The organism is Aquicoccus porphyridii (genome assembly GCF_008369105.1).
In the GTDB taxonomy this organism is placed as follows: Bacteria; Pseudomonadota; Alphaproteobacteria; order Rhodobacterales; family Rhodobacteraceae; genus Aquicoccus; species Aquicoccus porphyridii.
Genome location: NZ_VINQ01000022.1, coordinates 1 through 56,885, shown reverse-complemented (window position 1 = coordinate 56,885; position 56,885 = coordinate 1). Strand labels below are relative to the sequence as shown.

49 protein-coding genes, 1 tRNA gene, 1 pseudogene and 1 CRISPR repeat array are annotated in these 56,885 nt (G+C 63.2%); of the genes and pseudogenes, 29 read left to right on the top strand and 22 right to left on the bottom strand.

Features of this window, described 5'->3' with window-relative positions:
* A partial coding sequence (locus FLO80_RS19520) for a hypothetical protein (protein ID WP_223145517.1) occupies positions 1 to 314 on the top strand: 314 nt, incomplete at its 5' end.
* A gap of 81 nt (positions 315 to 395) precedes the next feature.
* Here the strand turns inward: FLO80_RS19520 and FLO80_RS19515 are convergent.
* The 3 genes from FLO80_RS19515 to FLO80_RS19505 form a co-directional block, all read right to left on the bottom strand.
* The gene (locus FLO80_RS19515; protein ID WP_111367567.1) at positions 396 to 1,397 is read right to left on the bottom strand and encodes a hypothetical protein; all 1,002 of its coding nucleotides are present in this window, start codon (positions 1,395 to 1,397) and stop codon (positions 396 to 398) included.
* Between the two features lie 84 nt (positions 1,398 to 1,481).
* A complete protein-coding gene (locus FLO80_RS19510; protein ID WP_246156748.1) occupies positions 1,482 to 2,891 on the bottom strand; it encodes a TolC family outer membrane protein in 1,410 nt (469 codons plus the stop codon).
* A gap of 55 nt (positions 2,892 to 2,946) precedes the next feature.
* Complete coding sequence (locus FLO80_RS19505) at positions 2,947 to 3,603, bottom strand: protein-L-isoaspartate O-methyltransferase family protein (protein WP_111367565.1); 657 nt, start codon at positions 3,601 to 3,603, stop codon at positions 2,947 to 2,949.
* A gap of 227 nt (positions 3,604 to 3,830) precedes the next feature.
* Here FLO80_RS19505 and FLO80_RS19500 point away from each other — a divergent pair.
* Positions 3,831 to 3,904, top strand: a tRNA-Cys gene (locus tag FLO80_RS19500).
* Positions 3,905 to 4,073: 169 nt separating this feature from the next.
* Here the strand turns inward: FLO80_RS19500 and FLO80_RS19495 are convergent.
* Positions 4,074 to 4,793 carry a GntR family transcriptional regulator gene (locus FLO80_RS19495; protein WP_111367563.1) on the bottom strand — a complete coding sequence of 240 codons (720 nt, stop codon included), beginning with the start codon at positions 4,791 to 4,793 and terminating at the stop codon, positions 4,074 to 4,076.
* Between the two features lie 192 nt (positions 4,794 to 4,985).
* Between FLO80_RS19495 and FLO80_RS19490 the strand changes: the two genes are divergently transcribed.
* The 4 genes from FLO80_RS19490 to FLO80_RS19475 all read left to right on the top strand — a co-directional run bounded on the left by FLO80_RS19490 (position 4,986) and on the right by FLO80_RS19475 (position 10,062).
* Positions 4,986 to 6,530, top strand: a complete 1,545-nt coding sequence (locus tag FLO80_RS19490; protein WP_111367561.1) for an ABC transporter substrate-binding protein — start codon at positions 4,986 to 4,988, stop codon at positions 6,528 to 6,530.
* Positions 6,531 to 6,626: 96 nt separating this feature from the next.
* Positions 6,627 to 7,592: an ABC transporter permease gene (locus tag FLO80_RS19485; protein WP_111367559.1), complete on the top strand. Its 966-nt coding sequence runs from the start codon at positions 6,627 to 6,629 to the stop codon at positions 7,590 to 7,592.
* 14 nt (positions 7,593 to 7,606) lie between these two features.
* Positions 7,607 to 8,446: an ABC transporter permease gene (locus FLO80_RS19480; RefSeq protein WP_223145516.1), complete on the top strand. Its 840-nt coding sequence runs from the start codon at positions 7,607 to 7,609 to the stop codon at positions 8,444 to 8,446.
* 2 nt (positions 8,447 to 8,448) lie between these two features.
* Entirely contained in the window at positions 8,449 to 10,062 is a 1,614-nt protein-coding gene (locus FLO80_RS19475) for an ABC transporter ATP-binding protein (protein WP_111367557.1), read from the top strand.
* 19 nt (positions 10,063 to 10,081) lie between these two features.
* Here FLO80_RS19475 and hpaR read toward each other — a convergent pair whose 3' ends face one another.
* On the bottom strand, positions 10,082 to 10,561 hold the full coding sequence (gene hpaR, locus FLO80_RS19470; RefSeq protein WP_111367555.1) for a homoprotocatechuate degradation operon regulator HpaR: 480 nt from the start codon (positions 10,559 to 10,561) through the stop codon (positions 10,082 to 10,084).
* 173 nt (positions 10,562 to 10,734) lie between these two features.
* Entirely contained in the window at positions 10,735 to 11,748 is a 1,014-nt protein-coding gene (gene cobT / locus FLO80_RS19465; RefSeq protein ID WP_111367814.1) for a nicotinate-nucleotide--dimethylbenzimidazole phosphoribosyltransferase, read from the bottom strand.
* A gap of 79 nt (positions 11,749 to 11,827) precedes the next feature.
* Between cobT and FLO80_RS19460 the strand changes: the two genes are divergently transcribed.
* Positions 11,828 to 12,583: an adenosylcobinamide-GDP ribazoletransferase gene (locus FLO80_RS19460; protein ID WP_111367553.1), complete on the top strand. Its 756-nt coding sequence runs from the start codon at positions 11,828 to 11,830 to the stop codon at positions 12,581 to 12,583.
* 191 nt (positions 12,584 to 12,774) lie between these two features.
* On the opposite strand, the gene FLO80_RS19455 is transcribed toward FLO80_RS19460, so the two are convergent.
* The 5 genes from FLO80_RS19455 to FLO80_RS19435 form a co-directional block, all read right to left on the bottom strand.
* Positions 12,775 to 13,284, bottom strand: a complete 510-nt coding sequence (locus FLO80_RS19455; RefSeq protein ID WP_111367551.1) for a CarD family transcriptional regulator — start codon at positions 13,282 to 13,284, stop codon at positions 12,775 to 12,777.
* A gap of 277 nt (positions 13,285 to 13,561) precedes the next feature.
* Positions 13,562 to 13,900 carry a ferredoxin FdxA gene (gene fdxA / locus FLO80_RS19450; protein ID WP_111367549.1) on the bottom strand — a complete coding sequence of 113 codons (339 nt, stop codon included), beginning with the start codon at positions 13,898 to 13,900 and terminating at the stop codon, positions 13,562 to 13,564.
* Between the two features lie 72 nt (positions 13,901 to 13,972).
* Positions 13,973 to 14,332, bottom strand: coding sequence for an RNA-binding S4 domain-containing protein (locus FLO80_RS19445; protein WP_111367547.1), 360 nt, complete (start codon positions 14,330 to 14,332; stop codon positions 13,973 to 13,975).
* 3 nt (positions 14,333 to 14,335) lie between these two features.
* Positions 14,336 to 17,203, bottom strand: a complete 2,868-nt coding sequence (locus FLO80_RS19440) for a helicase-related protein (protein ID WP_111367545.1) — start codon at positions 17,201 to 17,203, stop codon at positions 14,336 to 14,338.
* 18 nt (positions 17,204 to 17,221) lie between these two features.
* Positions 17,222 to 17,785, bottom strand: a complete 564-nt coding sequence (locus FLO80_RS19435; RefSeq protein ID WP_111367543.1) for a tetratricopeptide repeat protein — start codon at positions 17,783 to 17,785, stop codon at positions 17,222 to 17,224.
* A gap of 70 nt (positions 17,786 to 17,855) precedes the next feature.
* Here FLO80_RS19435 and FLO80_RS19430 point away from each other — a divergent pair, with 70 nt between their 5' ends.
* Positions 17,856 to 18,146: an SCP2 sterol-binding domain-containing protein gene (locus FLO80_RS19430; RefSeq protein ID WP_111367812.1), complete on the top strand. Its 291-nt coding sequence runs from the start codon at positions 17,856 to 17,858 to the stop codon at positions 18,144 to 18,146.
* Positions 18,147 to 18,149: 3 nt separating this feature from the next.
* On the top strand, positions 18,150 to 19,124 hold the full coding sequence (locus tag FLO80_RS19425) for an alpha/beta fold hydrolase (RefSeq protein WP_111367541.1): 975 nt from the start codon (positions 18,150 to 18,152) through the stop codon (positions 19,122 to 19,124).
* Here FLO80_RS19425 and FLO80_RS19420 read toward each other — a convergent pair whose 3' ends face one another.
* Entirely contained in the window at positions 19,125 to 19,955 is an 831-nt protein-coding gene (locus FLO80_RS19420; RefSeq protein WP_111367539.1) for a fumarylacetoacetate hydrolase family protein, read from the bottom strand. It lies immediately after the preceding gene.
* Between the two features lie 137 nt (positions 19,956 to 20,092).
* Between FLO80_RS19420 and FLO80_RS19415 the strand changes: the two genes are divergently transcribed.
* The gene (locus FLO80_RS19415; protein ID WP_111367810.1) at positions 20,093 to 21,910 is read left to right on the top strand and encodes a M3 family oligoendopeptidase; all 1,818 of its coding nucleotides are present in this window, start codon (positions 20,093 to 20,095) and stop codon (positions 21,908 to 21,910) included.
* A gap of 58 nt (positions 21,911 to 21,968) precedes the next feature.
* Here FLO80_RS19415 and FLO80_RS19410 read toward each other — a convergent pair whose 3' ends face one another.
* The 8 genes from FLO80_RS19410 to FLO80_RS19375 form a co-directional block, all read right to left on the bottom strand.
* The gene (locus FLO80_RS19410) at positions 21,969 to 23,042 is read right to left on the bottom strand and encodes a betaine/proline/choline family ABC transporter ATP-binding protein (RefSeq protein ID WP_111367808.1); all 1,074 of its coding nucleotides are present in this window, start codon (positions 23,040 to 23,042) and stop codon (positions 21,969 to 21,971) included.
* Between the two features lie 14 nt (positions 23,043 to 23,056).
* A complete protein-coding gene (locus tag FLO80_RS19405) occupies positions 23,057 to 24,100 on the bottom strand; it encodes an ABC transporter permease (protein WP_111367537.1) in 1,044 nt (347 codons plus the stop codon).
* 96 nt (positions 24,101 to 24,196) lie between these two features.
* Positions 24,197 to 25,159, bottom strand: coding sequence for an ABC transporter substrate-binding protein (locus FLO80_RS19400; protein WP_111367535.1), 963 nt, complete (start codon positions 25,157 to 25,159; stop codon positions 24,197 to 24,199).
* 52 nt (positions 25,160 to 25,211) lie between these two features.
* On the bottom strand, positions 25,212 to 25,856 hold the full coding sequence (locus tag FLO80_RS19395) for a DUF3726 domain-containing protein (protein ID WP_111367533.1): 645 nt from the start codon (positions 25,854 to 25,856) through the stop codon (positions 25,212 to 25,214).
* A complete protein-coding gene (locus FLO80_RS19390; protein ID WP_111367531.1) occupies positions 25,853 to 27,505 on the bottom strand; it encodes a hypothetical protein in 1,653 nt (550 codons plus the stop codon). Before FLO80_RS19390 ends, FLO80_RS19395 begins: the two co-directional genes overlap by 4 nt.
* A 20-nt stretch (positions 27,506 to 27,525) precedes the next feature.
* Positions 27,526 to 28,530, bottom strand: coding sequence for a membrane dipeptidase (locus FLO80_RS19385; RefSeq protein ID WP_111367529.1), 1,005 nt, complete (start codon positions 28,528 to 28,530; stop codon positions 27,526 to 27,528).
* Complete coding sequence (locus FLO80_RS19380) at positions 28,527 to 29,978, bottom strand: aldehyde dehydrogenase family protein (RefSeq protein WP_111367527.1); 1,452 nt, start codon at positions 29,976 to 29,978, stop codon at positions 28,527 to 28,529. The genes FLO80_RS19385 and FLO80_RS19380 overlap by 4 nt, the downstream gene beginning before the upstream one ends.
* A gap of 18 nt (positions 29,979 to 29,996) precedes the next feature.
* Positions 29,997 to 30,998 (bottom strand): Ldh family oxidoreductase, encoded by a 1,002-nt coding sequence (locus FLO80_RS19375; protein ID WP_111367525.1) that lies wholly within the window; start codon positions 30,996 to 30,998, stop codon positions 29,997 to 29,999.
* A 94-nt stretch (positions 30,999 to 31,092) separates the two neighbouring features.
* Here FLO80_RS19375 and FLO80_RS19370 point away from each other — a divergent pair, with 94 nt between their 5' ends.
* Positions 31,093 to 32,022: a LysR family transcriptional regulator gene (locus tag FLO80_RS19370; protein ID WP_111367523.1), complete on the top strand. Its 930-nt coding sequence runs from the start codon at positions 31,093 to 31,095 to the stop codon at positions 32,020 to 32,022.
* 203 nt (positions 32,023 to 32,225) lie between these two features.
* Here FLO80_RS19370 and FLO80_RS19365 read toward each other — a convergent pair whose 3' ends face one another.
* Entirely contained in the window at positions 32,226 to 33,017 is a 792-nt protein-coding gene (locus tag FLO80_RS19365; protein WP_111367521.1) for a helix-turn-helix domain-containing protein, read from the bottom strand.
* 133 nt (positions 33,018 to 33,150) lie between these two features.
* Here FLO80_RS19365 and FLO80_RS19360 point away from each other — a divergent pair, with 133 nt between their 5' ends.
* Positions 33,151 to 33,549, top strand: a complete 399-nt coding sequence (locus tag FLO80_RS19360; RefSeq protein WP_111367519.1) for a hypothetical protein — start codon at positions 33,151 to 33,153, stop codon at positions 33,547 to 33,549.
* 191 nt (positions 33,550 to 33,740) lie between these two features.
* Here FLO80_RS19360 and FLO80_RS19355 read toward each other — a convergent pair whose 3' ends face one another.
* Positions 33,741 to 34,553 (bottom strand): helix-turn-helix domain-containing protein, encoded by an 813-nt coding sequence (locus FLO80_RS19355; RefSeq protein WP_111367517.1) that lies wholly within the window; start codon positions 34,551 to 34,553, stop codon positions 33,741 to 33,743.
* Between the two features lie 141 nt (positions 34,554 to 34,694).
* Between FLO80_RS19355 and FLO80_RS19350 the strand changes: the two genes are divergently transcribed.
* The 17 genes and pseudogenes from FLO80_RS19350 to FLO80_RS19270 form a co-directional block, all read left to right on the top strand.
* A complete protein-coding gene (locus FLO80_RS19350; RefSeq protein WP_111367515.1) occupies positions 34,695 to 36,707 on the top strand; it encodes a CocE/NonD family hydrolase in 2,013 nt (670 codons plus the stop codon).
* A gap of 106 nt (positions 36,708 to 36,813) precedes the next feature.
* On the top strand, positions 36,814 to 38,364 hold the full coding sequence (locus tag FLO80_RS19345) for an ABC transporter substrate-binding protein (RefSeq protein WP_188078358.1): 1,551 nt from the start codon (positions 36,814 to 36,816) through the stop codon (positions 38,362 to 38,364).
* A gap of 87 nt (positions 38,365 to 38,451) precedes the next feature.
* Complete coding sequence (locus tag FLO80_RS19340) at positions 38,452 to 39,396, top strand: ABC transporter permease (protein ID WP_111367511.1); 945 nt, start codon at positions 38,452 to 38,454, stop codon at positions 39,394 to 39,396.
* Complete coding sequence (locus FLO80_RS19335) at positions 39,377 to 40,321, top strand: ABC transporter permease (RefSeq protein ID WP_246156746.1); 945 nt, start codon at positions 39,377 to 39,379, stop codon at positions 40,319 to 40,321. The genes FLO80_RS19340 and FLO80_RS19335 overlap by 20 nt, the downstream gene beginning before the upstream one ends.
* 1 nt (position 40,322) lies before the next feature.
* Positions 40,323 to 42,383 (top strand): dipeptide ABC transporter ATP-binding protein, encoded by a 2,061-nt coding sequence (locus tag FLO80_RS19330; protein WP_111367509.1) that lies wholly within the window; start codon positions 40,323 to 40,325, stop codon positions 42,381 to 42,383.
* A gap of 25 nt (positions 42,384 to 42,408) precedes the next feature.
* Entirely contained in the window at positions 42,409 to 43,836 is a 1,428-nt protein-coding gene (locus FLO80_RS19325; protein ID WP_111367507.1) for a C69 family dipeptidase, read from the top strand.
* A gap of 719 nt (positions 43,837 to 44,555) precedes the next feature.
* Entirely contained in the window at positions 44,556 to 45,857 is a 1,302-nt protein-coding gene (locus tag FLO80_RS19320) for a tyrosine-type recombinase/integrase (RefSeq protein ID WP_111367505.1), read from the top strand.
* A gap of 280 nt (positions 45,858 to 46,137) precedes the next feature.
* Positions 46,138 to 48,630, top strand: a complete 2,493-nt coding sequence (gene cas3, locus FLO80_RS19315; RefSeq protein ID WP_111367503.1) for a CRISPR-associated helicase Cas3' — start codon at positions 46,138 to 46,140, stop codon at positions 48,628 to 48,630.
* Between the two features lie 4 nt (positions 48,631 to 48,634).
* On the top strand, positions 48,635 to 50,140 hold the full coding sequence (locus FLO80_RS19310; protein ID WP_188078357.1) for a CRISPR-associated protein Cse1: 1,506 nt from the start codon (positions 48,635 to 48,637) through the stop codon (positions 50,138 to 50,140).
* Positions 50,133 to 50,663 carry a type I-E CRISPR-associated protein Cse2/CasB gene (locus FLO80_RS19305; RefSeq protein WP_111367501.1) on the top strand — a complete coding sequence of 177 codons (531 nt, stop codon included), beginning with the start codon at positions 50,133 to 50,135 and terminating at the stop codon, positions 50,661 to 50,663. The genes FLO80_RS19310 and FLO80_RS19305 overlap by 8 nt, the downstream gene beginning before the upstream one ends.
* Complete coding sequence (gene cas7e, locus FLO80_RS19300; RefSeq protein ID WP_111367498.1) at positions 50,656 to 51,795, top strand: type I-E CRISPR-associated protein Cas7/Cse4/CasC; 1,140 nt, start codon at positions 50,656 to 50,658, stop codon at positions 51,793 to 51,795. The genes FLO80_RS19305 and cas7e overlap by 8 nt, the downstream gene beginning before the upstream one ends.
* Positions 51,792 to 52,481 carry a type I-E CRISPR-associated protein Cas5/CasD gene (gene cas5e, locus FLO80_RS19295; protein ID WP_111367496.1) on the top strand — a complete coding sequence of 230 codons (690 nt, stop codon included), beginning with the start codon at positions 51,792 to 51,794 and terminating at the stop codon, positions 52,479 to 52,481. The genes cas7e and cas5e overlap by 4 nt, the downstream gene beginning before the upstream one ends.
* Positions 52,478 to 53,212, top strand: coding sequence for a type I-E CRISPR-associated protein Cas6/Cse3/CasE (locus FLO80_RS19290; protein WP_111367494.1), 735 nt, complete (start codon positions 52,478 to 52,480; stop codon positions 53,210 to 53,212). Before cas5e ends, FLO80_RS19290 begins: the two co-directional genes overlap by 4 nt.
* Positions 53,213 to 53,216: 4 nt before the next feature.
* On the top strand, positions 53,217 to 54,092 hold the full coding sequence (gene cas1e, locus FLO80_RS19285; RefSeq protein WP_111367804.1) for a type I-E CRISPR-associated endonuclease Cas1e: 876 nt from the start codon (positions 53,217 to 53,219) through the stop codon (positions 54,090 to 54,092).
* On the top strand, positions 54,092 to 54,385 hold the full coding sequence (cas2e, locus tag FLO80_RS19280) for a type I-E CRISPR-associated endoribonuclease Cas2e (RefSeq protein ID WP_111367492.1): 294 nt from the start codon (positions 54,092 to 54,094) through the stop codon (positions 54,383 to 54,385). The genes cas1e and cas2e overlap by 1 nt, the downstream gene beginning before the upstream one ends.
* Positions 54,386 to 54,449: 64 nt before the next feature.
* A CRISPR array of direct repeats spans positions 54,450 to 55,576; the repeat unit is 29 nt; unit sequence GGCTCCCCCGCACTCGCGGGGATAGACCC.
* Between the two features lie 280 nt (positions 55,577 to 55,856).
* The gene (locus FLO80_RS19275; RefSeq protein ID WP_111367490.1) at positions 55,857 to 56,180 is read left to right on the top strand and encodes a hypothetical protein; all 324 of its coding nucleotides are present in this window, start codon (positions 55,857 to 55,859) and stop codon (positions 56,178 to 56,180) included.
* A 625-nt stretch (positions 56,181 to 56,805) separates the two neighbouring features.
* Positions 56,806 to 56,885, top strand: a pseudogene (locus tag FLO80_RS19270) (IS5/IS1182 family transposase); the annotation flags it as partial.

Sequence of the window (56,885 nt, the reverse complement as noted above, 5' to 3'; positions counted from 1 at the left end):
GGGGACAGATCAAAACAGATCGCCAACACGATCACTTCAACCCGAAAGGAAACGACATGAAACTCGCACTCACAGCACTCGCCACCACCATCGCCCTCGCCACCGGTGCCTCGGCCATGGTCGGCCCCTATGAACGCGCCGTCAACGACAACCAGGCGGGCCTCTTCACCCAGGGCGCACAGACCCAGACCGGCGTCGAAACCCAAAGTGACAGCCCCGAGGCGGACTACGCGATCGGCGGTGAGAAACAGATCACCGTGTTCTCGGCCAATGCCTCGGATACGCGTTCCTTCAACGGCTACGAGGGCCGGTAACCCCCGCCCCCTCGAACCCGAAAGCGCCCGGGATTTCCCGGGCGCTTTTCATTTCAAACCTTCGAAATGCCGCCTTCGGCTTCAATCCAGTTCATGCGCCGCCAATGCGCGGTGGATTTCACGGCGGACAAGCTTGCGCACGTTGCGCGTAATCCGTTCCCCCAAGGTGCCCTGAAGCTCCTGACGCACGATATCGGCGACCATTTCGCGCAGCACCTCTTCGTCGATCAACGTCTCGTCCGCGCCGAAAAGATCGACATCCTCGTCCATCGCTTCGGTGTCTTCCGGCACGTCGAACTCTTCGGCATCGGCGACCCCCTGCGCGTCGGCCGGGTCCGTATCGAGCCCGGCATCCTCCAGCGACCCCGGTCGCTCCTCTTCCGCCGTTTCCTGGAATGCAGCCGCGGGTTCGGCGGCATGGGCGAAAATCGGCTCGGGCGCGGCGCCGACATCATTCTCGTCAAGTTCGACAAGCTCGGCTTCTTCCACCTCGCCTATCCTGTCTTCCGACCAAACGTGCTCGGGCGCGTCGGTGCTGTCCTCGGCCTCCTCGACATGATCCTCCCAGGCCAGCGTTTCCACCGGGGTGCCGGCATAGGCATCCTCGCTGTCGCCATCGGGTTCCCAGTCACCCTCCTGTTGGGCAACCACCGTTTCCAACTCCGCGATCCGCTCTTTCAGGCTCTCCCCGGCCCCGGAGGCACGCGATCCCAGATCATCCCCGGCCGCCCCCCCCGATCCCGATTCGGAACCGGCCTGCGGGCGGGCCATTTTCGCCAGCGCCTCGCCCAGCGCATCCTTGACCACGCTTTCAAGCGACTCGGCAGACGACGGATCATTATCCGTTGCCGCGTTTTCCGGCGCGGGCGCAGTTTCGGGTTCGGACACGCGCAACGCCGGTGTCAGGACAAGCATATCATCCTGCCCGCCGCCTTCCGGCGACTCTTCGACCTGCTCCACCGGGCCTTCCGCCCCGCTCCGCTCGGCCGGGCGTGTTGTCGCACCGCGACCGTTTTCGGATACCAGCCGCCGGATAGAGGACAGGACATCCTCGATTTCAACATTCGTCACGGGATCAGTCATTTGGTCACCACTCTGCCTCGCCCACGATTGTAGCGCAGCGACAGGATTCCCACAACAGATAGGGCGCGTCTTGCGCGTCTGCCGCTATTGCTTGCCCAGGGACCGCAACGCCTTGTCAAGCTGCTGGCCCTGCCGCGATCGTTTGGCCGGGGCGTCCTTGACCAGGTTGTAATAGGCCGCCGGATCATAGCGCGGCACCCGCAGGTTCAATCTCTCGGCCGTCAGGTATCCCATGGCCGACAGCAGGTTATAGGCCGCCACATGCTCGTCCACCATGGCCGAAGCCAGGTTGGTTTGCGCGTCCAGCAACTCCTGCTCGGCATCAAGCACATCAAGCGTCGTGCGCGCGCCCAGCGTTGCCTCTTCACGCACCCCGCGAAACGCCTCGCGCGCCGCGCGGACCTGGCGTTCGCTGGCATCCCGGCTCGCGCGGGCGACCTGAAGCCCGGCCCATGCGTTGCCGACGGCAAGGGCAATGTTGTGGCGCACGACATGCAGACCCGCGCGCGCCTGGTCCCGCCGCGCCATCGCCTGCCGGGCCAGCGCACTCAACCGCCCGCCCTGGTAGATCGGCCCGCCGATCTCGACCCCGACGCTGCCACCGTTGGAGAATCCCCTGTCATCGAGGTTCTGGGTCAAACCATAGCGCCCGGTCAGCTTGACCTGCGGCTTCATGCCCGCCTCGGCTGCCAGAATGGCCAGCTCGGTCGCGGTCACCTCGTGTTGCACCTTGAGCATTTCGGGGTGATTCCTCAGCGCCACCGCCTTGGCCGCATCCACCGATTTCGCGGTCGCCGGCACCCGGCCAAGACCGCTCAACTGTCCGGGCTTGCGCCCAACCGCTGCGCGGAATTCCTCGTTCGCCTGCGCCAGTTGCCCCTGCGCCGCAGCCAGTGCCGCACGCGCCCCGGCCAACCGGGCCTCGGCCAGCGACACATCGGTGCGCGTCACCTCGCCAACCTCGAACCGGTCACGCGCCGCTCGAAGCTGTTCGGAAATCACGCGCACGTTGTTCTGCCGAAGCCGGACGAACTCATTGCGCCGCTGAACCTCGAAAAACGCGGTCGCGGCGCGCAAAAGCACCTGTTGTTCGGCCGAAACGAGCGCCTGCCGCGTAGCCAGGACGGTTTCCTTCTGCACGCCGATGCCGATCTTGCTGCGCCCGAAATCATAAAGCAGAAGCTCCGCCGCGAGCCCGATCGTTGCATCCGTGCCAGACGATGACCGCGACGCGGCCATGGTGCCCGGGGTGAAACTGCGCCCGCGCGAATAGGTCATGTCCGCCGACCAGTTGAGAATGGGCTTGAGCGCGGAAACCGCGATCGCCACATCCTCGTCCGCCGCCCGCAGCAAGGCGCGGTTCTGTTCGATCAGCCCGTTATGCTGATAGGCCGCCGCCATCGTGTCGGCCACCGTTTCGGCCTGCGACATCACCGGCACGGCAAAGGCAAGAATCGCCGCAGCCACCAGCCGCGCCAAGGGTTTCCGTTTCATCGCGATCCGCATCATGCCGCTCCCGTCACACCTTGTTTCTCTGCCGATAAGCCGCTCATAAAACAAAGGCCGTATGTTTCTCGAACCCCGGCAGCACCGGCGCCCCCGCATCGAACGCGAACCGCCAGTTCATGCGCCCGTCGATCTTGTATCCGATCCGCACCTGGCCCTGCTCGCTCTCGCCCCCGAACAGGACCGCCATGCGCCCACCATCCTTGAGCTGGTCAGTCAACGCCTCCGGCAGATGCGCCACCGCGCCTTCAAGGATGATCACGTCATAGGGTCCGTGCTGGGCCGCGCCCTCGGTCAACGGCCCCACATGCATGACCACGTTATCCGCACCGGCCTCGACCAGGTTCGTCTGCCCGGTCTCGGCCAGGCTCTCTTCCTCTTCCACCGCCACCACGGCCTCGGCCATGCGCGCGATCACGGCCGCGGAATATCCCAGCCCCACCCCGATATCGAGCACCAGCTCATCGTTCTGAATATCCAGCGCATCCAGCATCTTGGCCAGCGTCCGGGGATCAAGGATGACGCGGTTTCCGCCAAGGTCGATATGCTCGCCCATATAGGCCACCTCGCGCTTGTCCGTCGGCACGAACATCTCGCGCGGGACCGAAAGCAGCGCCTCGATGATCGGGTATTTCGTGACGTCCGAAGGGCGGATCTGGGTGTCCACCATCATCGTGCGGCGCATGGCGAAATCTGTCATGGTCTGAGCCCTGTCAGTAGCTGTCGGAGTTCTTTTTGTGTTTTGACACATCTCCCGCGTGGCGGCAATGTCTGCCGCGCCGCCTGCGACAGCGCGCGCCAACGCCCGTGCGCAGACCCGCACCATCCACCACCATTCTTCCCCCTATCCATACCTCCCAAATCGGCTCCACGACGTCTGGACAAGCCGCGCAAAAACAGCGATAAGCCAGCCCTGACACCACGGAGGGCGAGTTGGCGGAGTGGTGACGCAGCGGATTGCAAATCCGTGTACACCGGTTCGATTCCGGTACTCGCCTCCATTTATTTTCAATGGGTTTACTGAGAACCCGCGTTCCTTCCTGAGCGCAAATCCAACCGAACACCGGGAAAGCGTGTGCAACGCGTGTTCCCCTGCCTTGATACCCCCAACGCCCGCAGCCTCTTCCACAATCGCCGATCGGTGCCCCGACACGGCCAAACCCTGGGCAATCACGGCACCTTGCGCGGCGGCGGGGCGGGGTGGCCTGCCTCCAGAACCCGGAAGTGATTCACGACCGCCTCGCGCGCGACGCCGATGTGATAATCCATCGCGGCGCGGGCCTCGCCCTCATCGCCGGTTTCCAGCGCGTCGATGATCAGCAGGTGATTGCGCGCGATCTTGTGCGGATCGTCGAACACCCGGTCGATCAGGGCCGTGCTGGCCTGGATCTCCGAGGCCAGCGTGTCGAACACCGCGAGGAACCGGCTGTTGCCCGAATTCTTCACGATCAGGCGGTGAAACTGCAGATCGGCGGCGATCTGGTGGATCACCTGCCCATCGGCCGACCGGCCCGTCATTTCATCCAGTTGCAGATGCAGATCCGGAACCACGCCCGCCACGCCACCCACGCGCACCAGCCGTGCGGCCGCCTCGCGCTCGATGCACAGGCGCAGCTCGTAGATCGAGTCGAGATCATCGGCGGTGATCGTGCGCACGAAAAACCCCCGGTTGGCCTTCGACACCAGAAGGCCCGCACTTTCCAGCAGGCGACCGGCCTCGCGCACGGGCGCGCGGCTGGTGCCCATCTCGCGGGCGATGGCGGATTCGCTGACCCGGTCGCCCGGTTTCAGGCGGCCCGACACGATCGCCTCGGTCAACGCCTGCGCGATCCGTTGCGATAGCGCATCGCGCGCCAGCCTTGGGAAAAGCGGAGGGGGTTTCGATGTCATATCGGGCAGGCTAGCCATGAAACTGTCGTTTGTCGACAATTTAACTTGACTCGACCGCCCCCCGCATGAACCCTGAGACATATGGCCAACAGGCCGATCCCGCCACGCGCGGGCCATCCAGACGGGGTGTCGGCCACAACGCCGACACGACAACAAATCAGCCCGCGCATACCTTGCAACAGGGAGACGACAATGAGAAATTTCCTGATTTCGACCATTTTGGCCACCGGCCTTGCCTTGCCCGCCGCGGCGCAAGAGGCCGGTGGACGGCTCGACATCGTGGTGCAGCCCGAACCGCCCAGCCTGATGCTGGGGCTGGTGCAGAACGGCCCGACACAGCTTGTCGCGGGCGATATCTATGAAAGCCTGCTGCGCTATGACACCGATCTCAACCCGCAGCCGTCACTGGCGGAATCCTGGGAGATTTCGGATGACGCGCTGACCTATACGTTCAACCTGCGCGAAGGCGTCAAGTGGCACGACGGCGAGGATTTCAACGCCGATGACGTGGTGTTCTCGGTCGATGAGTTCCTGCGCGAAACCCACCCCCGCCTGCGCGTCAGCCTCGAACATGTCGAAAGCGTGACCGCGCTCGACGATCACACCGTTGAATTCAAGCTCAAGAACCCCTTCGGCCCGTTCATCGGCGTGTTCGAAAACGGCACCATGCCGATGATCCCCAAACATATCTATGAAGGCACGGATTACGCCAACAACCCGGCCAACAACACGCCCATCGGCACCGGCCCGTTCAAGTTCGAGGAATGGAACAAGGGCAGCTATATCCACCTCGTCAAGAACGAGGATTACTATCTGGAGGGCAAACCCTATCTCGACGAGGTCTATTATCGCGTCGTGCCCGATGCGGCCTCGCGCGCCGTGGCGTTCGAGAACGGTGAAGTCGACGTGTTGCCCGGCGGCTCGGTCGAGAACTGGGATGTGCAGCGCCTGACCGCGATGGATGGCGTCTGCTCGACCGGCCAGGGCTGGGAATATTTCGCACCGCACGCCATGGCGTGGCTGAACACGCGCGAAGGCCCCACCGCGAACAAGGATTTCCGCAAGGCGCTGATGTACGCGATGGACCGCGAATTCGTGAGAGACGTGATCTGGAACGGCTTTGGCAAGGTCGCCACCAGCCCGGTCTCGTCCAAGACGAATTTCTACTCCGACGATACGATCATGTATGATCAGGATCAGGACAAGGCACGCGAACATCTTGAGGCCGCAGGTTATGACGGCGAAACCGTGCGCATCCTGCCCCTGCCCTACGGCGAAACCTGGCAGCGCTGGGCCGAGGCAATGAAGCAGAACCTCGAAGAGGTCGGCGTCAATGTCGAACTGGTCGCCACCGACGTGGCCGGCTGGAACCAGAAACAGTCGGAATGGGATTTCGACATCGCCTTCACCTATCTCTACCAATATGGCGATCCGGCGCTAGGCGTGGCCCGCAGCTACCTGAGCTCCAACATCGCCAAGGGCAGCCCGTGGAACAACGTGGCCGGGTATGAAAACCCCGAAGTTGACGCGATGTTCGCCGAGGCCGCCGTGGCCGCCACCCCCGAAGAGCGGCAGGAGATCTATACCAAGGTGCAGCAGACGCTGGTCGATGACGTGCCCGTGGCCTGGCTCCTGGAGATCGAGTTTCCCACGATCTATCGCTGCGAGGTCAAGGATCTCGTCACCACCGCCATCGGGGTGAACGACGGTCTGCGCGACGCGTGGGTCGAAAAGTAAGCGGGGCAACCCGCAGACCCGGGCCCGGGATCTCTCCCCGGGCCCGGGAACTGACCATAGAATGAACGATCCCAACCAACAGGGCTGCGCGTAACGATGGGCATTGCATGGGCCATTCTCAGTCGGCTGGCAAAAGCGGCGATCACGCTTTTGCTGATCGTGATCCTGAACTTCTTCCTGATCCACGCCGCACCGGGCGATCCGGCCGCCGTGATGGCCGGCGAAGCGGGCGCGGCGGATGAAAAATTCATCGCCCAGCTGCGCGCGCAATTCGGGCTGGATCAGCCGCTTTACGTGCAGTTCTGGACCTATGTCTCGGGGGTGGTGCAGCTCGACCTCGGCTATTCCTATCGCCAGCAGATGCCGGTGCTGGACCTGATCCTCGATCGCCTGCCCGCCACCTTGCTGCTCACACTGACCGCGTTTTTCATGTCGCTTCTGCTTGGCATCGTGTTCGGCCTCGCCGCCGCTGCCCGGCAGGGGCGCTGGGGCGACAGCGCGATAACGTCGGTCGCGTTGCTGTTCTATGCCACGCCGCTCTTCTGGGTGGCGCTGATGGCGGTGGTTCTGTTCTCGGTCAAGCTGGGATGGTTCCCGGCCTTTGGCTATGGATCGGTCGGGGCCGGGTATACCGGGTTCGAACTGCTGATCGACCGGCTGCGCCACCTCTTTCTGCCCGCGCTGACGCTGGGGCTGTTCTTCATGGCGGTCTACCTGCGCATGACCCGCTCCTCGGTGCTCGAAGTCAGCCAGATGGATTTCGTCAAGACGGCGCGCGCCAAGGGGCTCAATGAACGGGTGATCCGCCGCCGCCACATCCTGCGCAACGCATTGCTGCCGGTGGTCACGCTGGCTGGGCTTCAAGCCGGGCAACTGGTGGGGGGCGCGGTTCTGACCGAAACGGTCTTCGCCTGGCCGGGGATCGGACGACTGATGTTCGAAAGCCTGACCGCACGCGATTACAACACACTCCTCGGGGTTTTCCTTGTCTCGGCGGCCATGGTGATCGCCTTCAACATCATCACCGATCTCGTTTATCGGCTGATTGATCCGCGAATCTGAAGGGGGCCGGGGACATGATGGATTTCCTGAAACGGTTTTCGCGCAACAAGGGCGCGCTTCTGGGGGCACTGATCCTGATCGTGGTTGTGCTGCTGGCGGTGTTCGCGCCGCTGATCTATCCCGACAGCCCGTGGAAGATGGTGCAGCGCCCGTTCCTGACGCCGTTTTCCACCGACGGTTTCCCGCTGGGCACCGATACGCTGGGTCGCGACGTGGCGGCGGGGCTGGTGCACGGCGCACGGGTGTCGCTGATCGTCGGACTGGTCTCGACCCTCGTGGCGCTTCTGATCGGGGTGCCGCTCGGGGCCCTTGCGGGGTTCTATGGCGGTCTGGTCGATGACGGGGCGATGCGCTTCACCGAATTTTTCCAGACCATCCCCAATTTCGCGCTGGCCATCGTGCTGGTGGCGATCCTTGAGCCGACCCTGCCCACGATCACCCTTGCCATCGCCATCGTCAGCTGGCCGCCCGTGGCACGCCTCGTGCGGGCCGAGGTGCTGTCGCTGCGCAACCGCGAATTCGTCGATGCCGCGCGGCTCGCCGGCCTGTCGAACATGCGCATCCTCTTCGGGCATATCCTGCCCAACGCGATGTCGCCGATCATCGTCATGGCCTCGCTCATGGTGGCCACGGCGATCCTGCTGGAAAGCTCGCTGTCCTTCCTTGGCCTCGGCGATCCCAACATCATGAGCTGGGGCTACATGATCGGCGCGGCGCGCACGGTGATCCGCAACGCCTGGTGGCTCAGTTTCATCCCCGGCGTGGCAATCCTGTTGACGGTGCTGGCGCTGAACCTGATTGGCGAGGGGCTGAACGACGCACTCAACCCGCGCCTGGCCAGAAAGGGGCGTTGAGCATGGCAGATCCCGTCCTGACGATCCGCGACCTGGCGATTTCGCTGCCCCCGGGGGCGGATCGCGAATTTGCCGTCCAGAACATCACCTTCGACCTCTACGCGGGCGAGATCCTCTGCGTCGTGGGCGAATCCGGCTCGGGCAAATCCATGACGGCGAATGCGCTGATGGGTCTCCTGCCCGAACAGGTCGAGGTCGCCAAGGGCAGCGCGCATTTCGAATCCCGCGACCTGATGCAGCTGCCCGCGCACGAGCGGCGCAAGCTGCGCGGCGACCGCATCGGCATGATCTTCCAGGAACCGATGACCGCGCTCAACCCCTTGATGCGGATCGGCGACCAGATCGCCGAGGTGTTCGAGGCCCATAACCGCCACAGCCCGGCGGAACGGCGGCAAAAGGCGCTGGCCCTGATCAACGAGGTCGGCCTGCCCGACCCCGAAAAGATCATCCGCGCCTATCCGTTCCAGCTTTCGGGCGGGCAACGCCAGCGCGCGATGATCGCCATGGCGCTGGCACTCGATCCCGCGATCCTGATCGCCGATGAACCCACCACCGCGCTCGATGTGACGACGCAGGCGCAGATCCTCAACCTCATCAAGACGATCCAGCAACGCCATGGCATGTCGGTGATGTTCATCACCCATGATTTCGGCGTGGTGGCCGAAATCGCCGACCGCGTCATCGTCATGCGCTACGGCGAGATCGTCGAGGCAGGCACCGCCCAGGCGGTGCTGGACGCACCACAGCACGACTATACCAAGGCACTTCTCGCCGCGATCCCGTCCGACACCGTGCCCGACCCCGCGCCGGTCACGGCACAGCCGGTGTTGCAGGTGCGCAACCTGCGCAAGACCTTTGTCACCTCGGGCGGCTTCTTCAAGCCCAAGCGCGAGGTGAAGGCGATCGACGACGTATCGTTCGAGGTCGCCCGCGGCGAGGTTCTCGGCATCGTCGGCGAAAGCGGCTCGGGCAAATCCACCGTGGGCCGCGCCATCGTCCGGCTGGTCGAGCCGGACAGCGGCGAGATCATCCTCGACGGGCAGGACATGAACACCCTCACGGCCGCGGAATTGCGCAGCGCACGGCGCCGGGTGCAGATGATCTTTCAAGATCCCTATGCCTCGCTCAACCCGCGCAAGACGGTCCTGCACGCGCTCTGCGAAGGGCCGATCGTGCAGGGCGTGCCCCGCGACAAGGCCCATGCCCGCGCGCGCGAATTGCTGGAAATCGTGGAACTCGACGCAGGCGCGGCCGACCGCTACCCGCACGAATTTTCCGGCGGCCAGCGTCAGCGCATCGGCATCGCCCGCGCGCTGGCGATGGACCCCGACCTTATCATCGCGGACGAGGCCGTCTCGGCGCTCGATGTCTCGATCCAGGCCCAGGTGCTGGACCTGCTGCGCGGTCTGCAACAACGGCTCGACCTGTCGCTCATCTTCATTACCCATGACATGCGCGTCGCCGCCCAGCTCTGTGACCGGGTCGCGGTGATGCAGCTTGGCAAACTGGTCGAGATCGGCCCCGTCCACGAGGTGTTTCTCAACCCGCAGCAGGAGTATACCCGCACCCTTCTGGCCGCGGTGCCGGGAACCGACTGGCAATTGGGCGCGGCCTGAGGCTCGACGGGCACAGGCCCTAATCCAGTTCCAGCCCGCTCAACTCGTTGAGAAGATCGAGCAACCGTTCCACCTTGTCGCGCCCCAATTGCTCTTCGAGCCGGGCAAAGATCGCCTGGCTCTCGGGTGCCGCCGCCCTGAGCAGGGCCACCCCCTCGGGCGTGATGTCGAGCAGCACCTTGCGCCGGTCGCTCGGGTGGTCCTTGCGGCGGATCAACCCCTTGCGCTCCAGATGCTGCATGATCCGCGTCAGGCTGGGGTTGAGCAGGCACGCCGCCTGCGCGAGGTCCTTGGGGTCCAGCGTGCCACGCTCGTCCAGAACCCGCAGCACCCGCCATTGCTGCTCGGTCACATCGACCTTCTGCAACATCTGCCGGATCGGCGCCATCATCGTTTCACGCGCCCGCAGCATCACGATGGGCAGCGAGCGCGAGGTCTCCGGCAGGTCGGGCCGGGTCCGGGCCCCTGCGTCGGGCCGGTCTGGATCGGGTGTCGTCATGGCGCTTCAATGGCCGATTTCAACGCTCTGGGCAAGTGGGCGAATCGTTGCAGCCCCGCACGCAGGTGTAACAAACGCCGCCGCGCCAATGCTGCAACGCGGCGGTGCGCGCCCGACAGCCGGGGCGCAGCCGGGAGTCACCCCCCGGTTTGCGCTGCATTGCAGAATGTTAATTACCCCTCCGACACCCCGGCCTCGGCGAATGTCGCCATGCCCGAATGACAGGCCAGCGCCCCCTGCAAGACGCCGATCGCCAGCGCCCCGCCACTGCCTTCACCAAGCCGCATCCCCAGCCGCAACAGCGGCTCTTTTCCAAATTCTTTCAATATCTTGGAATGCCCCGGCTCGATGCTCTCATGCCCCGCGACCGCGTGATCCAGCGCGCCGGGCACCGCCCGCTCGAGACAGGCCGCCGCGGCGCAACAGATGAACCCGTCAAGAATGACCGGAATCCGCAACACGCGCGCCCGCGCCATCGCGCCCGCCATCGCCGCCAGTTCCCGTCCGCCCAACCGGCGCAGAACCTCGAACGAATCTCCCAAGGCATTGGAATGCAACGTGATTCCATCACGCACCACCTGCGCCTTGAGGGCCAATCCCGCCTCGTCCACGCCGGTTCCCCGACCCACCCAATCCTCGGGTGCGCCGCCATATAGGCCACAGGCCACCGCCGCCGCGCTGGTGGTGTTGCCGATCCCCATCTCGCCCGTCACCAACAGGTCGGCCTCCGGGTCCACAGCGTCCCAACCCGTTTGAATCGCTTGATAAAACTCCGCTTCGTCCATCGCCGGGCCTTGGGTGAAATCCCCGGTAGGGTGGTCGAGGTCGAGCGCGAAAACATCCATCCGGGCGGAAAAATTTTCCGCCAACTGGTTGATCGCCGCACCACCGGCGCGAAAATTCTCCACCATCTGCGCCGTGACTTCCGCCGGAAACGCCGAAACCCCTCGCGCCGCAACCCCATGATTTCCCGCGAAAACAATGACTTGCGGGCGCTCCACCCGTGGCCGCGCATCGCCGCGCCACCCCGCGTACCAGATCGCCAGGTCCTCCAATCGCCCCAACGCCCCCGGCGGTTTGGTCAGCACCGCGTTGCGCTCTTCCGCAGAAACCCGCGCCTTTTCAATGCTTTGCGGTGCGGTTTCGAGAAATTTACGAAACCCGGAAATATTCGTGAAATCGGCCATGGAAACCCCGTTGATCTGATCCCTTTGGGCGTGTTTAACCCCCCAAGGCGCGTTCACAACCCGAAAAACGGATTCGATCATGCTCGACCCCCGCCCCTCGGCTTCGCTGCGCGACCTCGCGGTCGCGCTCTCGCTGCTCACGCGCCTGCCCGTCCACCTGCCCACCGCCGCCTATGCCCGCGGCGCCGCGAGCGCATGGAGTTGGCCGCTCGTCGGCCTGATGCTGGCCGGGCTCGCCAGCTGCGTCGCCGTTACCTGCCAAGCCATTGGATTACCTAAAGAAATCATCGTTCTCCTTGCCCTGCTCACGCTCGTCATCCTCACCGGTGCGATGCATGAAGACGGTCTTGCCGATATGGCTGACGGGTTCTGGGGCGGTCATGATCGCGCCCGCCGGCTTGACATCATGCGCGACAGCCGGATCGGTGCCTATGGCGTCATCGCCCTGGCCCTGGGCCTCGGGCTTCGCGCCATGGCACTGGTTTCCTTGGGTATTTTCATGATCCCGGCGATCATGGCCGCCGCCGCCCTGTCGCGCGCCGCGATGGTCGTGACCATGGCCACACTCCCCCATGCCCGCACCGACGGTCTCTCGCACGCAACCGGACGCCCGGCAGCCATCATCGCCGCCACCGCCTGCGCCATCGCTCTCTTCGCCACGATCCTGCTCACCGGCACAGCCGCCCTGCCCGCCATCCTTGCCGTCGCGATCATGACCGCCGCCACCATGCGCATCGCCCACGGAAAGATCGGCGGACAGACCGGCGACGTGCTCGGCGCCACCCAGCAAATCACCGAGATCACGGCCCTGATCGCCCTCTCCGCCGCGCTCTGAGCGTCCCTCTTTCTTGGCGAAAATACTCATTTCCCGCCCTCACCAATGGCCCGCACGGTGCGCGAGCGCCGCGCTGCGGTGGTGGCGGGGAGGGTGGGCCGGGAGCCGCCGCCGCAGCGCCTCGACGAGCGGCCAAAAGTAAAACCGCGCCCCGATGGGACGCGGTCAATACCTTGATAAGACGCTGGAAATCAGGCCGCGCGCGACAACAGAACCTCGTCCAGTTGCTTGGCAGCAGTAATCTCGTCGCCGCCTGCAACAGCGGCCATTTCCCGGGTCAGCCGTTCCAGCGCCGCCTCGTAAAGCTGGCGTTCGGAATAGCTCTGTTCGCGCTGATCGTCGCTGCGATGCAGGTCGCGCACCACCTCGGCAATCGCGATCAGGTCACCCGAGTTGATCTTCTGCTCATATTCCTGCGCCCGGCGCGACCACATCGCGCGTTTGACCTTGGCCTTGCCCTTGAGCGTCTTCATCGCCTGGCTCACCACATCCGGGCTCGACAGTCCGCGCATACCGATCTCGGTGGCGCGGTTGGTCGGCACCCGTAGGGTCATCTTGTCCTTTTCAAACGAGATCACGAACAGTTCGAGCTCGAAACCCGCGACCTCCTGCTTTTCGATCGACACGATCTGGCCCACACCATGGGCCGGATACACAACATAATCATTCGGACGAAACTCCGACTTCTTCGCCTTGCTCATGCAATCATTCCTCGCATTGCATTCCCGAAACCCGCCCGGTCACTGCGAAAACAACTCACACAGGGCGTAACACACGCCCCCGTGCAGATTGATTTTGCGCAAATAAAACCACCCAAGGAACAGAAGCTCGTTTGGATGGTGTCAGGCAAATCTCATCATTTGTATCAGGAATATAACACGAATCGCGACCAAATCAAAGTGCCCCTGCGTCAATCAGGGTATTTTCCCCGATCTGTCAGGCACTTGGCCGCCATTCCGTCACGCCGGAAACGCCGAATCAGCCGCCCTCGCCCGGCGTTTCCGAGAAATATTTCTCGAGCTTGCCATCCTCGCCATCGCGCTCTTCCGCCTCGGGCAACGGGTCTTTCTTGGAAATGATGACCGGCCACATTTCCGAGTATTTGCGGTTGAACTCGACCCAGTTTTCCATCTCCGGCTCGGTGTCGGGCCGGATCGCGTCGGCGGGGCATTCCGGCTCGCAGACGCCACAGTCGATACATTCGTCAGGATGGATCACCAGCATGTTCTCGCCCTCATAGAAGCAATCCACCGGGCAGACCTCGACGCAGTCGGTATATTTGCAGGCGATGCAGTTGTCGGTCACGACATAAGTCATATCGGGAATCCATCTTAGGCGGCGTCAGGCTCTAGCTAATTCACTCACCGGGATCATTCAAGCGCCCGGTTGTCACATATCGTCCGATCCGCGCAGCGCGTCAATCGCGCGGCGGTCGCGCTTGGTCGGCCTCTCCCCGCCCGAGGGCGCGCGTGGCTCGGCCTGCGGCGTCAGGTCTTCGTAGAGCCCTTGCGCCTCGGGCGCGGGGCCGCGCCTTTCGCCCATGGCCACGATCCGCACTACCCGGATCACACGCCCCTGCGCAAAAGTCAGAACATCGCCCGGGCCAACCGCATGGGCGGGTTTGAGCACCTTGTCGCTGTTGACGCGCACGTGCCCTGCTCCCACCTGTTTCGCGGCAAGGCTGCGCGTCTTGAAAAACCGCGCGAAAAACAGCCACTTGTCGAGGCGTATCCGCGCGTCCCCCGCCAAGGCTCAGCTCTTGTCCTTCAGCCCCATGAGCGCGGCGGCAAAGGGGTTGTCGGGGTCGATGCGATCTTTCTTCTTCTCGGGCCGGGCCTCGAAACGGCGCGCACCCTGCTGCGGTTTCGGGCCCTTCTTGCCCTTGTTGTCCTTGGGTTTGCCCTTGGACGCGTCCCCACGCGGGCCACCCTTGGCCCCATCCTTGCGGGCATCGCGGCGCGGCGCCTTTTGCGTCTCCTGGTGACCACCCGCCTTGCGACCGCCCCATGTGAAGGTAAAGAACACCTCCATCTCCGGCGCGTCGTCGGCATCCGGCCCGGTAAGGGCGCCTGTCGCCTCGGGCGTTTCGCTCACGGCAGGCGCCGGCTCGGCATCCGCAGGCGGCGTTTCAACGGGCGGCGTTTCAACCGGCGTGGCTTCGGTGGGCGGCGTTTCTGTCGATGCGGTGGCATCGCTTGCGTCCGGCTGCGCCACAGCCACCTCACCGGCCTCCGCGACCGGCTTCACCTTCACGCGCTCACCACGCTCAGCCTTGTAGCCCAAGCCCTGCATGAGGTCCGTGAATTGCTCCAGCGTCATGCCCGTGATCGACAACATGTCCGGGTTGGCCTCGAACCCCGCACGACTGTTCTGCGCACGCAGCATGTCGGCCAGCCGTTCGAGCATGTCGATGCGGATCGCCCGTTCACCGGCAGTGTGATAGCCGCACATCGCGTCCACCCCCGGGATGGCATCACGCGGCGCGGGCACGGTCACAAGGCCCGGCGGTGGCGCCTCGGGGAAAGTATCGATCCCGCGGGCCAGCGACCACAGCACAAGGCGCAACCGCGTCGGCGCGGGCTTGAGCAGAAGCGGCATGAAAATGGTGAACTGCCCGAACCGCACCCCGTGCTTGCGCAGGCTGCCACGGGCGTCCTGGTCCAGCGCCCTTACATCCTCGGCCACCTCGGCGCGCGGGACGATCCCGAACCCCTCGACCAGCCGAAAAGCAAAGCCCCGCGCCAGACCGCTCAGAGTCTCGTCACGGCTCATCGCCAGAAGCGGCTCGAACTGCGTGGCGATCTTCCGGTCGATGAAATGCTGCAACCGGCGCGTGACCTTCTGGACCACCTCTTCGCCCGCCTCTTCATCAACAAATGCCTTGACCTGCGGCTTGAGCGGCTCGGACCCGGCGACAAGCTTGCCCACCGCCTCGCTACCCCACATCAGCCCGCCCTGCTCTGTGAAATCGATCTCGGTATCGGGCGCGTTATAGAAACGGTCGGCACGCAGGTGGAAATGCGGCACAAGCGCCTTTTCCGCGGCCTGCCGCAGGGTCTTGGCCTCCTGTCCGCTCGCCGATTTGTCCAACACGAACCGGAACCCCTCAAGACGGCCGGCGAACTCGCCCTCGACCGTCACCTCGCCCTTGTCATTCACCTCGGCCAACATGGCCTCCTTCTGCTTGAGTCGGCGCAACAGCACGCTGGTGCGCCGATCCACGAATCTCTGCGTCAGCGCGCCATGGAGCGCATCCGACAAGCGATCTTCTACCGCGCGGGTCGCGCCGCGCCAATGGTCTTCGTCACGCAGCCACCCGCGCCGCTGTGCGACATAGGTCCATGTTCGAATAAAGGCCAGACGTTTCGACAATGTGTCAATACCGCCATCGGTCCGGTCGATTCGCTTGACCTGCCGCGCGATCCAGTCCTCGGGAACCGCCCCGTGCTCGTGCAGGAAGCCAAAGATCGCCTGCAACAACCCGGCGTGCTCGGCATGGCTGATACCGCGGAAATCAGGGATGCGGCACACATCCCACAAGAGCCGCACCGAGCGGCCATCGCTGGCCCGTGCCCGCGTCTCGACCTCGTCAGAGAGCGCCCTGAGCGCCACCAGATCGTCGGCATCGCGCGCGCGCGCCAGCAATTCATCCTCAGGCTTGGCTTCAAGCGAATGGATCAACGCGTCGACCGTCCCGAACTGCAACGCCGCGTTGCGCCATTGCAGCTTGCGCACCGGGGTAAAGCTGTGGCCCATGATGGCCTCGGCCACCTCGTCAGCCAGCGGTGGTGCCTCGCCGGTCACGCCGAAGGTACCATCGCTCATCCCGCGCCCCGCCCGTCCGGCAATCTGGGCCAACTCGTTGGGCGCCAGCGGCCGCATCCGTCGCCCGTCGAACTTGGTGAGTGCCGAAAAGGCGACATGGTTGATATCGAGGTTGAGCCCCATCCCGATCGCATCCGTCGCCACCAGGAAATCCACGTCGCCGTTCTGATAGAGCTCCACCTGCGCGTTACGGGTGCGCGGGGACAGCGCACCCATCACCACCGCCGCCCCGCCCCTTTGCCGGCGGATCAACTCGGCGATGGCATAGACGTTCTCGACCGAGAATCCGACAATGGCGCTGCGCGGCTGCATCCGGCTGATCTTCTTCGGCCCGCTATAAACAAGCTGGCTCATCCGCTCGCGGGCAACGAACTCGACCCCCGGCACCAACGCCCGGATCGGCCCGCGCATCGTGTCCGACCCCATGAAAATCGTCTCGTGCTGGCCACGGGCCCGCAACAGGCGGTCGGTGAACACGTGGCCGCGCTCGGGGTCGGCACAAAGCTGGATCTCGTCCACCGCCACGAAATCCGTGCCCATCCCCTCGGGCATCGCCTCGACCGTGCAGACCCAGTATTGCGCGCGATCCGGCACGATCCGTTCTTCACCCGTGACCAGCGCCACCACCGACGGCCCGCGTGCCTTGACGATCCGGTCATAGACCTCGCGCGCCAAAAGCCGCAGCGGCAAGCCGATGATGCCCGAGCGATAGCCCAGCATCCGCTCGATCGCGTAATGCGTTTTGCCGGTATTCGTGGGGCCAAGGACCGCCACGATCCGTCCGTCTCGGCTCATGGGAAACTCGTCTCCGGTTCAGAGCTCGACGCCGTTCACCCCACGGTCGAGCCGCTTGATCGCTTCTGCCGCCCGTTCATGGTGCGGATGCAGCCGGAGCACAAGCCCGAATGCGTCATAGGCCGGGCCGGGCCGATCCAGCTGTTCGAGGATCACCCCCAGCCCGAAAATCGCCTCGTATTGTCTCGGGTCAAGCGTCAGCACGCGTTCCAGATCGGCCAGTGCGAGGCCGTGGCGCCCTTGCGCGAAAAACGCCTTGGCCCGGCCATGCCACCCTTCGGCATAATCCGGCGCATGGTCGATCAACGCGCCGAAATGCTCGATCGCCGCGTCGAAGTCCTCTCGCTCCAGCGCCGTGCGCCCGCGCTTGTGCAAAAGGTCCATCGCGGGCGAGCCGGATTTGCGCCATTCCATACGGATTTCACGCTCGATCTGTGCCGCATCCCGCGAATCAGCGGCCCCCTCCAGCCGGTCGAACAACTCGTCCAGCCGGTCGCCTTCAGCGGCCAAAGGCATGGAATACATGACTAGCCCGATGGCTGCCGCGACGATAGGTTTGAGATCGGGTCGAAACATGCTCATAGTGTGACCGAGTTTAACGCCGCTTGTGGAAAATGGCACCCCCGCATTCGAACTGAGAAAGGCAATGAAGATGAGCGATGTGATCACCCAGGCCGTCGAGGCCCTCAATGAAAAGATGGGCGGAGAGGGCTTCTCCGGCTCGGCCAAATTCGTGATCGAGGGCGAAGGATCTATCGTCGTCGATGGCGCTGGCGCGCGCGCGGCCGACGAAGACACCGACGTGACCCTGACCGCCGACGCCGATACGTTCAGCGCCATGCTCTCGGGCGAATTGAACCCCACCGCCGCCTTCATGTCCGGCAAGCTGTCGGTCGATGGCGATATGGGCATGGCCATGCAACTCGGGTCGGTTATCGGCTAAGCCATGGAGAGCGCACCGTTTTTCGAAGACATCGCCGACGGGCCCAAGGGCGGGACCGCGTGGTGGCTCACAACGGATGACGGTCTGCGCATTCGCATCGGTGCATGGGGGCACGGGTCGGAGGACGGGGCGAAACACGGCACCATCCTGCTCTTTCCCGGCCGTACCGAGTATATCGAGAAATACGGCCGCGCGGCGCGGGATCTGTTGTCGCGCGGCTATGCAACCCTCGCCATCGATTGGCGCGGGCAGGGCCTTGCCGATCGCATGGTCGACGACCCAGTCACCGGCCATGTCCACCGGTTTTCCGACTATCAAAAGGACGTGAAGGCGATGGTGGCCGCCGCCGAATCCCTCGGCCTGCCCCGGCCATTCTTCCTCTTGGCCCATTCCATGGGCGGCTGCATCGGGCTGCGGGCGCTGCACGAGGGCCTGCCCGTCACTGCTGCCGCCTTTTCCGCACCGATGTGGGGGATCGCCATGGCACCGACCACCCGCCCCGCGGCATGGGCGCTGGCATGGGGGGGCAAGATGTTCGGGTTCGGCCATCTCAATGCGCCCGGCACCGGCGGCGACTCTTACGTGATGATCGCCCCGTTCGAAGACAACCTGCTCACCACCGACCCCGATATGTTCGCCTACATGCAGGACCAGGGCCGCGCCCATCCCGAACTGCTGCTCGGCGGGCCGTCGCTGCGCTGGCTGCACGAGGCGCTCAGCGAATGCCGCGCACTCGGTCGTCTGCGGTCACCGCATCATCCAACCATCACGTTTCTGGGCAGCAACGAACGCATCGTCGAACCCGACCGGGTGACCGCACGCATGGCACGCTGGCCAAACGGCGAGCTTGAGATGATCGAAGGCGGCGAGCACGAAGTTCTGATGGAAGGCCCCGCTACCCGCGCCCGGATATTCGACCGGATGTGCCGCTTCTTCGCCGACCACGCCAACGGCACGCCCCATGCCATCGGGGCCTGATCATCCGTCGCGCCCGACCTCCTGGCGCTGCACACCCAGCCCCTCGATACCAAGTTCCATCACGTCGCCCTCTTTCAGGAACCGTGGCGGCTTCATCCCCATGCCCACGCCCGGCGGCGTGCCGGTGGCGATCACGTCGCCGGGGTTGAGGCTCATCAGCGCGCTTAGATGCGAAATGATCTGCGCCACGCTAAAGATCATCTTCGACGTGTTGCCGGTCTGTACCCGCTCGCCATTGAGATCGAGCCACAGGTCTAGCCCTTGCGGGTCGTCCACCTCGTCCGGCGTGACCAGCCAAGGACCGACGGGGCCAAACGTGTCGCAACTCTTGCCCTTGGTCCATTGGCCTGACATCTCGGTCTGGAATGCCCGCTCGCTCACGTCATTGACGATGGTGTATCCCGCCACGTGATCCAGCGCCTCGGTCTCGCTGACATACTTGGCCTTCTTGCCGATCACCACGCCCAGTTCGACCTCCCAATCGCCCTTTTTCGATCCGCGCGGCAACAGCACCGTATCGTTCGGCCCGCATATCGCCGAATTGGCCTTCATAAAGACAATAGGCATCGCCGGCGGCTCCATACCCGCCTCTGCGGCATGGTCGGAATAATTCAACCCGATGCAGATCAGCTTGCCGATCGCGCCCACCGACGGCCCGAGGCGCGGGTTGCCCTGCACCAGCGGCAGGTTCTCGGGATCCACAACCGGCAGATCGGTCAAAACATCGCCCGTGATGTCGCCGACCACGCCCGCCAACTCGCGCAGCCGACCGTCTTTGTCCAGAATCCCGGGCTTTTCCTGCCCCACGTCGCCAAACCGCACATATTTCATGTCTCGCTCCCTCAATGATCTTCCATGACCTGTGCGCACCTTACGGCCTGCGAGGCGATTGGCAAGCGATCCGCCCTTGAGACCGCACCGCGCCCGGCCTATGTCTGGCCGGATCCATGATGCACAGAGGTTTTCCCATGTTCCAACTGCCCTTTCCCGTCCGCGATTCCAATGCCACAAACGGGAACAAGGATCTCGGCGACCTGCCGGAATGGGATCTCTCCGACCTCTACACCGCCCCTGACGCGCCCGAGCTTGCAACCGATCTCGACTGGCTCGAAACGGAATGCGCGAGCTTCGCCGCCGATTACGAGGGTCGGCTCGCAGGCCTCGACGCGGCCGAACTTCTGACCTGTGTGCAGCGCAACGAGGCGATCAACACCCGCGCCGGGCGCATCATGTCCTATGCCGGGCTGCGCTACTACCAACAGACCACCGACGCCGACCGCGCCAAGTTCCTTTCCGACCTTCAGGAAAAGATCACCAATTTCACCACGCCCTTGGTGTTCTTCACGCTCGAGCTCAACCGTGTCGAAGATGACAGGCTGGCCGCGCATTTCTCCGCCAACGCCGATCTGGCGCGCTACAAACCCGTTTTCGACCGCATCCGCGCGATGAAGCCCTATCAACTCTCCGACGAGCTCGAAAAATTCCTCCACGACCTCGGCGTCGTCGGCGATGCCTGGGAAAAGCTCTTTGACGAAACCATCGCCGGGCTGGAATTCAACGTCGACGGCGACGAGTTGGGCATCGAGGGCACGCTCAACCTGCTCACCGATCCAGACCGCGCCAAGCGCGAGGCCGCCGCGCGCGAACTGGCCCGCGTCTTCGACGAGAACGTGAAAACCTTCGCCCGCGTCCACAACACCCAGACCAAGGAGAAAGAGGTCATCGACCGCTGGCGCGACATGCCGAGCGCACAAACCGGGCGGCACCTCTCCAACGATGTTGAACCCGAGGTGGTCGAGGCCCTGCGCAACGCCGTCACCGCCGCCTACCCCAAACTCTCGCACCGCTATTACGAACTAAAGCGCAAATGGCTCGGGCTCGACCGGATGCAGGTGTGGGACCGCAACGCGCCCCTGCCACTCGAAGAGCCGCGCACCATCGCGTGGGACGACGCCCGCGAGATGGTGATGACCGCCTATGAAGGGTTCGATCCGCGCATGGCCGAGATCGCGACCCCCTTCTTCGACCGCGGCTGGATCGACGCGGGCGTGAAACCCGGCAAAGCCCCGGGCGCCTTTGCCCACCCCACCGTGACCGAGGTGCACCCCTATGTCATGCTCAACTACCTCGGAAAACCGCGCGACGTGATGACCCTCGCGCATGAGCTGGGCCACGGCGTGCATCAGGTTCTGGCCGCCGATCAGGGCGAAATGCTTAGCCATACGCCTCTGACCCTCGCCGAAACCGCCAGCGTCTTCGGTGAAATGCTCACCTTCCGCCGGATGCTCGACAACGCCACATCCCAAAGCCAGCGCAAGGTGCTGCTCGCGGGCAAGGTCGAGGACATGATCAACACCGTCATCCGCCAGATCGCGTTTTACGATTTCGAATGCAAACTGCATGACGCAAGGCGCGGCGGCGAACTCACTCCCGAAGACATCGGCGCGCTATGGATGAGCGTCCAGGGCGAAAGCCTTGGCCCGGCCTTCGATTTCATGGACGGCTACGAAAATTTCTGGTGCTACATCCCGCATTTCATCCACTCGCCCTTCTATGTCTATGCCTATGCCTTCGGCGACGGGCTCGTAAACGCGCTTTACGCGGTCTACGAGGAAAACCCCGACGGCTTCCAGGACAAATATTTCGACATGCTCCGCGCCGGTGGCTCGAAACACCACAAGGAGCTCCTCGCCCCCTTCGGCCTCGACGCCAGCGATCCGAAATTCTGGGACAAGGGGCTCGGCATGATTTCCGGGCTCATCGACGAGCTGGAAGCGATGGAGTGACGCCCGGCGCGAAGGGCGCCACTACCCTTGCGCTACAACAGCTTCGGTCATGAACTGTTCAGGCGGAGCCTGCGGGAGACGATTTTCGCATGCCATCCCGCGATGCTTCCGTCGGCACCAGCGCGCGGACCAGTTTCTGCATGTTCAGGTAACCGGCCTGTTCCCCATTGCGCAGGACTTTGTAGCTTAATGCAGTATCCCCGCCCGACAGGGCGATAACGGATTCCAGCGTTGCATCGGCATCAACCTCACCCGCAACAGCGGGCGGGTCATCCGGGGACGTATCCATGACGGAACGTACCCGAAGCACGCGGGCGCGATTGATGTCACTGATGAAGTCCACGATGTAGGGATCATTCGGATTCAGCAGGATTTCCTGCGGTTCGCCCTGTTGGACGATCATCCCGTCCTTGAGGATCACAAGGTGATCGGCAAGTTTCAGCGCCTCGTCCAGATCGTGGCTGATGAAGACCACGGTTTTCTGCAACTCCTCCTGCAATTCGAGCAACAGATCCTGCATGTCAGTGCGGATGAGCGGATCGAGCGCCGAAAATGCCTCGTCCATCAGCATGACCGGCGAGTCGGAGGCCAGCGCACGGGCGATGCCGACGCGTTGCTGCATCCCGCCCGAGAGTTGATGCGGATATTGCCCTTCCTGCCCGTCGAGGCCCACGCGTTTGAGCCATTTGATCGCGTCATCCTGGTAGTCTTCCCTGCTCTCGCCGCGCACGGCGCGGGCCATGCCGGTGTTTTCCAGCACGGTCTTGTGCGGAAGCAGTGCGAAATGCTGAAACACCATCGACATCTCGTGGCGCCGCAGCCGCCGCATGTTCTTTTCGTCATAGGCCAGCACATCCTCGCCATCGAGCAGGATCTCGCCTGCCGTGGGCTCGATCAGCCGGTTGAGGTGACGGATCAGCGTCGATTTGCCCGACCCCGACAGCCCCATGATGACGGTGATCCCGCCGCTTTGAATATCGACGTTGATATCCTGCAAGCCCAGCACATGGCAGTGCTTTTCCCACAGCTCGGGCTTGCCCATGCCCGCGCGCACATGTTCAAGCGCGCGCATGGGATTGGGGCCGAAAATCTTGTAGAGATTGCGGATCGAAAGCTTGACGTCTTTTTCCATCGGTGCGGCCCCGTTCATGAGTTTCTCTGCGCCGCACTCGCGGCATTGACGCGCGCGAGCGCCGCCTTGGTCACCCGGTCGAGGATCACCGCCAGAAGCACAATGCCGAGACCCGCAATGAGGCCAACACCCAGCTCGAGGTTGCGGATACCGCGCAGGACCAGAACGCCCAGCCCCGGTGCCGACACGAGCGAGGCGATCACCACCATCGCAAGGCTCATCATGATGGTCTGGTTCACACCCGCCATGATATTGGGCAGCGCCAGCGGGATTTGCACGCCGTAGAGCTTTTGCCGGTCGGTCATGCCAAAGGCGTCGGCGGCCTCGATCACCTCCTTGTCCACCAGTCGGATACCCAGATCGGTCAGTCGGATCACCGGCACGATGGCGTAGAGGATAATGGCGATACCGTAGAGCTTTGGCTCGGTCACGGAGAACAGGAAGATCAGCGGAATGAGATAAACAAAGGGCGGCAGCGTCTGGAGCATGTCCAGAACCGGTATGGTCATGCGCTGCATCGTGTCGCTTCGGGACATGGCGATGCCTATGGGCACACCCAACAGCACGCATAAGAACGCACAGACAAAGATGATTGCCAGCGTCTGCATCGCGAAGTGGTAATGGTCGATGAAGGCAAGAAAGAGGATCGAGAAGGCCACGAAGCCGACGAGTTTCAGCGACTTCGACGCGAAATACACCAGCGCCAGCAAGAGCGGAATCATGATGAACCACGGCGTGTTCTGGAAGGCGTAAAGCGCGCCTTCAAGAAACCAGCTTAGCGGCTGGGTTACGGGATCGAGCACAATCTTGAGCGTGTCCTTGATGTCGAGAAAACTGGTTTCGACGCCCTTGGTCAGGTCGCGCGTACGGGCGATGGCCGGACAGGCCTTGTTGAGCGCGTCAAGCGAGGGAAATGGCAGATCCCAGGCCGAGGTCGTCGGCCCGCCCCCCGTTCTTTGAGCCAGCAGATCGGCCATGCTCATCGGGCCAGTGGTCGCGTCTTTGTCGCACCAGTCCCGCAGGCCGAGCCCGTTGAAAATGAAATCATATGTCGCCATTGTTCGGCTCTCCCTGCGCAGGCCCTTGACGGACCTTGTCTTGTTTATTGGGCAAACGGGGCCGCGCGCGTGGCGCGGCCCCGCCAATGGCAGGTTTTACTGGATGATCTCGCCGAGCTTTTCAGCCGCAGCATCGTTCACCCAACCCTCCCAGGTGTCCTTGTTCTGGGTCAGGAAATAGACTGCGGCCTCTTCGGCGGAAGCACTGTTGTCGGCTTGCCATGCCAAGAGGTTGCTCAACTCCTGCGTCCCGAACGAGATGTTGCTCACCAGTTCGAAGATATCCGGATTACGCTCGGCGAAATCGGCGGTCACCACGGTCAGCACCGGCGCGGCAGGATAGGACGAGATGCCCGGGTTCTCGCAATCCTGGGTCTGGTTGCAGGCATGAATGTCCGGGTCATGCGGCCCCATATCCACCGCGACCATGTTGTAGCGGCCGAGGATGGCCGTCGGACCCCAGTAGTAGCCGAACCACGGTTCCTCGTTCTCATAGGCCGAGGCCATCGAGGCGGGAAGCGTGTCGCCCGATCCATGGTTGAACACCTCGATCCCGTGGCCTTCGAAGTCGAACGCCTTCACGAGGTTGTCATTGGCGATCCGGCAACCCCAGCCGTCCGGGCAGTTGTGGAACCGTCCGCCCACCAGCTCGGGATTGGCGAGCACACCCTCGATTGTGGCCAGTTCGGGGTGTTCCTCGACAAGGTAGTCAGGCACCCACCAGTTCTCGCTGCCACCTTCCGAGAAGACATCAGTGGCCTTGAGCACCTTGCCCTCTTCATTGAGCTTGAAATAGGCCGGGGCCGAGTTGACCCAGAGCTCGGGCACGATGTCGGGCTCGTTGTTTTCGGCCAGCGAGGTGATCGCCGTGGTTGTCGCCGAGGGTACGACCGTCACGTCGCAGCCATAACCTTGCTCCATGAGGAACTCGGTGATCCGGGTGATGATCTGCCCCGAGGCCCAGTTCATCTCGGCGACCGAGACCTCGCCGCAATCGGCAAGTGCAACGGTCGGCAGCGCAAGCCCTGCAAAGGCTGTTGCGATAAATGTTCTCTTCATTGGTCAGTCTCCCTTTCAAGTGGATGGGTTCGTGGTTTCATGGCTGCGCGGGTCAGTCATTGTCGCTGCCTCGTGCGCCTGCCCCGGCCAAGGACTCCGCCGAAGATGGTACAGTGATGCATAGCATCAGGGCGGTAAGAGTGGCGTATTGGCCGGAATCGATCGTCCCGGAATGCGCCCGGGGCCAACACGACCTTGCAGTTTCAGTCGCCCTATGCGGCCCAAGTCGCACAGTCAAAGGGCCAGTCGCGTTGATGTCACCCGTCAGTGCCGGGGCCTCACCCGGCACAAGGATCGCAGTTGCGCCGTCCGAGGTCAACCGTAGGGTCTGCCCGGACCGGGCAGCGGTACGCGCGGCAAAGGGCAACAGAAACCCCGGGTGATGCAGGTCAGGAAGCATTTGTTCGCAATGGCTTGCGCTCTCGGGCAGGTCCGAGAAATCCGTGATCGCCATCCCCGCGCGCAACGGGCAATGCGGCGAGTTGATGGGGATGGACAGAACCCCGATCAGCGCAGTTGCCCAATCCAGCCCGGCCCGGGCCAGCCAGCACGCGGCCTCGGCGCCCTCTTCCGCTTCGCCCCATGACCGGCCCGCGCCGCGAATGGCCCGCAAGGACAGCGCTCCGATCTCGGACAGCGACAGATGCAACGCCGGTGCCGTTCGGGCATGCCCCATTGCGGATACATCATGCATCATGCGCACCCTCCACCCATGTTATCAGGATAGGGCGCGCCCTGAAACAGGCTGATCCGCACCCAGCGATCCGAGCGCGGATCAAACCGCGTCGCGCCGAAAAACGCCAGTTTGCAACGCAGGAGATCAATCGGCAGCATGTCGGCCGCGATCAGGTTCTCACGGATTTCGGCGAACGGGTGGCGCGCGGTGATCTGGGCACGGCGCAAGGCCGGGCGATGCTCCGGCTGGGCCAAAAGCAGATGCGCGACAGCCATGTCGTCCGGCTGCCCCTCGAGCGCGCGCCCAAGCGCCGCGGCCTGCCGCCCGGTGTCGAGCGGCAATTCGCGCTCGGCGCCCGGTTCGTCAAAGCGTTCGCCCAGCCGCGGTTCAAGCTTGTCCTCGGAGATATACCAGAACCGGGCGCAATGTTCGCGTGCCGTGTAATCAACATCCAGCGCCCATCCATAATGCGCTTGCAGGATAGCGCGCAGGTCGGCGACACGCATGGCACCATCAATCGGGAAATGCACGCCCTCATCGGCGTCCATGCAATCGCCCAGACCGTCGATCAGCGCGCCATGCGGCTCCAGCATCGCGGCGAGCAGCGCCTCTTGCCCTTCCAGCGGCAGGTTGTCCTGCCCCCAGCGCCAAAGCGCGTTCCAAGGGTGCGGCCCGCTTAGATCCCAACCCTGCGCCACATGTACCATGATCTGATCAAGACTGCTGCGAAGTTCGGTCAGTTTCGTTTGCTGGATCGGATGTGCGCTGGCCCAGAGGCGCGCATTCTCCTGCGCATCCCGCAGGGCGTTCTGCAACCCTGTCCGTTCTACATCGCCCACGGTATCCTGCGCCCGCACCCGCGCCAACGCCTCTTCCCGCGCCAGCATCCAGTTGTTCAAGAGCACCGGATGGCGGATCAGGAACGGTGCCATGCCAAGGCCGGTGGAATTGCCCACGCCCAGCCCGCGCTTGAGGTCGGGCGCCAGCCGCACAGCCCGTTCGCCACCGCGTGCCCGCGCCAGATGCTCGACCAGATCGACGGTGAAGGCGCGAGTCAGCCAGACCGACAGCATCTCGGCCTGAAACGGCGCGCGCATCTCGGGGCGGTCGACAACCTCCGCGCGGTCTGCCGCACCGAACTTTCCCGATCCATAAACGGCGGTGGTCCGCATGAGATAGCCGGTTTCCAGCAGCATCGCCGCATCAGGCTGCATACCCGATGCCAACCGGTCCACGACGTGGTCGAATAGCCGCACCGAACGATTGGCCCGGCTCAGGCTCAATTCGCTTGAAGAGATGCGGCCCGCCTCTTGCAGCGGCACATTGGCGGCAAGGCGCTCGAGATCGTCAGCGTCGGGCGTGCCGTCATAGAGCGCGAAAGTCGCATCCCAGGCGGTGGCGATCACCCGATCCGAGCGTGCCTCGGGCGGCAGGTCATGCGCAAAGGCGACAAGGCTGTAGGTGCGCACAGGCCCGATGGCGCGGTAAACCGCCCGCCCCACGCCCTGCGCGTCGATATCCCAAACCGGCCGGTCGAAACGCCAGCCTTCGGTTCGCATCCGCCGCAAGAGCTGACGCAGAAAGGAAAGGCGCGTGGGATGGCTGCACCCCATGCGGGCCAGGCGCATCACCTCATCCGGGTCACGCCGGAAACGCGCGGCACCGAGCATGGGGTTCTGCCCTGCGCAGCTCACTGCGCGGCCTCCCGTCGAAGGGGTTGCGCAGGCCCAAAGCTATCGGCAAAGAAGCGCGCCCAGTTGCCACCCATGATCGCGGCCACCTCCGTAGGGGAAAGCCCCACCTCGCGCAGGCCCGCCTCGATACGTCCGAAATCGCGGTTGTCGTGGAACCATTCGGGCATGGGCGGAAACCCGGGGTTGTCGGCGCTGCCTTCACCATAATCGCGCGCCTTGGTCCAACGGCCCGTGCGCATCCAGTCGACAACGCTGTCAGGCTGGTCCTGGCACAGGTCGGTTCCGATGCCGATATGCTCAACCCCCATCAGATCGGCGGTGCGGGCGACCATTTCGCAGAATTCAACCAGGGTGCAATCGCCGCCCCCACGCAGGTGGTGCGGGTAGGCCGAAAAGCCCAGCATCCCGCCGCTTTCGGCCAGCGCGGCCAAAACCCGTTCGGATTTGTTGCGCAACGCCGGGTGCCAGCTTGCCGGGTTGGCATGGGTGATGGCAATGGGGCGCGTGGACTGGGCAATCGCGTCGAGTGTCGAGCGTTCGCCCGAATGACTCATATCCACCACCAGCCCCACGCGGTTCATCTCGGCCACCACTTCGCGGCCCATGCGGGTCAGGCCGGTATCCTCGGACTCATAACAGCCAGAGGCGAGAAGCGATTGATTGTTATAGGTCAGTTGCATGAAGCGCAGGCCCAGCCGGTGCAACACCTCGACAAGACCGATATCATCCTCAATGCAGGACGGGTTCTGCGAGCCGAAAAAGATCGCGGTGCGCCCGGTCTGGCGGGCGAGATCTATGTCCTCGGCGGTAAAGCCCTGAAAGATCAGGTCGGGGAAGCGTTCGAACCAGCGATTCCAGCCTTCGATATTCAGCACCGTCTCGCGAAAAGTCTCGTGATAGGTGATGGTCACATGCACCGCATCGACACCGCCCGCGCGCATCTGGCGGAAAATCTTCTCCGACCAGTTGGCATATTGCAGCGCGTCGATGCGTGGGGTCATGCTGGAGCCCCCGAATGGATATAGGATGTCTTGACGATGGTATAGAATTCCTCGGCATAGCGGCCTTGTTCGCGCGGGCCATAGCTCGACGCGCCGCGCCCGCCGAAGGGTACGTGGTAATCCGTGCCCGCCGTGGGCAGGTTGACCATGACACAGCCCGCCCGCGCGTTACGGCGGAAATGCGTGGCGCGGGCCAGATCGCGGGTCATGATCCCCGCGGTCAGGCCAAATTCGGTGTCATTGGCGATATGCAACGCCTCGTCATAGCTGCCCGCCTTGATCACACAGGTGATGGGGGCGAACATCTCCTCACGGTTGATGCGCATATCGTTGCGCGTACCTGCAAAGACCGCAGGGGCCATGAAATGCCCCTCCGTCGCGCGCTCCAGCCGCGTGCCGCCACACAAGAGTTCTGCGCCCTCTTGCTTGCCGGTTTCGATATAGTCGAGATTGGCGGACAGTTGGTCCGCACTGACCACCGGGCCGATCTGCGTGCCCTCCTCCAGCGCGTGACCCACTTTCAACGCCTGCGCCGCTGCCACCAACCTTTCGACAAAGGCATCATGGATGCGCTCATGAACGACAAGGCGGCTGGCGGCCGTGCATTTCTGACCCGTCCCGCCAAAACCCGCGTTGACCGAATGGGCCACGGCCAGATCGAGGTCGCAATCCTCCATGATCACCATCGGGTTCTTGGAGCCCATCTCCATCTGCAACTTGGTCATGTTGGGAATGGCCGCCGCCGCAATGCCGCGCCCGACGGGGACCGAGCCGGTAAAGCTGATCGCATCCACCGCCGCACTTTCCGACAGTGCCTGCCCGATCGCGCGCCCCGGCCCCATGACCAGGTTGAACAGACCCCTGGGCAAGTCCTGTTTCGCAATGATCTGCGTTAGCGCCACGGCGCTGGCGGGTGTCTGGTTGGCGGGTTTCCAGATCACGGCATTGCCAAAGGCCAGCGCAGGCGCGATTTTCCACGCAGGCGTGGCCACGGGAAAATTCCATGGGCTGATGATCGCTACCACGCCCACTGGCTCGCGGCGCACGTCGATCTCGATATCCGGGCGCACGCTGTCGGCGGTCTGGCCCAGCTGCCGCAGGGCTTCCGCCGCGAAATAGGTAAAGAACTGGCCCGCGCGGTAAACCTCGCCCCTGCCTTCGGCCACTGGCTTGCCTTCCTCCCGCGCGACCAGGGTGCCGATCTCGTCGGCCCGCGCCATCAACTCGGTGCCAATGGCCATCAGCACGTCATGGCGCTTTTGCGGGCCGGTGGCGCCCCATTCGACCTGCGCGCGATGCGCTGCGGTCAATGCCTGATCCAGTTGCGCTTCATTGGCTTGCGCAAATGCACCGATCACGTCTGACAGGTCCGACGGGTTGCGATTTTCGATGGTGGCCGCGCCGTCCTGCCATTCGCCTGCGATGAAATTACGGGTTTCCAGTGCCATCTCGCTCCTTCTCGCCCCTCAGGCGGCCTTGATCCTGTCCATAAGCGTGGCGTCAACCGTGACGCCCCCGCGCTCGATCCGTGCGCGGTTGGCCGCACGGCGCGCACCGGGCAGACGCGCACCCTCCTGACTCGTGATCGCTTCCGTCAGCCGCGTCATCGCCGCGCCAAACCCGTCGTCTGAAAACGCAGCGGGATCGAAGCCGATAAAGAATTGCCCCGTGCCCGGTGGTCCGCCCTTGGGGCCCGAAAACGGGCTGGCCTCCATCCCCAGGTTGCCCCCGGACAGCGCGGCGGCAAAAATCTCGACCATCAGACCCATACCAAAGCCCTTCTGCCCGCCTACAGGCAGCATCGAGCCGGCCAGCGCGGCCTCGGCATCTTCGGTCGGGTGACCCGCTGCATCCAGCGCCCAGCCCGGCTCAATGGGTTCGCCCTTACGAGCGCGCAGAATGATCTCCGACTTGGCAATAGCGCTGGCGGACTGGTCGATCACCAGACGCGCACCGCCCGATCCGTCGGGCACCGCCAACGCAAAGGGGTTGGTGCCGATCACCGCCTTTGTGCCCCCGATCGGCGCCATCGAGGCGGGCGCATTGGTAAAACACAGCCCCACCAGCCCGGACTCGGCCAACCGTTCGGCGTGATGCCCCAAGACACCGCAATTGTAGGATCGGGACACCGCCATCGCCGCGACGCCCTGCTCGCGCACGGCCGCGTCAAACTCGGGCCAGCCGCTGTCAATCGCGGCATGGGCAAATCCATGCGCAGCATCGACATGGATCGCACCGGGGCGCGGGCGTGTGACCGTTGGTACGGCGGCCCCCAGAACCTTGCCGCAACGCAGATGCTCGGCGTAGATCGGAATGTACATCAACCCGTGGCTGCGTACACCGTCACGCTCGGCCAGGCGGGTCGATCGCGCGACCGAAGCCGCCTGTTGCCGTGATGCCCCCGCGCTCACCAGCGTCTCCGTTGCAAGCGCTTCAACCTGATCCAGCGTCAGTGTCAAATCTGTCATGCCATACCCCCAACTTACACCTTAGGAGGGATAGATTTTTCAGATCAATCGAATTAAAGTGTATTTTAATTCAATAATTCTGAAATAAATCGACATGCTCCGAACCCAATCCTTGCGTGTTTTCGTGACCGTCGCCGATTGCGGAAACATACGCGACGCCGCCAAAAGCCTTGGGCGAACGGTTTCCGCGATTTCGATGACTCTCAAGCAGTTGGAATCGCACCTCGGGGCGCCCTTGTTCGAAACCGATCGCAAGCATACCCTGACGGCGCTCGGCCATGAGGTGCGCAAGCTTGCCAACGACCTGCTGCGCGAACACGACCGCACCACCGAACGCATTGCTGCAATTGCCGCCGGGCGCGAAGGGGCGCTTCGGATCGCTGCCGTGCCATCGGTCGCGGCGCAACTTCTCCCACCGATCCTGACCGACATGCTGGTTGATCACCCTGGCATCCGGATCGAGCTTCTAGATACCGACAGCGCCAGTGTACATATGCTGGTCGAAACCGGCGAAGTCGAACTTGGCATCGGCGGAAAACCCGAACCCCGCGCAGGATTACAATTCGTTCCGCTGTTCAACGACCCGTTTCGCCTTGTCTGCAACAAGAACCACCCGCTTGCCCACGCAACTTCACCCCTGACACGTGCTGACTTGCAGGGGCATCGGTTGATCAGCAACAAATCGACAATTGGATTTCCCGACTTCAGAAATGGCAACCCCGACGTGGCATCCACCCTCAGCGCGCGCAATGTCATCTCGTTACTGGCATTGGTGCGCGCCGGCGCCGGCGCAACGATCTTGCCGGCCCTCGCAACACTGTCGATAAATGACGATCTGTGCTCGCTTGCACTGGACGATCCCACAGCGCTGCGGACAGTAGGGTTCATCTTGCGGCAAAACGGCAACCCAAGCCCGATCTGCGCCGCATTTCAGAACCGTTTCCTTGACCTGATCCAAAAGGCCGGAACTACACCTGCCACAGAGCCGGGCTTGCCGGTCATCTGGCCCGACAATCTTACCTAAATGCGCGTCGAAGCAACAAACTTATGAACGACCTGCGTTGACGTCCCCAGAGCAGGTCACATTTGATTGCTTCTGCATCCTCGTTGGCACCAACGCCGGTTTGAAACTTGGCGCCCCGCGTCGGCATGGCATCTGCCAACTGATCAAGATCCGAAACGCGTATCTGTCTACCACTAAGGGTTTTCCGAGACACGAAGTTGCACCTACTTGAGTCCGCCTGCCACCGCATCAGCCGTTTCACGATCCGCCGGAAAGAACGACTCGATCGTCACTTCGGCCAATGTAACATCGACAGCCGTCCCGAAAATCGTTGTTGTGCTGATGAAAGACAGCGGTCCGTAGGCGCTCTTCAGTCGAAGTGGAACGGCGATTTCTTGGGTTCGGTTCGGACTCCGCTTCCGCTTTTCCGCCTCGGGGCATGGTAGCGCCAACAATTCGGACCTGAGAGTCGCAAGTCGCGGGTCCGCCGTCACCTCGATCTCATGATCCAGTCGCGACAGGATATGCCCGCGCCATTCACCGAGGTTGAGAATGCGCGGGGCGAGACCTTCCGGATGGAGACTGAGGCGCAGGACATTCACGTTCCCCTCCAGCAGATGCGGCGCGACGTCCGTCAGCAAGGTAGCCACGGCAGCATTCGCAGATAGCAGCGTCCAATGACGATCGACAGCCAATGCCGGATGCGGAAGATGTCCACGCAGAATCCGGTCGATTGCCTCGCGCGCCACGGAAAGTTCGGGCGCATCCAGAGGGCGCTGCGGAAAATGCGGCGCATATCCGGCCGCATTCAGAATGACGTTCCGCTCGCGCAGAGGCACGCCAAGGTGTTCAGCCAACTGCATGACCATGTCCCGGCTAGGGTGCGCACGCCCGGTTTCCATGAAACTGAGGTGACGTTGCGAAATCTCCGCCTCGATCGCGAGGTCAAGCTGGCTCAGTCGGCGGCGATGTCGCCACTGCTTCAATAAAGACCCTACTGTGTCTTGCTGCTCCATGCTGGCGACCTATCCGACCATTTGCTCTGATCCAATTACCTCTCAAGTAATCGACAGACGTTCATTGCGGCAAGATATTCGGCCCATCTCTTCACCTCCCGCACCCGGTGGGAGCCAACAAGCGGAGCTCAGAATGACCGAATATCCTCACCAACGCACCTTGAAGACCATCCTAGTTCTGGACGCGGCGACCTGCACCGGTATGGGGCTGCTACTTATTCTCGCCTCGGGGCTCGTCGCCCGGATAACGCAAATCCCCGCGCCGCTGCTGTTCTGGGCGGGTTTGCTTCTTCTGCCCGTCGCGGGCTTCATGGTACTCACCGCCAGAGACCCGCATGCCTCCGCCTGGGCGGTGCTTGTGATTGTGGCAGGGAACCTGCTCTGGGTCCTCGCCAGCCTGGCGTTACCGATGATCGGCGTCATCGCGCCGAATGCCTTGGGCTGGGCCTTCATACTGGCACAGGCCATTGCGGTCACCCTGTTCGCATGGCTGGAATGGTCGGCGAGGCATACGGGAGTTGCGGCAAGCTGACCCGTGTGCGGTCCCATCCTTCCGCGTTCCGATACGTCAATTCCGATTTGCGCCGCCGCCGAATGGCGCCGCGCAAATCGGACAGATCCTCACCCAGGGTGAAGCAGCCAAGTATGCGTCACGCAAAGCCGCGGAGCCACACGAAGGCGGAGGCTTCTGCCGAACGCCGGTCGTTCAAGCGCGCCTTCACCTCAGGGCTCATCCACGTCCAGAACGAATGCACCGCTTTCGATCCGGTTCTCGATCATCCTCAGAATTTCAGACCGGATCGCGCCATCCCGCGGATCGAACAACCCGGTCCGTTTCAGCGCAGCCCGCAGATCGATATCCCGCCCCAGGAATTCCAGGGCAACCTTTGACGCCCCGGGTTTGCGACCGCGGCGCGTCGGGCCGCCTGTCTGAATACCCAACAGGATATCCAAACGGCTGCGATGACTGGGATAGAGCGTGGCCTGGGTGATCGTGTTCAACTCGATCGACTCATATTCCATCAGGTAGATCCGGTCGGCCAGATAGAACAGCACGCCCTCGTATTTGTTCAACCCCCGCGAGCGGCCCGTGGCGGGATCGCGCAGAACCTCGATATTCTTCCAATAGTATTTGTCGTCTTCACTATAGACCTGCGCCAAGGAGCGGATCACCAGACCGGGATTACCGAAGGAGTAAAAGTAGCGAAAATAGTAGCCAACATACTTTCCGAGCTTCTGACTGCGTTGATACAGACGGTCGAGATGGCGCAGCGGTTTGCTCAACTCCTCTTGCTGAACCGGTTTGCGCCTGATCGCAATGATCCCCTCGAACAGACTGGCTTCCATCAAAAGTTCCGCCTCGGAGACGCCGAAGAAATCGCAGATACGGCGCATGTTGTGGCGCGAGGGGCGTGCGCTGCCGGCGAGATATTTGTTGAATTGCTGGCGGTTGATTTCCAGCTTGCGGCACACCTCGGCGATAGAGGGGTGGTAACTGCAAAGCAGCGCGAGGTTCTGGGATAGATCTTCCGACATGCTCTTATGTAACTTGGCGCGATTTTCGCGTCAATCCGCGAAGCCGTGCGAAGTTTTGGAGCGACACGAATCTGCTAGCCTCGACGAAAGGCGCGGCCCGCGTCCTTGTCCGAGCCATTCAGGAGGTTTCTCGTGCAGTACATGGATCGATTTCCGCATCCGGTCGAAGAGATTTTTCACACCGAGATCGAGATGCCCGACGGTTGCAAGCTGGCCGCGCGCATCTGGATGCCCGAGGGTGCTGCGCAAGCGCCGGTTCCGGCGATCCTTGAATATCTGCCCTATCGCAAGAACGATTTCACCACTGCGCGCGATGCCTCGATGCAGCCCTATCTGGCCGGGCATGGCTATGCGGTGATCCGGCTCGACCTGCGCGGCGCGGGCGATTCCGAGGGGCTGATGGTGGACGAATACCTGCCGCAGGAACTGCAGGACGGGTGCGATGCCATCGCCTGGATCGCAAAGCAGCCCTGGTGCGATGGCAATGTCGGGATGATCGGCATTTCCTGGGGCGGTTTCAACGGCTTACAGATCGCCGCGCTGCAACCGCCCGCGCTGAAGTCGGTGATCACGCTGTGTTCCACCGATGACCGATACGCCGATGATATCCACTATCTGGGCGGCTGCCTTCTGGGCGAACAGCTCAGTTGGGCCTCGATCATGTTCGGACGCAACACGCTGCCGCCAGACCCGGCCAACGTCGGCAACAAGTGGCGCGACATGTGGCTCGAGCGGCTGGAGGGTAGCGGGTTGTGGCTTAGGAACTGGCTGGAGCACCAGCGCCGCGACGCATTCTGGAAACACGGATCGATCTGCGAGGACTGGTCGAAGGTGCAGGTACCTGTCTATGCGATTTCGGGCTGGGCCGACGGTTATTGCCGCAGCGTCTTTCGACTGATGGAGAACCTTCAGGGACCAAGAAAAGGGCTCGTGGGGCCTTGGGCGCATCGCTACCCGCATCTCGGCGAGCCCGGACCTGCCATCGGCTTCCTCCAGGAGGAATTGCGCTGGTGGGATCATTGGCTGAAAGGACGCGACACCGGCATCATGGACGAACCGATGCTGCGGCTTTTCATGCAGGACAGTGTGCCCCCGCGGGGGCACTATACCGAACGCCCCGGACGCTGGATCGCTGAACCGTCATGGCCCTCGCCACAGGTGGAGCGGACGTTGTTTCACCTTACGCCAGAGGGCGGTTTGAGTAGGGATGTCTCGCCAAACAATGCGGTACGGCCCCATTCAAGCCCTGCCGATGTCGGCATGGCGTCTGGCAAATGGTGCGGCTACTCCACACCTGGCGATGCGCCGGTGGACCAGCGCCGCGATGATGCGGGCAGCCTGTGTTTCGAGATCGAGGTGCCCGAAGGCGGGCTTTCCTTTGCCGGGGACGCCAATGTGCATCTGCGGCTGAGCGTGGACAAACCCGCGGCCCAGATCGCCGCGCGGCTGGTGGATGTGCACCCTGACGGGCGGGCGACGCGGCTTTCTTTCGGAGCGCTGAACCTGACCCACCGCAACGGGCATGAAACGCCTGAACCACTCGAACCCGGACGCATCTATGACGTGATCGTCCCGATGAAGCATGTCGCCCAGTCCCTGCCCGCCGGCCATCGCCTGCGACTGGCCCTGTCGAGCAGTTATTTCCCGATGATCTGGCCGTCGCCCGAACCGGTCACATTGAGCATCCACACCGAGGGCAGCGCGCTTGAATTACCATTGCGCGCGCCCGCACCGCTGGACGATACGCTGGCCGATTTTGACGCGCCGGAAGCAGGACCACCGCCCGAAATCGAACAGGTCGCCGACCCCGATACGTGGTTCCGCATCGTCGAGGATGCCGCGCGCGGCGAGGTGCAGATGCAGATCGCCGATGGTGGCGGGATCACGCGGCTTCTGGCCAATGACCTTACGATGCACAAGCAGGGTTATGAGACCTTCGGCGTGCCTCTGGGCGATGTAACGGGGGCTTGGGGGCAGACCGAATGGCACTATGGACTCGGCCGCGACGACTGGTCGATACGGTCCGAAACCCGCACGACACTGCGCGCCGACCCGGATGCCTTTATCATCAAGGCACATCTTCGCGCTTGGGAAGGCGACGAACTTGTTGTCGAAAAACACTGGGAGGAGCGTGTTCCCCACGACAATGTGTAAGCGATATTATGCGATTTTAGCGTCACTTCGCGAATATTTGCGAAATGTGCGGATACGCCCCTCTATGCCATGCTTTCGCCAGAACACTGATCAGGGAGATACTATAATGACACGACAAGGACCAACACGCCGCGGCTTTCTCGGAACGACAGCCGCGCTCGGGGCGATGGGCCTGATGCCCGCATGGTCGACGGCAGCGCTGGCTCAGTCCGGCACCGTGCTGCGCCTGCGGATCGACGGCGACAATGACGTGCTCGACCCCGGCTTCATGACTGGCGGCACCGAAATCGAAGCGCAGAAGCAGTGCCTGCCCTTCCTCGCGCAATATGCTCGCGATGGCGATACCTTCAATTGGGAGCCGAGCTATTTCGTCAACAAGCTGGAACAGCGTGACGCAACGCATATCGACTTTGAACTGGCCGAGGGACTGGCCTGGTCGAATGGGTATGGCCCGGTTATGGCCTCGGATGTCAAGTTTTCCTACGAACGGATGAAGGACAGCGACTGGTCGGGCTATTTCGACGCGCTGGACCATGTCGAGGTGACAGGCGACCGCACCGGGACCATCGTGCTCAACAAACCCTTTGCGCCCTTCATCATGATCACGCTTTGCCACGGGCCGGGCGCCGTGCTGAGCGAAAAGGCCATGGCGGATGTCGGCGGCAAATTCACCACGAAGTTTCCCGCCGTCTGCGGCCCCTACACCTACGAGGCAACGCCGGGCCAGCGCGCGGTGTTCTCGGCCAACCCCGAATGGACCGGACCGAAACCGGCCTTTGACCGGGTGGAATGCAACGTCATCACCGAGGTCAAGGCAGCGGAACTGGCCTTCGAGGCGGGGGAGCTGGATTGCACCGAGGTCGGCGCCGACACGCTCGCCCGCTATACCAAGGACATGCCCGAAGATACCGGCATCGCCGTTGCGGGCGAGCTGCAATACATGTGGATGGGGATGAATACCGAACATCCCAAGTTGCAGGACATCCGCGTGCGCCAGGCGATCCAGCACGCGGTGGACGTGGATACGATCCTTCAGGGCGCCTATTCGGGGACCACGGCAAAGTCACATGGCATCATCTGCCCGGGCCTGACCGGCCAACGTGACAGCACGGGCTACAGCTACGACCCGGACAAGGCGCGCGCGCTTCTGGACGAGGCCGGGGTGTCCGGCCTCGAGGTGACCCTGCGCACGCTGAACAACCAGGAGCGAATGCTGGCGGCCCAGATCATCCAGGCCAACCTGATGCAGGTCGGGATCACCGTGAAAGTGCTGCCACTCGACAGCGGTCCGTTCTGGGAAATGGGCCAGGAAAGCAAGGGCGACACCTGGCAGGAGCTGGAGCTGTGGCTGATGCGGTTCGGCACCACGCCTGACCCTTACGAGGCGACGCAATGGTTCACCTCCGATCAGGTCGGGGTGTGGAACTGGGAGCGATGGGCCGACGAGGAATATGACCGCCTCTATCAAGAGGGCATCAATGAAACCGATCCGCAGAAACGCCATGACATCTACGTGCGCATGCAGGAAATCATGGAAAATACAGGCGCTTATGTCTGGATCAACCACGAACCCGAAGCCTTCGTGCATCGCACCGATGTGGTCGTCAACGCCGCGCCCTCGGGCGAGTTGAACTATCGCCGGTTCGAAAAGGCGTAACCATCCCGACGATCATCGGACCGGCCCGCGCCACGCGAATGGGCGCAGGCCGGTCCCGCCCGTATCCCGGGCAACAGGAGGATCAACGTGCTCTTCTACCTGACCAAGCGACTTGGCCTGTCCGCCGTGGTGATCGGGCTCGTGGTGCTGGTGCTGTTCTCGCTGTTACATCTCATTCCGGGCGATCCGGCCACCATCGCATTGGGGCCGCGCGCCACGCCCGAAGCAATCGCGCGATATGCCGCAAAGATGCATCTCGACGCGCCCGTCTGGCAGCAGTTCCTGATCTATGTCGGCAACGCGATGACCGGTGATCTGGGGATTGACGTGTTTTCCGACCGCCCGGTGACCGCCATCATCATGGAGCGTATCGGCTTCACCCTCGCGCTGGTCTGCGCCGGCATGGGCTGGGCGATGCTCTTGGGCATCCCGCTGGGCTGTCTGGCGGCGGTCAAACCCAACAGTTGGCTCGATCGCGTGACCGGGGTGCTGTCGGTCGGCACCATCGCGGTGCCCTCGTTCCTCGTGTCGATCTGGGCGCTGCTGATCTTTGCGGTCCATCTGCGCTGGCTGCCCGCCATCGGCGCGGGCGAACCGGGCGATACCGCCAGCCAGCTGCGTCACCTGATCCTGCCCGCTTTCGCCATCGGGCTCAGTTGGGTGGGATACCTCGCGCGGATGGTGCGCGCCTCGATGCTCGAGGTGATGGGCGAGAACTACATCCGTTCGGCCCGCGCCTTTGGCCTGCGCCCGCGCCGGGTGATCTTCGGCTACGCGCTGCGCGTCGCCATCCTGCCCACCATCACGCTGATCGGCATGGGCTTCGGCGGGCTCATTTCCTCGACCGTCTTCGCCGAGATCATCTTCGCCCGCCCCGGCATCGGCAAGCTGATCTTCGACGCCGTCATGGCGCGCAACTTCCCGATCGTGCAGGGCGCGGTCCTGGTGGCCACCGGCCTCTATATCCTCGTCGTCCTGTTTTCCGACATCCTCATAGCCTGGTTTGATCCCCGTGTCCGAGAATCGCTCTGAACCCGAAACCGGCATCCCGGCCGTCGATGCATCGGGCCTGCCCGATCACGTGACCGAGGCCGATATCCGGGAATCCGCCGCCCGCGAACGCCGCGAGAAACTGCGCATGTTCCTGACCAACTGGCAGGGGCTGATTGGGCTGATCCTCGTGATCCTGTTCTTTGCCAGCGCCATCTTCGCGCCGTGGATCGCACCCTATGACCCGAACGCACTCGACGTGCCATCGCGCCTGTCGGGACCCACATGGGACCATCCGGCCGGAACCGACCAGCTGGGCCGCGACACGCTCTCGCGTCTTCTCTATGGCGGGCGCGTCGCGCTGAAAATCGCGGCCATCGGCGTCTCGGTCGCCCTGGTCGTTGGCCTGATCCTCGGCATGATCGCAGGTTTCGGGCCGCGCTGGCTCGACAACCTGTTGCTTCTGGCCTTCGACACCGTGCGCGCCTTTCCGACCATCGTTCTCGCGCTGGCCATGGTGGCGCTTACGGGTCCGAGCCTCGGTATGGTGCTGGCCATCGTGATCATCACCTCGATCCCGCAATATGCCCGCGTCGCACGCACCGCGACGCTGACGCTCAAGAACACCGATTTCATTCTGGCCGAACGGTCGCTGGGTGCCAGCATGACCCGCACGCTGCTGCATCATGTCATGCCGAACGTGGTGGGTCCACTCCTGATCCTCGCGGCGATGGACGTGCCGGTGGTGGTCACGGTCGAGGCGGGGCTCAGCTTTCTCGGTCTCGGCGTGCTGCCCCCCACAGCAAGCTGGGGCACGATCCTGAACGAGGGGTATCTGGTGATCCGCGACGCGCCCTGGATGGTGATCGCCGGGGGCATTCCGCTGATCCTGACGACACTGGGCTTCACCTTTCTCGGCGAGGCGCTGCGCGACGTTTTCGACCCACGCATGGGGAAAGGACGCTAGGATGCCCAAGGATACCACGGACACTCCCGAAACGCTGCTCGATATCCGCAACCTGTCGGTCGATTTCCGCACCCCGCGCGGGCGCGTGAAGGCCTTGCGCGACATCAGCTTTCCGGTTCGCAAGGGCCGGATCGTCGGCATCGTCGGCGAAAGCGGCTCGGGCAAGTCTACCGTGCTCTGGGCGCTGCTGGGCCTTCTGGCCAAGAACGCCGAGGTCACGGGCGGCGAGGTCCGCTTCGGGGACCGCGACCTGCTGCACGCCAGCGAGGCACACTTGCGCGCGACCCGCGGCGAGGAAATCTCGGTGGTCTTCCAGGACCCGATGACCAGCCAGATCCCGGTGCTGACCTATGGTCGACAGATGCGCGACATCCTCTACCGACGGCCGGAGCTGTCAGCCAACGAGAAACGCCGCATGGCGGTCGAGATGCTGGGCAAGGTGGGAATCCCCGACGCGGACAAGCGCATAGACCAGTATCCACACCATTTCTCGGGCGGGATGCGCCAGCGCGCGGGCATCGCGATGGCACTTCTGACCGGGCCGCAACTGCTGCTCGCGGACGAGCCGACGACGGCGCTCGACGTGACGATGGAGGCGCAGATCATCCACCTGTTGCAGGATTTGCAAAAGGAACTGGACGCGACCGTGGTCGTGGTCTCACACAATCTCGGCCTGATCGCGGAACTGTGCGACGACGTGGTGGTGATGTATGCCGGAGAGGTGGTCGAGGCGGGCGAGGTGCGCGAAATCTTCCACAACGCACAGCATCCCTATACCCGCGCGCTGCTGGAATGCGACCCGGCGCGGATCGACGACGTGTCGCGCAAGCTGCCGGTGATCCCCGGCGACATCCCCGATCTGACCCGCGCCCTGTCGGGCTGCATCTACGCGCCGCGCTGTCAACGACGGATGCCCCTCTGCAATGGCCAAACCCCGCCCGAGGTGGCCCGAGGCGAGGCCAGTTTCGCCCGCTGTCACCTGCTGGAGGGTCCGCATCACGATCCCGACTGGCCGCCACCGCTCGACGTGATGACCGTGGGGCTGGATGGCGCGGCCAAGAGCAAACCCACCCATACGAAACGTGGCGAATCCCTGCTGGAAATTTCCGATCTCAACGTGCGTTTCGAAACGATCGGCCCGCTGCGCGCGCGGCTCAAAGGCATCGCGGAACGCCATGTCGACGCAGTGTTCGATGTCAGCCTCACGGTCGGCCCTGGCGAAACCGTCGGCTTGGTGGGCGAAAGCGGCTCGGGCAAGACGACACTGGGCCGCGCGGTGCTGAATCTCGTTGCGTCGCAGGCAGGTGCAATCCGGTTCGAAGGACAGGATATCCGCAACATGCCGGAAAACCGGTTCAAGCCGCTGCGCCGCGACATGGCGATGATGTTCCAGGACCCCGTCGGCTCGCTTTCCCCGCGCAAATCCGTGCGCGCACTCATTACCGAGCCGTTCCATATCCATGGCCACACCGGCGTCAATCTCGACACCGAGGCCGAGCGGCTGGCCGAGATGGTGCGCCTGCCCAAAGCCTTCCTGTCACGCTATCCGCATGAACTGTCGGGCGGACAGGCGCGGCGTGTCGGCGTGGCGCGCGCGTTGGCCCTGAACCCCAAGCTGATCATCGCCGACGAACCCACCGCCGGGCTCGACGTGTCGGTGCAGGGCGAGATCCTGAACCTGATGGCCGATTTGCAGGCCGAGCACGGTCTGGGCTATCTCATCATCACCCACAACCTGCCCGTGGTGCGCCACATCGCCGACCGTCTGGCGATCATGTATCTCGGCCGCATCGTCGAAGAGGGCCGCACCGCCGAAGTGTTCCGACACCCGGTGCATCCCTATACCCGCGCCCTGGTCGAAGGCGTGCCCCAGCCCGACCCCGACCGGCGGCGCATGCATGTGTCGATCTCGGGCGAGGTGCCCAGCCTGCTCAACCGGCCGAAGGGCTGCGATTTTGCCGGGCGCTGCCCGCTGGCACAGGATCGCTGCCGCGCCGAGAAACCGCCCCATGTCACGCTGGCCGACGGGCGTCGCCACGCCTGTCATTTCCCACTGACCTGACGCACGAGACAAGAGAGACGCATCCATGAGCTATGGTATCTATATTGGGCGCAACCGCACCGCCGACGGCATCGCCTACCTCGCGGGCTATGGCGACGAGCCGAGCAGCCACTGGCTCGAGATATGCCCGCGCGCCACGCATCCCGAGGGCAGCACCATCACCGTCGGCGTGACGCAACAGGCCGACATGCCCGGCCATCTGAGCGCGATCCCGCAAGCGCCCGAAACGCTGCGCAACATGCGGGTGAGCTATAGCTACTATCTCGGCGTGCCCGCGCCGCTCACCAATGGCGGGCTGAACGAATGTGGCGTCGCGGTGCGTGACATCTGGTCCACTTCGCGTGCCGAACTGCGCGCGATGACCCCGAAGGACCAGACCGGCCCCAACTATTCAGACCTCGCCCGGATCATCGTGGAGCGCGCCCGAACCGCCCGCGAAGGGGTCGATCTGATCGGACGGCTGATCGCCGAGCACGGCTATTCCACCTATGGTGGCAATTCCCACATCATCGCCGACCCCGAAGAGGGCTGGGTCGTGATCGAATTTGCCGGTGGACGCGGGCTCTGGTGCGCCGAACGCCTTGGCCCGGACAGCATCCGCGCCTCGCGCCCCGGCTATATCGGCGAGATACCGGAACGGCCGAACGAGAATTTCCTGTTCCCGCCGCATTTCTTCGACACCGCCCGCGAACAGGGCTGGTGGTCCCCAGAGGACGGCCCGTTCCACGTCAACCGCATCTATGGCGACGGCAAACATCGCTGGGACGGCGTCGCATGGATCGAAGACGAAATGCGCGCCCGCGCCGCACGCCCCGAAAAGATCACGCTACAGGATGTCTTCTGGTCGATCAGCACCGAACGCCTGACCGGCGACACCGCCGGCTATGGTCAGGTCGTGCCGCTGACCCACCCGCGCCACGATGCCCTGCGGATGATGTGGCATGCCCCCGTCGGGCCGGTAACCGCGCCATTGCTGCCGGTGTTTCTCAACCAGCCTTCGGTGCCACCCGCCTGGCGGCAACACCGCTACCTGACCACCGGCGAGAGCCACCGTTTCCTCGATAGACGCAAGGAAGAGGCAGACCCGGATACGGTCTCGCAGATTCCGCAAGGGATCGAGACGGGACCTTCGGCCTTCTATGCTTTCAAGCGGCTGATGCACCTCGCCTTTCAGTGCCCCGACCCGATCCTGACCGAGGTCTGGAGGCACTGGCGCGCGGTGGAAACCAGCACCAATGCCAAGCTGGAGGATACCCTGCGCGCCGCCTCGATCCTGCTGGACGCGGACGAGGACGGACTTGCCACGCAGGTTCTGGGTGAATTCAGCGAGGCCAGGTTTGCCGAGGCGCTTGCAGACTGTCAGGCACTGTCCGAGGCGGCCCATGTCAGGCTGCGGGCCATGGGTGCCTTGAACATGACACGCAAACCTCTCACGCCCGAGCAAATCTGGTAGCTTCCAACCGGGGCCGGACCCACCGATATCAAACACCCGGGGGGCACATTGCCTTCAAGCGAACCCTCATTTGCCCCAAACCAAGGACAGCGCCCGCCCCGGGTCGGGCGTTGCCCATCGCCGACGAGAATTGCCATCGCACCGAAACGGTTGGCAAACGCTATCTCGTTGACCCGGGCAGTCTTCCCCTGAGGCATGGCCGCCCCCAACGCCTTGACCGGCTGCTCAGCGATGCTGTCGACCTTGGCCGGAAGACCATCCAACCACAAGCCCCAGACAGGATACTGATTTCATGAAGATAAAACCAACATGTCGCCCGATATAGTACCGATAAGGGCAAGATGTTTGGCTCCGGCGGTAGGGATCGAACCTACGACCAATTGATTAACAGGCGATTTTTCGAGGCCTCTTCAAGCACCTGAAAAGGTGACGAATTCCATACCTATTGCACTGTAAGACACTGTTTTAGTGTGACAATACACGCAGACCAATTGACAATTGACGACACGCGACGCCATGCGCTACACGTTTAAACAGTGACAAATCCGGTGACACGCCCGACAGGGCAAAAGAGCGGGTTTTGGTGACATGCGACCAATTGAGCGGCCTTCGACCAATAGGACGGATTCACATTGCGACCTGGCTTCGTTGACGCTTTGGGCGGCAGATTGCCGGTTTTTGCGTTTGCCACCGGATTTGTCACCTTAAGGGGGGCGTAAATGGCTAAAATCACTGACGGAAATCGCGGCACGATTGCCAAGGCGGAACTGCCCGCCAAGGGACAACGGTTCATGTTTGACGATCACCGGGACGCGCCGCGCGGCTTTGGGCTGCGCATCACCGCCGCCGGGGGCAAAGCCTTCATTCTGAAATACACCATCGACGGGCGCGAACGCCGCAAGACCGTAGGCGACTGGCCGACATGGAGCCTTGAAGCGGCGCGGGCCGAGGCACGCGATCTTGCCCGCGACATTGCCCAAGGCAAAGACCCTTTGGAGGCCAAGCGGCGCAGGCGCGAGGTACCGCTGCTAAAAGACCTTGCCGGGGAATGGCTCGACAAGCACGCATCCGGGCTGGCGAGCGAAAAGGCAATTCGCGGATACATCAACAATGATCTGGTGCCTGCCATTGGCAACATGAAGGTTTCAGACATACGCCGCCGCAACGTGATCGAGGTTGTCGAGGCCAAGGCCGAGAAGACCCCGCGCGCCGCCGCGCAGGTGTTGCTATACGCCCGCCGCCTGATGGACTACGCGACCGACCGCGACTATATCCCGGCGAACCCGCTGGCCGGGCTGAAACCGTCCAGCATCACCGTGAAGGGCAAGCGCAACCCGCTCAAGGCAAAGGTGCGCGCCCGCGTGCTGGATCACGACGAAATCGCCGCCTTCTGGACCAATGCCGAGACAAGCGGGCTGCACCGCCTGACCGCGCTTGCGCTGAAATTGGTGCTGGTGACGGGGCAGAGGCCGGGCGAGGTTTGCGGGATGCGCGAGGATGAAATCTTGGGCCGCTGGTGGACCATCCCAGCCGACAGGCGCGGCAAGACCGATTCCGCGCACACCGTCTATCTGACCGACGCGGCCTTGCAGATCATCGCGGATGCAAAGGCCGAGATTGATCGCCTGTCACGGCGCCGGGATGAGCCTTGGAGCGGCTTCATATTGGAGGCCAGACCGGGCAGGCCGATCACAAACGCCGCCTTGTGCCGCGCGGTGGACCGCCAACATATCGCACTCGGGGCAAGGGTAGTGCAGCCTTGGGGGCGGTGGACCCCGCACGATCTGCGCCGCACGATGCGCACCGGGCTTTCCGCGTGCCGCGTGAGGCCTGACATTGCCGAAATGACCATCGGGCATGTGAAGGGCGGGATCATCGCCGTTTACGATCACCACAGTTTCGACGCCGAGCGACAGGCGGCATGGGAGGCATGGGACGCCCGGTTGTCGCGGATCGTGGCCGGGCAAGACCCGGACGCCGCGCAGGCCGACAACCTGGTGTGGCTTGGGGTGGCGAGGTAACACGCCGCAAGGTGAAGGTGACTTGCTCCCCTTCGATGCCGCTCTACAAGTCGTAAAACTCTCGCCAAGGGCGGTAGAAGGTTCGGGGGCGGACCAGAACCCCCGCAAAACGATCAAGCCGCTATCGCGGCGCAGCCGAACGCCTTGATCAGGCGTTCCTTGGATTGAAAATGCGATCAACTGTTCAAGCGCTTGATTTTTGACTGAACTCGAAGCAGCGTGAATTCTAAGATTGTTTGTTTGAGTTGTTGATTCATATCAAGTTTGATTTGGTGGGGTCATGGTCGCGTGGGGAAAGGCAGATCGGGAAGACCAGACGCGCCATCACCTTGCGCATCACAGTGCAGATGTGGCTGCTGTCCTGATCTCCCTGTTGAAAATTCCAATCTTTCGTAACAAGGCTAATGCGGCGGTCGGTCGACCAGTTTCGCACGGGGAAATTGCATGCTTGGGCGCGCTTGCTTTTCTGCATGATATCGGCAAGCTCGCTACCGGTTTCCAAGTCAAGGGGTGGCATCGCAACCCGGGCATAACGCCGCGTGGGCACGTGCAGTGCGGTTGGCTCTGGCTCAGGCAGGGCGAGGCTTCGGAAGCCCTGGGCGGACATGCCGCGCTGCTGGCGCACTGGGCCGATATCATGCTCTGGTTCCGCCTGCTTTTCGCGCATCATGGCCGCCCAGTTCCCGACCCGGGCGAAAGCTGGGGCCTTGATGCGTTCGACCCGGCACCGGGCTATGACTGGAAAGCCGAAGAGCACGTGATGGGCGAGGCCCTCATCACATGGTTTCCCGAAATCCGCGATCATGCGCCACCGCCCCTCACACATGAATTCGCGCATTTCTTCGCGGGAGTGCTGGCGCTTGCGGATTGGGTCGGATCGGATCGCACGGCGTTCGATTTCGTCGAAAAGTTCGACCCGGCCTACTGGACCACTGCCCTTGAAAAGGCGCGGCGGCGCTTGCGGAGCATCGGCCTTGATCCGTCGAGCACGCGATTGGCCGGAGTGGCGGCGTGGCCGCTGTTGTCGGATCATCCTGCGCCACGACCGGCGCAGTGGGCCGTCGCGGATGTCGAAACGTCCGAACGGCTGGTCATCCTTGAGGCCGAAACCGGCTCAGGCAAGACCGAGGCGGCGCTGTGGCGCTTCGCACGACTTTTCGAGGCGGACGAAGTCGAGGCGCTTTATTTCGCAGTGCCGACGCGTGCCGCAGCGCGCCAGTTGCAGACCCGGGTCAACGACGCCCTGAAGCGGATGTTCGCAGATCCTGCCCCCGAGGCCATTCTTGCCATCCCCGGGCAAGTGCTGGCGGGCGAGGCACGGGGGCATCGGTTGCCAGAATTTCGCACACGTTGGAACGATACTGACGACGCGCGCCCAGCCCGCTGGGCCGCAGAACACGCCACACGGTTCCTCGCTGCACAAATCGCCGTCGGAACTGTCGATCAAGTAATGATGGCCGGCCTGAAGGTGAAGCACGCGCATCTGCGCGGGTCTTCCATGTCGCGAGCGCTGGTTGTGATCGACGAGGTGCATGCCTCGGACGCCTGGATGACAGAAATCCAGCGATCGCTTGTCGACTCCCACCTAGCCCTAGGTGGACATGCAATGCTTATGTCTGCGACGCTTGGCTCAGTGGCACGTGCGACGTGGCGAGGCGAGGCGCTACCATCTTTAGAAATGGCACAGGCTACTGCATACCCTGCCGTCTGGACAAAAAACGAATGTTTCACGGTGCCTGATACCGAAACCGGCCAGAAAACCGTTTCGATCCGGTCACAAACCGGCTGGAGCGGCTCGCAAGCGGCCGAACTGGCGGTCGCGGCAGCGCACCGGGGCGCACGTGTTCTGGTGATCCGTAACACGGTCGACCGGGCGCGGGAAACATGGTGCGCCTGCATCGAGGCCGCGCCGGACCTGGTGTTTTCGCTCGAAGGGGTTCAGACGCTGCATCATAGCCGGTTCGCCGCCGAAGATCGTGCGCGCCTTGATGCACGTGTCGAGGCGGTTCTGGGTGCCGGGCGCGACACCGGCGGCATGGTTATCGTCGGCACGCAAACGCTCGAACAATCGCTGGATATCGATGCGGATTTCCTGATCACCGACCTGTGCCCGATGGACGTTCTCATGCAGCGCATAGGGCGGCTCCACCGCCACGCGCGGGACAGGCCACGGGGGTTCGATACCCCGGCGGTTGCGGTGCTCTGCCCCGAATATGGCCTAGATTCCCTGACTCGCGAACCCGAGAATGGCCTTGGCGCTTTCGGCAGGAACACCTCGCTTTCGGGGGTCTATCTCGACGTGCCCGGGCTGGCCGCGACCCTGGCCGAGATCGACAGCACCCCGCTTTGGCAGATCCCAGACATGAACCGCACGCTTGTCGAGAAGGCGACGCATCCCGAGCGATTGGACGAGATCGCGCGCGAGAATGGTTGGCAGGAGTATCGCCGCCGCGTCACTGGCAAGGCTATTGCCGAAACGCAAGGGGCGGAAATGGTTATTCTAGACCGGGCGGCGGCATTTCCCCATCAGTTCCCCGATGACGAGGTGATCCGCACGCGCATTGGCGAACAGGGCGCGATCCTGACCCTGCCCGAGGGCACAATCGGCCCGTTCGGGCACCCGGTCAAGACACTGGCCTTGCCCGTGCATTGGTCACGCGGCCTGACCGGCGACGAAGAGGTCGTCGTCGAGGACGATACGCCGCTGAGGCTGTCCGTCGGGGAAAAGCGGTTTGAATACGGAGCTGACGGCCTGACACGTGTGGAGGAATAAAGCGGTGAAAATGAACCTTCTGACCGAACCGCTGATCCAGACGGACCGGGACATGATGAGCCTCCCCGGCCTTCTGGCCGCGATGGCACGGGGCGAGGTGGCCTCCTTTCCCGCCCTGCGCCCCCATCAAAGGCCCGCATGGCACATGTTCCTGGTGCAACTGGCAACGCTCGCTCTGTCCGACGGTGATGCGCCCACCCTGCACGAAGATGAAGGAAGCTGGCGCGCGGCGTTGCGGGGCCTGACCGCGGACTTTTCCGATGATGCGCCCTGGCACCTCGTGGTCGAGGATCGCGGCAAACCCGCCTTTCTCCAGCCACCCGACCCCGGTGGCCTCACGTGGCACGATGTGGCGACGCCCGACGCGCTCGACATGCTGATCACCTCGCGCAATCATGACCTCAAGCGCGAGATCGCCCACAAGGCCGCGCCGCAGGACTGGATCTTTGCGCTGGTCAGCCTGCAGACGATGGAAGGCTTCGGCGGCGCGGGGAATTACGGCGTCGCGCGGATGAACGGCGGTTCGTCCTCGCGGGTCATGATCGGGCTTGCCCCCGCCACCGGTGGCGGCCGGGTCATTGATCCGTCGGCGTGGTGGCGGCGCGACGTGCAACATCTGTTGTCTGGGCGCGATGGTGTCATCGGCAAGACGCTGTTGTGGTGCTTGCCCTGGCCCGAGCGGCAACAGCTCGATCTTGCTCAGTTGGACGCACTTTTTATCGAGGTGTGCCGCCGCGTGCGCCTGACGGAAGGTGAAGGCGAGCTGCGCGCAGAGCGCACCACGTCCAAGGCCGCGCGTATCGCGGCGAAAGACGCCAAGGGCATGACGCAAGACCCTTGGGCACCAGTTCACCTCGGCGAAGCGAAAACCCTGACCCTAGGCGACCGCGACTGGACCTATGGCCTGCTGACAGAGCTTTCTTATAGCGGGAAATGGCAGATACCGCCGCTGGTGAAAGAGGCTGGACGGGAAAGGGAGAGCGCAATGGTGCTGATCGCCGAGGCCTTCGCACGCGGCAACTCCAAGACCGACGGCTTTAAGTCCCGCATCATCCCGGTGCCCAAGGCAGTACGAAAGTACATGTTTGGCACCAAGGCGGTTGAGCTTTCGGATGAGCAGATCAAGACGATCGACAAGATGGACAAGGCGTTGCGCGACGGGCTGGCGCTTATCGCGGCAGAAGGCGATCGCGATAAGCTGGGCAAGGCCGAATACGCCCGCACGGCACCCGCCCGGGCGGCACTGCACCGAGTGGCCGACGCGCTGTTCTTTCCCACGCTGTGGGACAAGCTCGCGGCCGACACCACCGATGATCGACACGAAGTGCACATGCGCTTTGCCCGTCAATTGGCGCAGGCGGCGCGGGACGAATTTTCGTGCTCCGCACCAGGCATCCCCTGCGCCCGGATCATGCGCCCCAGGGCCGAGGTGCGGGGGCGCGACGCGCTGAATGCAGGCTTGAGGCGAATATTCAAGGAAATCGGCGTAAAGGAATTCGAGGATGCCTGACGACAAAGACGATGTGGCGCGCCGCGCCTTGGGGATCGCAAGTACGCTTGCGCACGCCGATCCCGGCGAGCGCGCCGCCGCCCGTCGGATGGGGCCAGAGGGCGCTGCGGTGTTCTGGCGCATCGTGGCCCGGCACGGGATCGCCCCGCGGGACGAGGAAACATGGCGCCGCATCACCAAGCTTCTGGCGCTACTGACGCCGGCAAGCGTTACCGAAAGCGTGCACGAATCCGGCCGGCATATTGGCGCAGTGCTGGCCGACGGGGGCGATGCGCAGGCGCGGCTGGAAAAGCCGGTACTTTCCGAACAACGACTGGCCCGGCTGCTTGCAGCGCGGGGGCAAGCGCGGTTCGACGCGCTGGAACGCGCGATACGCGCGCTGGCACGCAACCGGCCCAAGGTGGATGGGCCAAGCCTCGCCTGGGCCGTTCTCAACAACGACACCCGCGCCATCGCGCGGGCCTATTACACCCGGCTCGACCGCCGCGCCGATGTTGCTGAAAAGGAAAAAACAAATGACTGACCCGAGGTTCCTGCAAATCCATTTCCTTGCGCCCTACACGGCGGCGCTGCTCAATCGCGATGATGCCGGGCTGGCCAAGCGCCTGCCCTATGGTGGCGCCCTGCGCACAAGGGTCAGTTCGCAATGTCTCAAGCGCCACTGGCGGCTAGCGGATGATCCGCACGCCCTCGCGGCCATAGACGGGGCCGATGCCGCCTACCGGTCGCGCGAGATCGTCGAGCACAAGGTGTTCGGCGATTGGGCTGCGGAAGTGGATGACGCGGTTGCGAACGAAATCAAGGACGCCCTGCTCAAGGTTGTCTACGGGGACAAGGGAGCCGACAAGAAATCGCGACAGACGCTGCTGCTGGGTGAAGTCGAGGTCACCTACCTGACCGAGCAGGCCAAGGCACTCGTCGCCGAGGCGGCCGGCGACAAGAAGGCGGCGAAGGAAATCGCGGTCCGTTGGCTGAAGGAGCACAAGGCCAATCTCAAGGCAATGAGTGAGGGGGCTAAGCTCCCCGGCGGCCTCACCGGGGCACTGTTCGGGCGCATGGTCACCTCGGACCCGCGCGCCAATATCGACGCGGCCGTGCATGTGGCCCATGCCTTCACCGTCCATGCGGAGGAGGCCGAAAGCGACTATTTCATAGCCGCAGACGATCTGGCCCGCGAAGAAGATACCGGCGCCGACACCATCCAGGAAACGGAACTCACTTCTGGCCTCTTCTACGGCTACGTGGTGGTGGATGTTCCCGGACTGTTAGCCAATCTCGGTGGCGACGCGGAGCTTGCTGGAGCGGTATTGCACAACTTGGTCTACCTCATCGCCGAAGTATCCCCGGGGGCCAAGCTGGGCTCGACGGCACCCTACAGCCGTGCTTCGCTGATGCTGCTGGAGGCCGGTGACCGGCAGCCCCGATCCTTGGCCGAGGCGTTCCGCGCGCCCTGCCCGCCCGAGACGGGTCAGGCCGTCGCGGCGCTGTCCGAACATCTTCACACCCTCGATGGGGCTTATGCGACGGGCGAGACGCGCCGCGTCATGACCTTGGCCAACCGGAGCGTGTCTGAAGCCGAGCGGGGCACGCTTGCCGATCTGGCAGCGTTCGCGCGTGGCCTGCCCGGGAGCTTGGGCGGGGTTACATCGGCATGAGCTTCGAATGGCTCCACCTACGGCTCGCCGCACCGCTCATGGCCTTCGGGGGCGTCGCCATAGATCATGTCGGGCCGACGCGGGAGTTTCCCTCGGTTTCAGCGCTGACCGGGCTTCTGGCAAATACGCTGGAGCTGCGGCGCGAAGAAAGTGCGCTTCATCAGGCGCTACAAGACAGGTTGATCTTTGGCGCGCTGTCGATCATGCCCGAGAGGCGTAATGTGCCGCTGGTCGTGACCGACACGCAAAACGCGAAGCTGGAGAAATCCGACCGTGGCTGGACAACTTGGGGAGCACCCGAAAGGCGTGCCGGTGCAACCTATGACAGCCCCCACCGGCGCCGCCGCGACTACCTTGCTGATCATGAAACCCGCGTCGTGCTCCGCCTCGCCCCCGGCGACGGACCGACGCTTGACGACGTAGCAACAGCGCTCGACCGCCCCGCGCGGCCGCTCTTCATCGGGCGTAAACCCTGCCTGCCGTCATCACCTCTACTGGCTGGTCGTGCCAGGGGCGCGACCGCCTATGAGGCGCTTCAGAGCCTCGGGATCGGCGGGCGTGCGATCTGGCCCGACGAAGGGGATGGACCTGACAATGCTCTTCGCCACAACATTGCGGACCTGCGCAACTGGCACAGCGGCCTGCACGGCGGCAGCCGCGTCGTGATGGAGGGCCGCATCGCATGAGCCTTCACCTGATCGAAATGCCACTCTCATTGCCGGCACTGAACCGCTGGGCGGGGCAACGGAACATCGGACACGGCTTGTTCGATGAAGGGCTAGCTCTGCACAACCTCCTAGGCGAGGCATTCGGCCCAACTGTATTGCAACCTTTCCGCCTGCTCGTCGCCCCGCGCGCGCGGACCGGCACGCTCTATGCCTACAGCGCCGCCCAAGCAGAAGAGTTGCGCAACGCTGCGTCACCCGTGCTGGGACCATCTGAGGCCGAGGTTGTGTCGCTTGACGCCCTGCGCTCGGTCGAACGCCCCGAAACTACGTGGCAGGAGGGGATGCGCCTGGGTTTCGACCTCAAGATCCGGCCCGTAGTGCGATTGGCTTCGCCACTCAACGGTGCTGACGGGCGGTTCCCCAAGGGCACCGAAGTGGACGCATTCCTTGCTGAAACGCTTCGCAACGACCATGCCCGGCCGCGCGAGGATGTATATCTCGACTGGCTTGCAAAACGCCTGGCACCTGCCGCGAAACTAGAGCGGGACGCGTGTCGGCTACACCAGTTCAAGCGTGTGCGCAGCCTGCGCGGCGGGCGTCGAGTCGAAGGCCCTGAGGCCGTCATCCACGGCACCCTCATGGTGCGTGAACCCCGGGAATTTGCCGGGCTTCTGGCGCACGGCGTCGGACGGCATCGCAGCTACGGATACGGCATGCTGCTTCTACGGCCGCCACAGCAAAAGAGGTGACGTGATGCTCAAGGGCCGTCTCGGGCTGGACAGTGCCAAGGTTCCGCATGCCGACCGGGCGGGGTGCCTTTACCTCGCGCGCGGTGCGTTGACGGCGCGGGACGGGACCCTTGCCTTTCTGCAAGGTGCGGCAACGGAGGCGGATGCGCTTGGTCCCGGCGACTACGCGATACCCCTGCAAGGCGTCTCGATCATCCTGCTCGGTCCCGGCTCGACCGTGAGCCACGACGCGCTGCGCCTGATCGCCCACGCACGGACGGCGCTGGCCGCCGTCGGCGAAGACGGAGTGCGTATGTATACCGCCCCGCCGATGATGCCTGACCGCTCCGGGCTGGCACGTCTTCAGGCGAGAATATGGGCTGATGACGACCTGCGCCTGATGACCGCGCGCCGAATGTATGCGCTGCGTCTGGGCGAGCTATTGCCACACCGCGAACTCGACGTGCTGCGCGGGATCGAGGGCGCGCGGATGAAAGAAGCCTATGCGCTCTGGGCCAACCGCATTGGCATCGACTGGCTTGGACGCCGCTATGACCGCGCCAATCCCAACGCCGCGGATCTGCCGAACCAGGCGCTGAACCACGCCGCCAGCGCAGTGGAGGCGGCCGCAGCCATTGCTGTGACCGCCACCGCGACAATTCCGCAACTGGGATTTATCCACGAGGATGCCGGCCAGTCATTCGTTCTCGACATCGCGGACCTGTACCGGGACACCATCATCATTCCTTGCGCATTCAAGGCCGCGCGCCGTGTATCCGAGCACCATGGCGAAAACATCGAACGCACAACACGACGACTGACAGGTAAGGCGCTTTCCGACGAAAAGGTCATCCCCGACATGATCGAACGGATAAAGGCACTAATCGAGGGGCGCGACTGATGCCCCTAACCGTGATTGTAACCCGCGACGTCGAGGCCCGCTACCGCGGTTTTCTCACGTCTGTAATGTTGGAGGTGTCGGCCGGTGTCTATGTCGCGCCAGACATGTCCTCAGGTGTGCGGAAACGGGTCTGGGCTGTCGTATCTCATTGGTGGGAAACGCTGAGGCGTGGCTCTCTCGTAATGGTCTGGCGCGACAAAGCGGCAACTGGTCATCTGCACATTGAAACACTCGGTGAAGCGCCGAAGAAAATCGTTGACGCAGATGGCGTATTGCTCGTTAAGCGCGAGTGAGATCAGAAAAACTCACCCGCACGCTCTTTGACAATTGAATAAAAACAAATCACTACTTGTGAGAGGCTCCCCCGCACTCGCGGGGATAGACCCCATGATCTACGAACGCCGCCGCAAGACGCTGCGGCTCCCCCGCACTCGCGGGGATAGACCCATAGAAAACGGCGTTTCCGGAATTAACGGTCAGGCTCCCCCGCACTCGCGGGGATAGACCTCACGCGCTTTGTGTGCAGGACGCGCTGCGCCAGGCTCCCCCGCACTCGCGGGGATAGACCCCACGGCGGATATCGCCTCCAATATCCTGAGCGGGCTCCCCCGCACTCGCGGGGATAGACCCCAGATCCGCTATGCCAATGCGCTTTTTGGCGCGGCTCCCCCGCACTCGCGGGGATAGACCCGTGATCGGCCGGGAATGACATGATCCCGGCGAGGCTCCCCCGCACTCGCGGGGATAGACCCCGACCAGACCACGGCGGATGATGACGGGTGGAGGCTCCCCCGCACTCGCGGGGATAGACCCTTCGAAAATCTCGTCGAAGGCAACAATCGCCGGGCTCCCCCGCACTCGCGGGGATAGACCCCAGAAGGACATGAGGCATGTTCGCAGCAGTCGGGCTCCCCCGCACTCGCGGGGATAGACCCTGCAATCGGAGCGTCCCCACGATGGGAATTGAGGCTCCCCCGCACTCGCGGGGATAGACCCATGGCTCAGGCAAAGATTGCCGAGATCAGGACGGCTCCCCCGCACTCGCGGGGATAGACCCACATGTGTGCCCGCCGGCGCATGGCGCAGGCTGGCTCCCCCGCACTCGCGGGGATAGACCCCCAGCGCGAGCTGAGCGCAAGCCAGCGCATCGGGCTCCCCCGCACTCGCGGGGATAGACCCCCATGATCTGCGGTGCGCCCCAGCTCGTCGCCGGCTCCCCCGCACTCGCGGGGATAGACCATACCTGATCGAAGGGCGCTGCGCGGCCAGTATGGCTCCCCCGCACTCGCGGGGATAGACCCCTGCGCGGCACGGAAGTCGAGTATTCCGAGATGGCTCCCCCGCACTCGCGGGGATAGACCCCAAACAGCTGCGCCATTGCGGCCTCGTTGCCGGGCTCCCCCGCACTCGCGGGGATAGACCCATCAAGGTCGCAACGATGCGCGGGCACCTGCGGGCTCCCCCGCACTCGCGGGGATAGACCCGCCGGGGGCGAACGGGAACTGCCCCATATATTGGCTGCCCAGCCCTTGTGTTACACCAAGACCGAGCACTTGTGGTGCATTATGGTTCACTGATAATCTGAAAATCGCAACACGCACATCTGCCAAGTTACCACATTGAGGCCACAGAAATTCAGCAGGAAATTGAGGGTAGGGTCATCCTTAGATCCGCGAATCTCTGGAATTTGAAAATGCTTTCGGTGTTCACGGCTCCCGATGGCAGCTCGATCGCGCTTCTGAACTACACGCACCTGACCGGCATGTGCAGGGGCGGCGCGACATCAGGCACGCCGACAAGTCGCGCAGTCATCTAAACCAGACCTTCATCGGCACCGAGAACTGGGCAGCCGAGGCGCTCGAGATTATCCAGGAAATCCGCCTCGAGAACTTCCTCAACGAGGTGACCGCGCGGCGTGAAGACGCTATGCGTCAGACCATGATTGAACCTGAACCGGAATATGAGGCCCGGCTAATTCTCACGAACCCGACCCATGAGCCGCCGAAGGACGATCCGAAGTCCCGGTTCACGACCGAACGCCCGTATCTGGCGAAAAACAAGCGATATGGCCTGTTCTCACTTCGGTGAAAAAAGGCAAAAGTAGTTTAATGGTTAAACTACGCACTTTTTACGTGTGCAAGAGATATTTTTACACTTTTAAGTTCTTTTCGTTTATGACCGCAAGGGCTTGGATTTTGAAATAATCTTTCGTCTTCAGTGAAGTAAATTGCACTGCAGCATTTTCAGAAATCCTGAATCCGCGCCTTGCGCCAGGCCCGATCCCGGGCCTGATCGTTTCACTGCAACTGGCTCTAGGCGCTGGCGGGGTTGACCAGAAGGGGTGCCGTTGCGCAGAGCGCACATGCTAGTCCCTTGTTTTTAAACACTTTGAGGGTTTCACTGCAATCCTCTCTTTTATTTCTTTACTTTTGAACTCTTCTTAAGAAAGAAAAGAAGAAAGAAAGAAAGAGGGATAGTAATAGTTAGAAAGTCAGTTAGTCTAGAAGTAATAGTTTCAGTGAAATTATAATATTTAAGTAGAAGGATATTACTACTCTTACTAGCCCGCTTTTTCAACCAAGCCCGATCCCGGGCCTGATCGTTTCACTGCAACCCACCCTTATCCGATGGAGGGTAACATGAGACCTAGGGTCAGGATGCATTGATTTCCAACGCGCTGCGTGATTCACGGCTCGGAAAACGGAGCGGTGACATGAGCGACCTTTTCTGGCTGACCGACGAGCAGATGGCCAAGCTTTCCCCTTTCTTCCCGAAGTCGCACGGTAAGCCGCG

Bases quoted from the DNA above. Each gene is read 5' to 3' on its own strand.
- FLO80_RS19425 (WP_111367541.1), top strand. From the start codon at position 18,150: ATGGAGAGCGCACCGTTTTTCGAAGACATCGCCGACGGGCCCAAGGGC.
- FLO80_RS19355 (WP_111367517.1), bottom strand. From the start codon at position 34,553: ATGTCGGAAGATCTATCCCAGAACCTCGCGCTGCTTTGCAGTTACCAC.
- FLO80_RS19320 (WP_111367505.1), top strand. From the start codon at position 44,556: ATGGCTAAAATCACTGACGGAAATCGCGGCACGATTGCCAAGGCGGAA.
- FLO80_RS19495 (WP_111367563.1), bottom strand. From the start codon at position 4,793: ATGACATCGAAACCCCCTCCGCTTTTCCCAAGGCTGGCGCGCGATGCG.
- FLO80_RS19365 (WP_111367521.1), bottom strand. From the start codon at position 33,017: ATGGAGCAGCAAGACACAGTAGGGTCTTTATTGAAGCAGTGGCGACAT.
- FLO80_RS19370 (WP_111367523.1), top strand. From the start codon at position 31,093: ATGCTCCGAACCCAATCCTTGCGTGTTTTCGTGACCGTCGCCGATTGC.
- FLO80_RS19440 (WP_111367545.1), bottom strand. From the start codon at position 17,203: ATGAGCCGAGACGGACGGATCGTGGCGGTCCTTGGCCCCACGAATACC.
- FLO80_RS19515 (WP_111367567.1), bottom strand. From the start codon at position 1,397: ATGACTGATCCCGTGACGAATGTTGAAATCGAGGATGTCCTGTCCTCT.
- FLO80_RS19455 (WP_111367551.1), bottom strand. From the start codon at position 13,284: ATGAGCAAGGCGAAGAAGTCGGAGTTTCGTCCGAATGATTATGTTGTG.
- FLO80_RS19360 (WP_111367519.1), top strand. From the start codon at position 33,151: ATGACCGAATATCCTCACCAACGCACCTTGAAGACCATCCTAGTTCTG.
- FLO80_RS19325 (WP_111367507.1), top strand. From the start codon at position 42,409: ATGAGCTATGGTATCTATATTGGGCGCAACCGCACCGCCGACGGCATC.
- FLO80_RS19460 (WP_111367553.1), top strand. From the start codon at position 11,828: ATGCTCGACCCCCGCCCCTCGGCTTCGCTGCGCGACCTCGCGGTCGCG.
- FLO80_RS19510 (WP_246156748.1), bottom strand. From the start codon at position 2,891: ATGAAACGGAAACCCTTGGCGCGGCTGGTGGCTGCGGCGATTCTTGCC.
- FLO80_RS19305 (WP_111367501.1), top strand. From the start codon at position 50,133: ATGCCTGACGACAAAGACGATGTGGCGCGCCGCGCCTTGGGGATCGCA.
- hpaR (WP_111367555.1), bottom strand. From the start codon at position 10,561: ATGACGACACCCGATCCAGACCGGCCCGACGCAGGGGCCCGGACCCGG.
- FLO80_RS19405 (WP_111367537.1), bottom strand. From the start codon at position 24,100: ATGGCGACATATGATTTCATTTTCAACGGGCTCGGCCTGCGGGACTGG.
- FLO80_RS19430 (WP_111367812.1), top strand. From the start codon at position 17,856: ATGAGCGATGTGATCACCCAGGCCGTCGAGGCCCTCAATGAAAAGATG.
- cobT (WP_111367814.1), bottom strand. From the start codon at position 11,748: ATGGCCGATTTCACGAATATTTCCGGGTTTCGTAAATTTCTCGAAACC.
- FLO80_RS19480 (WP_223145516.1), top strand. From the start codon at position 7,607: ATGATGGATTTCCTGAAACGGTTTTCGCGCAACAAGGGCGCGCTTCTG.
- FLO80_RS19485 (WP_111367559.1), top strand. From the start codon at position 6,627: ATGGGCATTGCATGGGCCATTCTCAGTCGGCTGGCAAAAGCGGCGATC.
- FLO80_RS19290 (WP_111367494.1), top strand. From the start codon at position 52,478: ATGAGCCTTCACCTGATCGAAATGCCACTCTCATTGCCGGCACTGAAC.
- FLO80_RS19400 (WP_111367535.1), bottom strand. From the start codon at position 25,159: ATGAAGAGAACATTTATCGCAACAGCCTTTGCAGGGCTTGCGCTGCCG.
- FLO80_RS19395 (WP_111367533.1), bottom strand. From the start codon at position 25,856: ATGATGCATGATGTATCCGCAATGGGGCATGCCCGAACGGCACCGGCG.
- FLO80_RS19330 (WP_111367509.1), top strand. From the start codon at position 40,323: ATGCCCAAGGATACCACGGACACTCCCGAAACGCTGCTCGATATCCGC.
- cas1e (WP_111367804.1), top strand. From the start codon at position 53,217: ATGCTCAAGGGCCGTCTCGGGCTGGACAGTGCCAAGGTTCCGCATGCC.
- FLO80_RS19415 (WP_111367810.1), top strand. From the start codon at position 20,093: ATGTTCCAACTGCCCTTTCCCGTCCGCGATTCCAATGCCACAAACGGG.
- cas3 (WP_111367503.1), top strand. From the start codon at position 46,138: ATGGTCGCGTGGGGAAAGGCAGATCGGGAAGACCAGACGCGCCATCAC.
- FLO80_RS19475 (WP_111367557.1), top strand. From the start codon at position 8,449: ATGGCAGATCCCGTCCTGACGATCCGCGACCTGGCGATTTCGCTGCCC.
- FLO80_RS19385 (WP_111367529.1), bottom strand. From the start codon at position 28,530: ATGACCCCACGCATCGACGCGCTGCAATATGCCAACTGGTCGGAGAAG.
- cas2e (WP_111367492.1), top strand. From the start codon at position 54,092: ATGCCCCTAACCGTGATTGTAACCCGCGACGTCGAGGCCCGCTACCGC.
- FLO80_RS19350 (WP_111367515.1), top strand. From the start codon at position 34,695: ATGGATCGATTTCCGCATCCGGTCGAAGAGATTTTTCACACCGAGATC.
- fdxA (WP_111367549.1), bottom strand. From the start codon at position 13,900: ATGACTTATGTCGTGACCGACAACTGCATCGCCTGCAAATATACCGAC.
- FLO80_RS19490 (WP_111367561.1), top strand. From the start codon at position 4,986: ATGAGAAATTTCCTGATTTCGACCATTTTGGCCACCGGCCTTGCCTTG.
- cas5e (WP_111367496.1), top strand. From the start codon at position 51,792: ATGAGCTTCGAATGGCTCCACCTACGGCTCGCCGCACCGCTCATGGCC.
- FLO80_RS19505 (WP_111367565.1), bottom strand. From the start codon at position 3,603: ATGACAGATTTCGCCATGCGCCGCACGATGATGGTGGACACCCAGATC.
- FLO80_RS19420 (WP_111367539.1), bottom strand. From the start codon at position 19,955: ATGAAATATGTGCGGTTTGGCGACGTGGGGCAGGAAAAGCCCGGGATT.
- FLO80_RS19375 (WP_111367525.1), bottom strand. From the start codon at position 30,998: ATGACAGATTTGACACTGACGCTGGATCAGGTTGAAGCGCTTGCAACG.
- FLO80_RS19435 (WP_111367543.1), bottom strand. From the start codon at position 17,785: ATGAGCATGTTTCGACCCGATCTCAAACCTATCGTCGCGGCAGCCATC.
- cas7e (WP_111367498.1), top strand. From the start codon at position 50,656: ATGACTGACCCGAGGTTCCTGCAAATCCATTTCCTTGCGCCCTACACG.
- FLO80_RS19380 (WP_111367527.1), bottom strand. From the start codon at position 29,978: ATGGCACTGGAAACCCGTAATTTCATCGCAGGCGAATGGCAGGACGGC.
- FLO80_RS19345 (WP_188078358.1), top strand. From the start codon at position 36,814: ATGACACGACAAGGACCAACACGCCGCGGCTTTCTCGGAACGACAGCC.
- FLO80_RS19390 (WP_111367531.1), bottom strand. From the start codon at position 27,505: ATGCTCGGTGCCGCGCGTTTCCGGCGTGACCCGGATGAGGTGATGCGC.
- FLO80_RS19410 (WP_111367808.1), bottom strand. From the start codon at position 23,042: ATGGAAAAAGACGTCAAGCTTTCGATCCGCAATCTCTACAAGATTTTC.